We start from the raw sequence: 56,289 nt of genomic DNA on the forward strand, positions 1-56,289 counted from the left end.
CCGACCACGCGCAGCGAGGGAGAGCGGGGCAGCGTGGCCGCGGTCGGCACATCGGCGGCGGTGGCGATGTCGACCTGGTGGGCCGCGAGCGCCTGCAACGCTTCCACACCGGTCGCGAAATTGACGACCTTGACCTTCACGTCGTGCTTCGCGAACAGACCGGCCTGCTGGGCGACCGGAATCTGCGCCCACGACGGGTCGACCACGAACCCGACGGTGAGCGTTTTGGGGTCGGAGTCGCCGGAGTCGCCGCAGGCGGCGAGCGGAACCACCAGGGCGAGCAGAGCGATGGCGGTGGTCAATGGACGAAGGAGCTTCTTCACGGCTGATCTTCTTTTCATCTCGCGTGTTCGATTCCGAGTTCGTGGTGCAGACGGCGGCGCAGTTCGCTGTAACCGGGCTGATCGGCCAGGGTGTCGGCGGGCCGGGGCCGGCTGAGCGGATTGCTGATCTGATCGGTGATCCGCCCGTCGGCGAGGACGCCGATGGTGTCGGACAACCGAATTGCCTCGTCCACGTCATGGGTGACGAAGACGACGGTGCGTTGCAATCGGGTCCACAGATCGATGAGCAGGTCTTGCATGTTCAGGCGGGTGAGCGCGTCGAGTGCGGCGAACGGCTCGTCCATCAGCATGATGTCGGGCTCACCGGCGAGCATGCGCGCGATGCCGACCCGCTGGCGCATACCGCCCGACAGCTGAGCCGGTCGTTTGCGCCGGACCTCTCCGGGCAGCCCGACCAGGTCCAGCAATTCCTCGATCCGGCTGCGCCGCAGTCGAAAAGGGACACCGTGCGCCCGCAGTGCGAACTCGATATTGCCCGCCACACTCAGCCACGGGAACAACACATCGCGCTGGAAGGCGACCCCGCGCCGGGGTTCGGGCGCGAGCACCGGCGCCCCACCGTCGGTCACCGTGCCGGAGGTCGGCGCGATGAGTCCCGCCAGGCAGTGCAGCAGCGTCGACTTCCCGCTGCCCGACGCCCCGACCAGCACGGTGAACGAGCCGTCCGGGATCGCCAGGTCGATGCCGTGCAGTGTGGGCTCCGGCGTGTTCGGAAAACGCACCAGCAGATCGTGAGTGGCGATCGCCATGTCAGTTCACCTCCCGCGCCCAGCGCTGGACCGGCGCGGTGATCGCGGCGATCGCGAGATCCGACAGCGCACCCAGTACTCCGAGCACCAGCAGGCAGAAGATCAGCCGGTCCGCTTGGGAGAACAGCTGCGCCTGATAGATGCGATAGCCGAGACCGGCGGTGGTGCCGGTCATTTCCGCCACCACGATCAGCACGAACGCCATGGCGGCGCCGACCCGGACACCGGCCACCACGTCGGGCACCGCCTCGGGGATGATGATCCGCGTCAGCGTCTGCCAGCGCCCCGCACCCAGGCACCGCGCGGCCTGCAGGTAGTCGACGGGGGTGCCGGCGAATCCGGAATGGCTGTTGATCCAGACCGGAACGAACACCCCCAGCGCGATGACGAGAACCTTGCTGTTCTCACCGATTCCGAACCACAGGATCGCGAGCGGCACCAACCCGATCGTCGGGACCGGCGACAACAGCCGCAGTACCGGTTGCAGCAGCCCCCGCCCGACCCGGGTGTTCGCGGTGACGACCGCGGCGATGACGCCGGCCGCCACACCGACGACCAAGCCGAGCAGCGCGCGTCGCAGACTGGCCGTGATATCGGGTATCAGCAGGCCGTCCGCCCACAGTGCGTGCCCGGCGCGCAGGATCTGGGGCACGGGCGGAAACAACTGCCGCGGAAAGGGTTCGGCCGCGGCCACCAGGGACCACACGAGGACGGCCAGGCCGATTCCCGCCGCCGTTCCGCCGACCGTCCGCCAGCGCGGGCCCACGCGCGCCAGTGGCCGCGGCAGCCGCCGGGGCGTGGACGTGACCGCGCGCGAGGCCGGCGCGGCGGTGGCTTCCGGTGAGGTTTGCAGGCTCGATGTCATGGGATGCACCTGAATTCGGTGGAGCTACGTGGCGGGACGGGCAGGTGACCGCAGATCGACGGCGGTCGGGGCGGAACGCGGCGACTCGAGCGGCACCCAGTCGAACGGCACCGCCTGCGCCCGATACACCAGCGGCGTCGTGCTGAGTCGATCCACGCCCGGCACCCGCGGCTCGTGGACCTCGGGTTCCCCGGCGACTCCCAGACCTTCGTACGGCGACACGTACTCCCACACCACGTCCCCCTGCGGAGTCACCTGGAAGAGCCGGCCGTTCATGCCTTCGGTGATGAGCGTGTTGCCGTTGGGCAGCCGTTGGGCATTGCTCACGAAGGAGCTGTGGAACGTCCACGGCGGCAGACCCGAATCCTCGGCCGTGTACTGCCACACGATCTGCTCGGTCGCCGGATCGATCTCGAGTACCCGCGAACCGGCGTAGATGCCCAGCGGTGCCGGCGGATACCCGGCGCCGCCCTGATTGTCGAACACGAGGATATTGCCCGCGCCCGGCAGACCGTCGGCGATGAGGTGCGGATTGTGTTGCCCGGAAATCTGATCGAGCGGCCGCGGCACCTTGTGCGCGCTGATCCGCTGATGCTGGGCTCCGGCCTCGGCGGCGAAGTAGGGACCCAGCTTCCACACGATCGATTTCGTGGTCTTGTCGATCACCGCGACCACGTTCGCCTTGCGGCTGCTGATCAGGATGTTGTCGGGATGGAACACGCTGTCGGGGTCGGCCCGGTGCCAGCGGTTCGGGCCGAGTGTCGTGGCGCTGTTCATCTCGAGGTAGCCCCACGCGTCGTCGGGGTCGCGAGCCACCGTCTCACGCAAGGCCTTCCACCCGGCCTCGGAGAAGCCGAGTTCGTCGAGATGGTCGCCCGCGCGCCATTCCCAGACGATCGACCCGTCCGGCGCGACCTCGTACAAGCCCTGGTCGCCGACGACCGCCGGACCCAGCGATGGGACCACTCTCGGAATGGTGACCAGCAGCAAGCGGTTCCCATTGGCGAGCAACTCCCAGTCGTGGTTCTGCCGGGCCGCACCGCCCGGGGCCTGCGCGCCCCACTCCCACACGGTCTCGCCGTCCCAGGTCAGTTGACCCACAGTGCCGTTGGCGTAGATTCCGCCGCGCGGATCACCGCTGAGCGACAGTTGCACGCCCACGTCGCCGAGTCGGCCGCCGGTGCGTGCGGGGTCGAGGATGCGGGGCGGGACGCCGGCGAAGGGCCACTCGTGGCGGACCTCGCCGTCCAGATCGATGAGTCGGGTGACCGAGTCCGCGCCGGTGAACAGGATGTAGCTCGCATGGGCGGATTCGGGTTCGAAGTAGGTGACGCCGGTGTGTCGTACGAAAGCCATGCATTCACTCCATCAGTCGGCTGTTAAGCGATCGGGTCGCGGATGTAACGAATCTAATCGATTTGCGTAGGAGATCCTCGGTGCTCAGACTGTAAGAATCAGAACGATTTCAAGCCTGGGCCCACGGCCCGCGAGCGACGAGAGTGGGACCGACGTGACTGCCAAGCGCACGACCCTCGCCGATGTGGCCCGGCGAGCGGGAACGTCCACCGCCGTCGTCAGTTACGTCCTCAACGACGGCCCCCGTCCGGTCTCCGAGGCCACCCGCGCCCGCGTCACCGCCGCACTCGACGAACTCAACTATCGGCCCGACCGTGCCGCCCGCGCCTTGCGCCGTCCACGCCGCTGGCGCCACCTGGGCTTGCTCATCCCCGACGTCCGCCTGCCCCTGTTCGCCACCCTGGTCGGCCACATCGAGACCGAAGCCCGCCACCGCGACCACCTGACCCTGATCGGCAATACCGCCTACGACCCCGAACGTGAGCTCGAATTCGCCGCCGCCTTCGTCGATTCCGGCATCGAGGGCCTGATCGTGGTCGGCGGCGCGAACGGCCGCGCCACCGCCGAACTGTGCAGGCAGGCTCGGATTCCCATCGTGTGGGTGCACAACAACCGCGACCATGTGGACGCGGGTATGGTCGGCGCCGACCACGTCCAGGCGGGCCGACTGGCCGCGGGTCACCTGCGCGGGGAGCATCAGCGCGAGAACATCGTGTTCGTGGGCGGATTCACCGCCGAGGAGGTCGAGCACGGAGACCGCGAGACCGTCGCACAACGCTACGAGGGCTATCTGTCCATCGTCGGAACCGCCGCGGCGGTAAGGATTCCGACCGACCTCACCGCGTCCGGCGCCTATCGTGCCGTCAGTCGACACCTCGCGGACGGCCCGGCCCCGGACGGCATGGTGGTCGGCACCTACGCCCAGGCCGCCGCCACCCTCCGTGCGATATCCGATGCCGGACTACGCATCCCCGCGGACATCGCGGTCGTCGGCTATGACGCCGACACCGCGAACGCCTACGCCCCGCTCAGGCTCACCACCGTGCAGCAGCCCATCGATGACATCGCCCGCACCGCCCTGTCCCAGGTCCTCGACGCCGCGGGCACCTCGCAACCCGCCGACACCCTCCCGGAGCCGTTCGATGTCCACCTCAGCGTCGGCGAGACCTGCGGCTGCACACCGGACCGGACGGCGTCGGAACCGCGCTGAGGTGGGAGCCGCCGCGGCGGAGCATTGCGGCTGGGACGAGGCCGCTCGGCGTCGCGCGGTAAACCTCACGTTCGAGGGGCTCACGTCTCGCTGAGCGGTGCCCCTGGCGTCGGCGGTAGTGTTTGAACCACTTGCGTGCCGAATCCGACCAGCAGGGCGGTGCCGCCGACGCCGGCATCGCCGAGCCACTCGGGGAACAGTGGCGGCAAGGTGCCCGGCATACATCGAGATATCGCATCGGTGGACAGGCAAATGCGATGCCTGCCAAGGTATTTCGCGATCGGACTATACGGGGTGTAGCTAAGGTACGGCGGAAACCGGCAATAGGCTGAGCGGCCCTCGGGTTTGCAGCGGTCCGGGCGTTGCGAGGAAGGTCGAGGAACGATGCGCTATGCGTCCGGGCCGGTACGGCCGCCGTAGGTGGCGATCTTGTACTCCGTCGCGGCGAGTGACAGGGTCAGCTCGCGGATGCGGCGGCGGATCGTGTCGCGGTGCTCGATCAGCAGGTCGAGCCGTTCCGGCACGGTGTCCTCGCCGGAGTCGACGAGCTCGATGTAGTGCTGGAGATCGCGCATCGGCATGCCGGACAACCGCATCCGGGTCAGGAACACCAACCTCCGCACTGCCTCGGCGTCGTACGCGCGGTAACCGCTGCTGTCGCGGCCGACCTCGACCAGCCCCACACGCTCGTAGTAGCGCAGGGTGTGGGGCGAGATGTCGAGCATGTCCGCGACAGCAGCGATGCTCATCGGCGCCTCGATGTCGGCGGCGTTGGACAGTCGCTGAATCACCTCGACCGAGGCCAGGTCGTCGTCCTCGTCGCCGAGCATCGCCAGCGCCCGTTCCATCAATTCGTCGGTCGCCATGCCATCGAGCCTAGACAGGGCGAACCGCGGAAACGGCGTCGTCGAAATCGGCGCTGCGGGCGATCTCGGCCCAGCGCTCGACCTCTGCCAAGCCACGACGGTAGACGCCGGACAGCCGTTCGACCGCCTCCGATCCGAGTGGCAGGCGCAGCGGGACGTGCTCGCTGTGCGCGAGTCGCACGATGATGCCGGCCGCGCGCACCGGGTCACCTTCCTGCACGCCGTCGGCGCCCGCCATGTCGGCGCGCAGCGGGGCAAGGGTGTCACGGTAGCTGTCCGACACCGCGCTGAACTCGAGTCCCGCGTTGAACGCGGTACGGAACCGGCTGGGCTCGACGAGCAGCACGCGCACCCCGAACGGCGCGACCTCGGCCGCGAGAGATTCCGACCAGCCTTCGAGTGCGAACTTCGATGCGCAGTAGGCCGATACACCGGGAAAGGCCACTCGTCCGCCCTGGCTGCTCATCTGCACGATCGTGCCGCTGCGCCGGCCGCGCATCGCGGGCAGCGCGGCCCGCACGAGCGCCGCCGGGCCGAACAGGTGCAGGTCCATCAGGTCTCGCAACTGTGCGTCGCTGACCTCTTCGACCGCGCCGATCACCGCCCGGCCGGCATTGTTCACGAGCACGTCGAGACGACCGAACCGGTCGAGGGTGGCGCTCACCAATCCGGCTGCCGCGTGCGTATCGCGTGCGTCGAAGCGAGCGACGAGACACGTGTCGGAATACTCGGCCGCCAGGTCGGCCATGCCGTCCGGATTGCGGACCGCCACGACGACATTGTCACCCGCTGCGAGCGCGGCCTCCGCCAGCGCGCGCCCGAAGCCCTTCGAAGCGCCGGTGATGATCCAGGTCTGGGTTGCATCGGTAGTCATGGCGGCGACGATATGGTTTCGAGCGCGCTCGAACGCAAGCCGACGTCGAGATCAAGCCCGTTCGGTCTCGGCGCTGCCGCTGGTCACGGTGGGGTGGCCGGGGTTCAGGGCAGCCAATCCAGTTCGTGCGCCAGGCTTTTGGCGGCGGCACGCACGCGATGGTGCAGCGGTGACTGCTCGCGAGGGAGGACGAGATGGAGGGTCAGGGCGGGCGCGCCGTACAGGGGACGCCAGGTGAGCCCGGCGGGCTGGGCCGTGACGGCGGCCTCACCGGCCGGAGCGAGGGTGAGGCCATCGTGTAGATCCCGCTGTGCGATGTCGAAAGAGATTGCGGGCGTGCGGAATCGGGGCTGCGGTTCGGTGTCGCGAAACAATGCGGCGAGTTGGTCGTGAACGACCGGGTTGGCCGCCCGGTCGGGCAGTCGCAGTGGATAGCCCGCGGCATCGGCGATCTCGATCTCCGCGCATTCGGCCAGCGGATGATTCCGCGCCAGCTGCACCCCGATCCGCTGGCTCCGCAGCAGGAACCGGCGCACCCCACGTCCGGGCTGTTCACCGCGGGTGATCCCGGCGTCGATGCGGCCCGCGGCGACAGCGGGCGTGATCTCCGGTGTCGCCATCGGCACCGCGCGGACCTCGAGCCCCGGATTTGCCTGAATCAGCCTGTCCACCAGCGCGGGAGCGGTCCCGGCCCCGGCGCTGAGGCTGTATCCGATCCGCAGCGCGCCCAGCTCCCCGGCCCCCGCCCGCCGTGCGGTCTCCCATGCCCGGTCCAGCGCCGCCAATGCCGCCGGCGCGGCTTCGGCCAAAGCGGCACCGGCCGTGGTCAATTCGACGCTGCGCGTGCTCCGCACCAGCAGCGCCGCGCCCAGTTCCGCCTCCAGCCGCCGGATCCGGGCACTGAGACCCGGCTGCGCGATACCGATCCGCTCCGCCGCCCGGGTGAAGTTCAACTCCTCCGCGAGCACCAGGAAGTACCGCAGGCTGAGGGTGTCCGGAGTCAAGGCTCTTCCCGTCGATTGATAACGATCCGTTCTGAGCCTATCCCGTCCCGGTCTTTCCCTCGACCGCTGTCACGGCTCTAACGTGCGTATATGGCGATTCAACTGACCGCGATACTGGATATCATCCCCAGTCGCACAGCCGATTTCGAGTCATCCCTCACCGCCCTCGCGAGGGACGCGGCCACCGAACCCGGCGTCCTGGACTACGGCTTCTGGCGCGACCCGTCCCGCCCCGGCCGCTACCTCCTCCGTGAGCTGTACGCGGACCAGACCGCGGTCGACACCCACATGGCCCTCCCCGCGGTTGCGGCCTTCGTCGCCGATCTTCCCGGCTGGCTGGCCGACGACACCCACGCGGATCTCGAATCCACCGCCGCCCTCACCCGAATCCCGCTGTCGCGCAGTGTCATGGTCTCGTCTCTGGACGGAGGTCGTCATGCATAGGTTGCTGGTCCTGTATCCCAAGCCTGCCGACCCTGACCACTTCCGCGACTACTACGTGACCAACCACATTCCATTGGTCATGAATTGGCCCGGCCTGCTCGCGTGCCGCTACAGCTTCGATGTCGCGGCGACCAACGGAGAAGCGCCGTATTTCGCGGTCTTCGAAGCCGACTTCGCCGACGACGCCGCCCTGGCCGTGGCGCGGTCGTCGCCGCAAGGTCAGCGGGTGTCCGCCGATGTCGTCAACTACGCCACCGGCGGTGTGGTCGTCATCGACTATCCGGTGCAGGACGGCATCGGCTGAGGCGGGACCACTGCGAGGCTCACAAACCTATGTATATTAGGAAGTAACCTAATACTCATAGGAAGGATGGAGTCATGTCGCCCCGGGTGGGTCTGAACGCCGAGCGGATCACGCAGGCGGCCGCGGAGATGGCCGATGACATCGGGATCGACAACGTGACGCTGGCCGCGGTGGCCAAGCGGTTCGGAGTCAAGGATCCGAGTCTCTACACGCATGTGCGGAATCTGGAGGATCTGCGCACGCGCGTCGCGCTGCAGGGGGCGCTCGAGATGACCGATCGGATCGGTGTCGCGGTCGCCGGCCGGGCCGGTAAGGACGCGCTGGTCGCGTTCGCGAACGCGTATCGCGACTATGCCCGCGAGCATCCGGGCAGGTATGCGGCCACACAGCGCAAGCTCGACATCGAAGCCATCGCGGACGCGCCCGGCGCGGTCCGCAGTGTGCAGTTGACCGAGGCGCTGTTGCGCGGCTACGACCTCGACGGCACCGAGCTGATCGATGCCGGTCGCCTGTTGCGCAGCACCTTTCACGGGTACGCGACGCTCGAGACCGGCGGTGGCTTCAACCATTCCCGCGAGACCGACGGGTCCTGGGCGCGCATCCTCGACGCCCTGCATCTGCTGCTGACGCAGTGGCCGACATCGAAACAGGAGACACCGCAATGAGATCCGAGATGCTCCGGGTGCCCGGCGCGACGTTGTACTACGAGGTGCGCGGCAGCGGGCCGCTGGTGTTGTTCCTGCCGGGCGGCGGGGGCGACGCGGCATCGGTCGATCCGATCGCCGAGGTGCTGCAGGACCGGTTCACGGTGGCCTCGCTGGACCCGCGCGGGTATTCGCGCAGTGTGCTCGACGGTCCGCAGCAGACGCAGCGGGTCGAGGTGCAGAGCGATGACGCGTTCCGCCTGCTGAGTCATCTCACCGACGAGCCCGCGTTCGTCGTCGGCGGCAGCGCCGGGGCGGTTGTCGGATTGGATCTGCTGGCGCGGCATCCGGAGCGGGTGGCGCTGCTGGTGGCGCATGAACCGCCGTGCTTCGGTGTGCTTCCCGATGCCGTCGAGCAGCGCGCCATGATCGAGGAGGTGTACACGCTGTTCCGCGCCGACGGTCCCGCCGCCGCGGGCGCACGCTTCCTCGCCGGAATCGGCAATGCGATGAAGCCGTCTCCGATGCCGGACGAGTTGCCGCCGCGGGCCGCGGAGATGTGGGCGCGGCTCGCCGCCAACGGCCCGCTGATGCTCGAACACGAGCTGCGGGAGTTCACCTCCTATGTTCCCGATTTCGCGGCGCTGGCCCCGCTGAAGGATCGGCTGGTCATGGCGGCCGGGCAGGAGACCCGGGGCTGCCTGCCGTACCGGCCGGCCGCTGAGATCGCCCGCAAGCTCGGTATCGAGCTCACCGAGTTCCCCGGCGCCCACAACGGCATGCGCACCGAAGCGCCCGAATTCGCCGGCCGACTGGCCGACATCCTGACCACTCACCTGCGCGTCGAAGGCGCGGGTCGCTGTTAGCGTCAGCACATGATCACCGGTGCGCACACCATCCTGTACGCCGAGGACGCCGAGGCGGCACGGGCCTTCTTCCGTGACGTCCTCGGCCTGGCCTACGTCGACGCGAACGACGGCTGGCTGATCTTCAAGTCGCCGCCCGCCGAACTCGCCGTCCACCCGGCGGACGTCCCCGACAGTGGCAAGGCCGAGCTGTACCTCATGTGCGACGACCTGGAAGCGACCGTCGACGAATTGCGGTCCAAGGGAGTCGAGTTCACCTCGGAGGTGATCAATGCGGGGTGGGGGTTGCTCACCATGCTGAAGGTGCCCGGCGCGGGCCAGATCGGCATGTACCAGCCCCGCCACGCCACGGCCTACGACCTGCCCTGAACCCGCTGCCGCAGCGGCGTATTCAGGCCCTCCGCCAGGCGGGAACCGACAGGTATGTCGCGGCGCGCAGCAGCCACTCCACCGGACCATACGGATGCTGCCGCAGCCACCACGCGCTCACCCGCAACTGCGCGAGATAGGTCGCGACCGCGAGCAGCACGACCCCGGCGGGCGGCACACGATCCGCCAGTGCCAGGCCATATCCGGTGTAGATGAGCATCATCACCACCGACTGCCCGATGTAGTTGGTGGCCGCCATGCGCCCGGCGGGCGCCAGCCACCCCACCGCGCCCGCCCAGCGATACCGCGCCAGCCACACGATTCCGGCCGCATAACCGAGCGTCAACAGCGGATTCGCGAATTCCTGCAACCCGGACCAGAACGACGGCAGCTTCCCGTGCACGGTCATCAACGCCACTGTGACGACCGAAACCGGCAGCCCCACACCGAAACCCACCGCCAGCGCCCGCGGCAACCACCGGCTGATCCACTCCGCGTCCTCGAGCACCCGCCGCTTACCGGCTGCCAGTCCGACCAGGAACATCCCCAGCGCCGGAATGCCCTGCTCGAGCCAGGTGAACACCATGAACTTCGGACCGAAGGACAGCTGAGCCCGCAGAGTGTCACCGAACGTGCCGGTGAAGCCGTCATGCATCCGCTGCACGTCGAAGACGTCCCCCAACCCGGCCAGTCCACCGTCGCCCGGTACGAACGCCAGTGAGGCGAACCCGAAGTACAACGCCAGTCCGGCGATGAGCGCCGGCCGCGGCCGAATCCAACGGAGCGCCACCAGCATCAGGCCCAGCGCCGCGTAGAGCGTGAGAATGTCGCTGATCCACAGCAGCAGCACATGCGCCAGCCCGATCAGAAACAGCGCCAAGCACCGCCGCAACAATCTCGGTACCGGCGCAACCCCGGCGCGTTCGGCCGCGGCGATCTGCAAGGTGAACGAGTACCCGAACAGAAACGCGAACAGCAGATAGAACTTCCCGAGGAAGAACCCTTCGACCACGCCGTACACGAACAGATCAGCGGTGCTCTCGAACATCGGCCGCGGATCACCGTCCGCCCCCTGCGACGACCAGAACATGGTCGCCACCACGGTATTGGTCACGAGAATCCCGAACAGCGCGAACCCGCGCAAACTGTCGACCACTCCGATGCGACGATCTCGCCGCACGTCGGTCACCTGGGTTTCGAGCTGCTCGGACATGCCTTCACGCTATGTTCGCCCGCCCGGTGCCACATCCATCGTGACCCCGGATTCCACATCCGACCTCAGCGGTATTGACAGCTGCTCGAAGTCATCCCACGGCGCGACTTCTGAGCAGGTCGATGAGCTTCGTTTCGGAGAGATCGCCATGTCCGGCCGCCACCAGGCGCTCGAAGATCTGCTCGGCAGTGTGACCGAGGGCCGCAGGGGTTCCAAGCGCATCAGCCAGCTCGACACCGATCCGGGTGTCCTTGAGCCGCAGGGCCGCAGTGAAGGCGATGTCGCGGTCGTGGCCGCCGGCGAGCATCTCGGTGCACATGCGAATCACCGTGGGGCTGGCCGCACCACCGCGGGAAAGGGTGTCGGCGACGACAGCGAGATCCAATCCCGCGAGTTCCGCGGTCCGCAGCGCCTCCGCGGTGGCGGCGATCTGAACAGAGCCCAGGAGGTTCTGTATGAGTTTGTAGCTCGCGCCCGCTCCCACATCGCCGAAGTGGACAATGTTGGAGCACAGGGGTTCCAGGAGTGGCCGGGCGGCCTCGAGATCGGCGATGTCCGCGCCGACGAACAGGGTCAGCTGCCCTGCCGCCGCCGCATCGGGGAGTCCGGTCACTGGCGAGTCGAGGTAGCGAAGACCATGCGCCGCAGCGTGCTTCGACAGCTCGTCCACCCAAGGCCGTGAGATGGTGGAGAACTCCACCGCGAACGCGCCGGGTGCGTACTCCCCTGCCAACGCACCGTCGGCGCCCAGCCAAGCGGCCCGCGAGGCCTCGTCATCGGCCACCATCGCGAAGATCGCCTCGGCGTCCTTCGCGGCCGCGCGCGGTGTCTCCGCGAACGCGGCCCCGGCAGAGACGACTTCAGCCGCCTTCTCCGGCGTCCTGTTGTACACGGTCACCTCGTGCCCAGCGGCCACCATCCGCGCCGCCATGCCCGCACCCATCCGGCCCAACCCCAGAAACGCGATCCTCGCCACCCGCCGAACCCTACCGACCCCGGATCCGCCCCGCGAAGCGGTTTTCCGCGCGCTCGAGCGAGAGCACCTCTCCGAGTGCATCGATCATGGCGGCGCGCGGGTCGGTGGGCCGTTCGATCATTCGCCAGGCGACCACGTGATCGGGGCGCACCAGGACCGCACCGTCCGCATGTATGCCGACACTGCCGGTCCAGCCGATGTCCACCAGCGCAATTCGATGGACGGTCAGCGGAATCGAGAGGGCGTGCGCCGCGTCACGCGCCGCCTGGGCCCACTCAGCGTCGCCGGTCAGGACAGCGAGTTCGCGACCGACGAGATCCAAGGTCGACATCCGACCTTCGTGGTGATGCACCCACCGATGCGGCAGACGAGAGCCGGGCGTGCCGTCCAGGACCAGTGAGATGTCCTCGGTCGAGGGCAGTTCCGGATTCGAGCCGATGACGGCAGACGATTCGTAGCGGTAGCCCGCATGTACGACAGGAGCGTTGAGCACACCGGCCTCCTGACGGGCAGCGACGATCTCAGGAGACGTCTCCCAGTGCAGGCGTGGATCAGGCAGCCGAAGCACGGCTTGTTCCAGTGTCGTCGCGGCGACCGGCCGCCGCTCGTCCTCGTAGCTGGCCAGCAGCCCCGCGCCGGCCCAGCCGTGGTGTACGGCTGCGATCTTCCACGCGAGGTTGTGCGCGTCCGCGACACCGGTATTGAGCCCGAAAGCGCCCAGCGGAGGCACGGTGTGGGCCGCGTCGCCGACGAGGAAGACACGGCCGTCCCGGAACTGTTCGGCCAGCTGGCCACGTGGACGCCACGGCAGCACACTGACCACCTCGACCTCGACGGTCGAGTCGCCGACGGCCGCACGGATCAACGCCGTGCAGCGGGCGGCGGTGAATCCCTCGCCCGAATCATCGGATGGCACATGCAGAATCCATTCGCGCACGCCGTCCACCGTGACCAGCAGTCCGGAGACCTCCGGATTGTCGATGGTGCACGTCGCGAAGGTCCGGCCGCCGGTATAGGGCGTCAGGTCGGCGCGGAACAGCATGCCGATCATCGGCGTCCCCAGCGGCCCGGGTCCGCTGATGGCGATATCCAACGCGCCACGAACCTCACTGCGCGCCCCGTCGGCCGCGATCAGGTAGTCGGCGTGCACGACCGAGCCATCGGACAGCACCGCGCGCACGCCGGAGCCGTCCTGGATGAACGACTCCAGCCGTGTCGAATGCCGCACCACCGCACCGCGTTCCCGGGCCGCGGGCAGCAGCACCGAGTCGAGCCGATGTTGCGGGCAGGTGCCGCGCACCAGCGCCGGACTGGTTTCGTCCAGGCGCGCGGCGGCGGCCGCCGCGGGATTCGGTGCGGTGAAGTCGGTCTCGGCCAGGGTGCGGGCGTAGACCTTGCCGAGCCCGGCCACCATGTCGATGCTCACCGCATTGACGGCAGCCTCGAGGCCTTCGGCGCGCAGCATCTCCATGGTTCGCCGCGAGATGCCGGTGGCTCGCGGATGCGGTGAGGGTCCGGGTTGCGTCTCCAGCACCAGGGTCTGGACGCCGTATCCGGACAGGAACAAAGCGGTGGCCAAACCGACCGTGCCTCCTCCGGCAATCAGGACGGGAACTCGCTGGTCAGTCATCGCCGAACTCCTTATGGAAACACCGTAGCCGTTGTGGTTACACCGTAACCACAGTGTTAGGCTCAGTGCAATGGCGCCGTGAGGCGCGAAGATCCGGACGGGAGCCCGATGACGAACGACAACCCGATGCTCGTGTGGAGCAGGGATCGCCGGGAGCCCGCACGCCGGGCGCCGGGCGTCGACCGCATCGTCGGGACCGCCCTCGCCCTGGCCGATGCCGAGGGCTTGGATGCGGTGTCCATGCGTCGCATCGCCACCGAACTCGCTTCCGGCACCGCCTCGCTCTACCGCTACGTCGCCGACCGCGGCGAACTGCTGGACCTGATGATCGACGCCGCCCAGGCCGAGATCGCACCGCCTGCCCTCACCGGCGACGCCCGCACCGACCTGGCGGCGGTCGCCCATCACTTCCGTGACCTACTGCTCCGTCACCGGTGGCTCGGCCCGGAACTGTCCGGTCGCCCCGCCCTCGGCCCGAATGCCCTGCGCCGCTTCGATATCGCCATGGCCGCGGCCCTGCAATCGACCGATGACATCACCCTCGCCGCCAATATCGTCGACACCGTGCTCGCCTATGTCGCCGGCGCCGTCGTCCAGGAACTGGCGGAGCTTCGCGCCCAGCGCCGCACCGGCCTCACCGAAGAACAGTGGCGCGCCGCGGTCGGCCCCTACCTCCGCTCCGCCATCGCCACCGGCGACTATCCGCACTTCGCCCGCCGCATCCGCGACGCCGAAGATCTCACCCCCGCCCAGACTTTCACCTTCGGCCTGTCCTGCGTCCTCGAAGGAGTCCTCGCGACAGCACAGCGGCGGGCCTGATCCCCCCCGAATCAGGCCCGGCGCCGTTTCCGTTAGTGCCCGACCGGTTCCCAGCCGCGCCGGGGCTTGGACTTGCCGGGGTTCAGGTTGTCCCGGCTGCGGTAGACCACGTACGGGCGGCTCAGGTAGCCGACGGGGGCGGAGAAGACGTGGACCAGGCGGCTGAAGGGCCAGAAGGCGAATAGGACCCAGGCGGACAAGGCGTGGAGTTGGAAGCCGGTGGGGGCGTTGACCATCAGCTCCGGCTTGGGCTGGAAGTAGAAGATGGACCGGAACCACGGGGCGATGTCCTCGCGGTAGTTGTGCGGGTGGCCGGTCAGGTTGCCGTACAGGGTCGCGCCGAGGCCGAGGGCCAGGGTGAGGCCCAGCAGGATGTACATGATCTTGTCGTTGCGGGTGGTGGCCGAGAAGACCGGGCCCACCGTGCGACGGCGGTAGATCAGGATCAGCAGGCCGACGACCGTCGCGATGCCCGCGATCGCGCCCAGACTGAACGAGGCCGCGTGGTACATGCTTTCGCTGATGCCGACCGCCTCGGTCCACGATTCCGGGATCACCAGGCCGATCACGTGGCCCAGGAACACGAACACGATGCCGTAGTGGAACAGCGGCGAACCCAGTCGCAGCAGCCGGGGACCGGATCTCCGGTGCGCGCCTTGGCTTCCCGGTACAGCTCGAGCAGCACGCCGCGCACGTAGGGGTAGCGCACGCGGGTCGGCGAGTAGGTGTACCAGCTGAACGCGGCGCCGCGCGGGCAGCCACGGGGCTCGTACTCGGGCCGGTCCGGGCCGGTGCTGGGGTAGTCGGTGGCCTGGGTCTCCCAGGTGATGATGCCGTCCTTGACGTACACCTTCCACGAGCAGGAGCCGGTGCAGTTGACCCCGTAGGTGGAGCGCACCACCTTGTCGTGGGACCAGCGGTCGCGGTAGAAGTCGTCGGACTGTCGTCCGCCGCGCAGGTATTCGCTGCGCAGGTCCGGCGACATCTCGGCGCGGGTGAAGAACCTCCGGGAGCGGATCAACGCCTCGGTGAGTTCGCTGTCGACCACCCCGCCGCCGTTGTTTCGCGCCATCTACCCCTGCCTCTCACCATGACGCGGCGGCATGCGTCGCGCGAAGGAGTTCCCGAGCACACGAACACACCGAACCTACTGGCAAATTTGGGGCAACCAGCGAATATCAAGCTGGTTAGTTACCCGGGAGCAATCCGGCCGTCGAGCTGGCCTATCTGTCAGATGGATTCGACGGCACGCGGCTCGAGGCGCAACCCGAGCGCGATCTCGGAGACACCGAGGGCGACGGTCAGCAATCCGACCGCGATCGCCAGCGCGGGCAACGTCTCGAACGACGCGACCGCGATTCCCACCCCGGCGGCGACCGTGGCCAGTCCGACGAACTCCAGCCGGCCCGCGCCCGCGTACTGCTCCGACCACACCCCCACGATCGCCTGCACGATCCCGCGCAGCACCCAGCCGATCGCGATCCACAAGGACAGCAAGGAGACCCACGCGCCGCCGTCGAGCGTCCAGAACGCGAGCAGCAGCGCGACGGCCGCGCTCACGACCTCCAGCCACTTGAGCGGGGTGGACATCCGGGCCCCGAACGCCATCACCAACTGGAAGGCCGCCGACGCCAGCAGCACCAGTCCGAACAGAATGTCGGCCACAGTCCACGATTTGTCCGGCCGGACGGCCAGCACCACCCCCAGCACCACCGAACAGCCGCCGGTCACCACCAGCGACTGCCAAGCCCAGTCGGCGAAAACCTCGCTTCGCCCCTCTATCCGATTGGCGGGCACGAGGTAATGATATGACCCATTAATCGAGCTAACTGGACGTCTGCACATTCCCCGGCGAGTCGGCGGGGCTCGGTGCGCGAGATCAGGGCGCGCTCAGGAAGATCCCGCGCGGCGCGGTGCCGTCCGGGGCGGACCACGGCGCGTCGAGATGACTGCGGTCGCGTTCGAAGGACTGACCGGCGGCCAGGCGGCGGTGAACCCGGATCAATTCCGCGCCCGCGTTGGTGGAACGGTCGGAATCGAAGGCGATGTCGGTGTGCGCGTCGGTGTCGATGACCGTGGGATGGAAACCCGGTGCGGGCGTGAGAATGTCACCGGGCACCACGTGGACGCTCAGATCCGGGGTATCGCTGGTGTTCTGATCCTGAGCGGTCGCCTTGCCGGTCAGCAGCAGCGCGGCCTGCTCGATGAAGACCGGATCGTGCGCGGCGTCGTAGAGCCAGCGCAAGCCCAGGACCCCATGTTCGGACGTGCCGATCAGGGCGTGGTCGAGACCCTCGACGCGTGCGCCCCGATAGGTCATCGGAACCAGGTAGGCCACCGGCACCGGGCCCGCGAGGTCGGTGACGACCAGCAGTTCGATCCCGACCTCACCCGCGGGATCGTCGAGGCGGAAGCCACCCGACTTCACCAGCGCGGGTGCCCCGGAACCGGCATGCCAGTGCCGGGTCGGCAGCCACGCCGTCAGCAATTCCAGCTTGGCGGGTCGCATGGTCGTCTCGTGGATCTCGGCCATACCGCCATCCTGCCAGAGTTCGGCCGGATCGCAGCCGAACCCGTTGCGGCGGACCGTTATTCGCGCGTGTCAGCGCAACTTTCGGAAAAAGTCACGCAGATCGGCGGTCAGCAGATCGGGGGTCTCCATCGACGCGAAGTGGCCACCACGATCGAATTCCGACCAGTGCACCACCGTGTGCTGCCGCTCGGCGAGACCGCGAATGGTGCCGCTACCGGGGAACACCGCCACACCCGTCGGCACGCCCGAGTTCGTCAACTCCGCGCCCCAGTGCTGCGATTCCTTGTACAGGCGCATGGACGAGCCCGCGGTATCGGTGAACCACAGCACCGAGAGGTTCGTCAGCAGCAGGTCCCGATCGATGGCGGCGTCGGGGGTCGCGCGAGAGGGATCGGTGAAGGTGTTCACCACGTCGAGCACCCACGCCAGCAGGCCCGCGGGAGAATCGGCCATCGCCGGGGCCAGGGTCTGCGGACGGGTGGAATGGATGCCCGCGTAGCCGGATGTCTCACTGCTGCTCCAGTCCTTGAGGCGAGCCAGCTTCTGTTGATCGCTATCGCTGTAGCCGGCGCCGTCGTCATCCCAGGAGGGAATGGTGATGGGGTCGTTCAGGTGCACACCCGCCACCCGATCGGGGGCGAGGCGGCCCAGGTCGGGGGCGATGAACGATCCGGCGTCGCCGCCGTGCGCGCCGTAGCGGGCGTAGCCCAGTTCGGTCATGAGCTTCGCGATCAATTCCGCGGCGCGCTCGGTCGCGGCGTCCCCGGCGCGGAGGGTCGGGCCCGAAAAGCCGAATCCGGGCAGGGTCGGGATGACGACGTGGAAGGCGTCGGCCGGATCACCGCCGTGCGCGCGCGGATCGGTGAGCGGGCCGATCAGATCCGTGAAGTCCTCGAACGGCCAGCCGTGCACCAGCACCAGGGGCAGCGCGTCGGGTTCGGGTGAGCGGACGTGCGTGAAATGCAGCCGCTGACCGTCGATTTCGGTGACGAACTGCGGATGGCGGTTGCGTTCGGCCTCGTGGACGCGCCAGTCGTAGCCGCTCCCCCAGTACTCGCACAGTTCGCGCACGTACGCGGTCGGGATGCCGTAGGTCCAGCCCACCCCGGGCAGGTCCGCGGGCCAGCGGGTGCGGGCCAGGCGGGTCTTCAGGTCGTCGATGTCGGAGGCTGGAACGTCGATTCGGAAGGGCTCGAAAACCGTCATGTCTCCACGGTAGGAACGAACTAGGTCAGATGCGGTCCTAGTGCCTCCACCGATACCGCATCCGCCGGTCGCGTTCTAGGCTGGTACGCAAGCGTTTCAGCCGCGGCGAGGCGGCCGACCGGAGGGACTCGCACCGTGACCACCACCTTTCCACCCGGACCGGCCATACCCCGGATCGTGCAGACCGCCATCTACCTCAAGTCACGCGCCGCGCTGCTGAAGCTGGCTGCCCGCCGTCACGGTGACACCTTCACCCTGCACCTGGCCGCGCCCTACGCCGAGAACCTGGTCGTGTTCACCCGGCCCGAGCACATTCGCGAGATCTTCGCCGGCGACCCCGCTGATCTACATGCCGGTGAGGGCAATCGGGTACTGGCGCAGATCCTGGGCGAGCACTCGCTGCTGATCACCGACGAGGACGAGCACGCCCGCGCCCGCCGACTGCTCATGCCGGCGTTCGTCGGATCCTCGCTGCGCGGCTATCGCGCCCTCGTCGACGACATCGCGAAAACCCATGTCGACCGGTGGGTTCCGGGCACGACCGTGCACACCCTGGACCGCATGAACGAGCTGACACTCGATGTGATCATGCAGGTGGTGTTCGGCATGGCCGATGCGGACCGCCGGGCCGCGCTGGTGCCGCGGCTGCGCGAAGTCGTGAACGTCAGCCCGATCATCATGTTCGGCTGGAAGTATCCGTTCCTCGCGAACCGCGGCATGTGGAAACGGTTCCGCGCCACCCAGTCCGCCATCGACGAACTGCTGTACCGCGAGATCGCCGAGCGCCGGGCACAACCCGGCCTCGACGCCCGCGACGACGTGCTGTCCCGGCTGCTGGCCGCCGGATCCGGCGAGAACCCCGCGGACGCGCCGCTGTCCGATGTCGAACTGCGCGACCAGCTGATCACCCTGCTGCTGGCCGGGCACGAGACCACCGCCTCCGCCCTGTCCTGGACCTGCCACGAGCTGGCCGCCAACCCCGAGATCCAGGCGGAGGCCCGCCGCGCGGCGCACGACGGGGACGAGAAGTACCTCGAAGCGATATTGAAGGAGGCCATGCGCCTGCACACGGTCATCGCGGGCACGGGCCGGAAACTCACCCGCGACCTGACCATCGGCGGCTACGACCTGCCCGCGGGCACCGTGATCGCCACCTCGATCATCCTGGCCCACCAGCGCCCCGAGGCCTTCCCCGACGCCTACACCTTCCGGCCCGACCGCTTCCTCGACGGCTCGGTCGAACCCAACACCTGGTTGCCGTTCGGTGGTGGCGTGCGCCGGTGCATCGGGGCCGGATTCTCCCTCATGGAGGGCACGGCGGTACTGCGGGAAATCCTGACCCGCTACCGGCTTGCGCTGCCGGAGGGCAAGACCGGCGAGGCCACCCGGATCCGCAACATCACCCACGTGCCCGCCCACGGTGCGCCGGTAGTGGTCACCGCCGACGCCACGGTGCGGGTGTAGGCGCCGGATCGCCTAGTCGCGGTCCGGGAAATCCGGTGATCGGCGCGCCTGCGCCACATAGGTCGAGCACTCGGGGCATTCGCTGATGACCGAATGGCTGCAGGTGAGCAGGTGCTCGAGGAATCGGTCGGTGGCCTCGAGCAGCGCGATGCGCGCCCGCACCTCGGCGCGGCGGTCGCCGATGATGGCCCGCCGATCGGTGTGGTCGCTGAGCCCGAGCTGCCGGATCTGGCTCAGCGACAAGCCCGTTCGTTGCAAGGTCAGGATCGCGCGGGCGTAGTCGAGGATGTGCTCGTTGTAGCTGCGGTGACCGGACGGGCTGCGCGGCGGGGCGAGCAGGCCGACCGACTCCCAGTGCCGCAGCACGTGTGTCTCCACGCCGAGTGCGGCCGCGGCGTCACCGATTCTCATGTCCTGCGCTGTGGTCACGATTCACCCCTTTACTTCATGTCGACCTTAAGTATTAGCGTTCCAGCATGTCCGATCCAGTGCGCAAGACCACGATCATGCAATGCTGCGGCGCCGCAGTCAGTTCCGTCCACGGCGCGGTCCGGCCGCGGCCGGTCGACGAACGATTCCTGCGCTCCATCACCGATGCGGGCCTGCCGCGCGCCGAGCGCACGGTCACGGTGACGGCGCTGCCCCAGTTTCCGCGTTCCGTGCCCACCTCGGCGATCGTGGAGGGCGCCTTCACGCCCCGCCGCATCAACAGTTCGCTGACCTCCTTCGTCGTCCAGCACCCGCAGGCCACCTTCATCGTCGACCCCAGTTACTGCATCGACGCCGAGCATCGCGCCATCGCGCAACTGCCCGCGATCCTCCGTCCGGTCGTGCGGCCGCCCGCCGAGACGATCCCGACCATCACCGGATTGCAATCCGAACCGGGACTGCCCGCGCTGGATTTCGCGCTGCCCACCCACGCCCACTGGGACCACGTCTGCGGCTTGCTCGACTTCCCGGACCTGCCGGTTCACCTGCACAGCACCGAGCGGGAGTGGGTCATGACCGGACCCGTGGCCCCCGTCGGTGGTGTGCGTGACGCACTGGTCGATCGCCCCGTACACGAATACGAACTCGATGGCCCCCCGGTGCTCACCTTCACCCGCAGCCACGACCTGTTCGGTGACGGCAGCGTCGTCCTGGTCGATCTCGCCGGCCATACACCGGGCAGTGTCGGCCTGCTCACCCACACCGCCCACGGATGGAAGCTCCTCGCAGGCGATGCCGCCTGGCACTCGCTGCAGATCGAGCGAGTTCGTCAGAAGTCCGGCTTCCCAGGCCTTTTCGTCGACGAGAACCGTGACTTGACCTTCAAGACGTTGCACCGCCTCCACCTGGCCCAACGCCTCGTCCCGATCATCCCCACCCACGACCACGACGCCGCCCTGCTGCTGGCAGCACCCGAAACGGAGGTGACCGAACCGCTACGGTGAACCCATGGGGATCACCGTACGCCCGGCCCAGCTATCCGATATTCCCGAGTTGGCGCGAGTGCTCGGCATCGCTTTCTCCGACGATCCAGTCACCTCCTGGCTCATCCGCGACGACGCCACCCGCGCACGCCGCGCCGCCACGCTGTTCGCCACGATGGCCCGCCACCACTTCATCCCCCTGGGCGGAGTGGAGGTGGCCTGCAATGGCGCCAATTCCATCGTGGGCGCGGCACTCTGGGCGCCGCCGGGACACTGGCACGTCCCCGAGGCCGCGTCCCGGCGCCAGCTGCCGGGCCTGGCCGTCGCCTTCCGGCACCGGCTGCTGACGGCGGGCCGGCTGGCCGAGACCATGGCGCGCGAGCATTCTCGCGAACCGCACTGGTATCTCGCCGTCATCGGAACCCTGCCCGGAGTTCGCGGACAGGGATTCGGGCAGGCCTTGCTCAATTCGCGTCTGGATCGCTGTGACGCGGAGGGCCTGCCCGCCTACCTGGAATCCAGCAAGCCGGACAATGTGCCGTACTACGAGAGGTTCGGCTTCGACGTCACCGGCACGCTGGATGCCACCCGTGGCGGCCCGCCACTGTGGCCTATGTTGCGCGCACCCCGCTGACAACGCCGGTCGTAGTTCACCGAATCTCGGTGCCCCACACGGACATCAGCCACACCTGCCGGACGGCGGCCATTCTGCGGTCGGCGGCCGCGGCGTCGCCGCCCACGGTCTCCTCGCGCACGACCGCGACCGTCATCGCGACGAGCACGCTGATCAAGGCGGGCAGGTCGGTGGTGGCCGGGTTCATGTGGCGGGCGTCGACCTGGGTCTGGGCGAAGGTCGCGAGCTTGGTCTCCAGATTGCCGATGAACGCGTCCCACATCGTGCGCAATTGGGCGTCGGTGTCGCGCGATTGGGCGCAGGCGTTCAGCAGGTGGGCGTGGCGTCGCCAGACCGCGACCGCGCTGTCGATCATGCGGATGGAGAAGTCCGCCGGCGGCTCCTGGTTGTCGTAGGAGGTCAATTCGCTGGTCTCCTGGTCTATTTCGGTCCAGACCTCCTCGAGGGCGGCGGCGACCACCGAGTACTTGGACTCGAAATAGAAGTAGAACGCGGGGCGGGAGACGCCGGCGTGCTTGGCGATCCGCAGCACCGACATGTCCGTGATGGAGACCGTGCGCAGCAGGTCGGTGACCGCGTCGATGATCAGGGCGCGTTGCTGGTCGCCCCGGCTGGGCGGGCGGCGGTCCCCGGCCACCGTGCGTGCGGCTGCCTGTGTCATCGACTGCACCTCCGAATCCTGGGTTTCCCCGCCCAGTCTACCCACTATTGACACAGTGTCAGTCAACCTGACAGTGTGTCAGGTATGGGTTGCTGTATTGCCGTGGCTTATCTGATCGCACTCGCCGGATTCGGATGGCGGTTGCTGACCCGCCGCGGCGGAGCACCGTCGACCTCGGCGCCGCCGCCCGCCCGGCGGAACGCGCCGACCCGCACGCCGGGCAGTCCCGCATGACGACCGGCGCGCTGTACCCACCGAGCAGCCGGACCCGGCAGGTCCGGGCTCCGCTGCCCGACGGGCTCGGCCGGATCGGCGCGACGACACGGCGAAAGCTATTACGCGCCATGGCCTGCTGGGGAGTGGTGTGGCTGGCCGCCGCCACGGCCGTGGTCGCCGATCTCTCGCATGCGGTCACGGCCTTCGCTCTCGGGATGGTCGTGCCGGGCGGCGGACTGCTCTACAGCGGCCATCCGCTGCTCATGGCGTTCACCTGGCTGGGCTGTCTGGCAGCGCTGTTCGCGTGGTGGGCCTTCGGGCCGGTGGTGCTCCCGCCGCTGCTCTGGGTCGCGACCGCGCTACTCGGCGCCCTGGTGAGTGGGCACGCGGTGTGGGCGTGGGCGGCAGCGCTGGTCCTCACGACGCCCTTGGCGGTGGTACCGGCCGCGTTCGGGATATTCCTGGTCCGGCGTTCGTCCCAGCGCGGACGTGGCCGAGAGGTGAACGCGCGCTTGGCATCCCACGCGTTCACCATCACGGGCGCACCGGCCGCGCCGCCGGTGGCCGAGCATTCGGAGGAAGACCTCGCCGCGCTGCGCTACGCCCTCGATCTCGCGCTGCAACCGCTCGACCGGTTCGACGGCTTCACCAGGATCGATCAGTTCCGTGAAGCAGCCCTGCGCTACCAGCTCAACGAACTGAGCTACGCACTGGCGACGGCCCAATACACGCGCACCCCCGCGTTCACCGGCTATCTCGCCGAGGCACAGCGCAATGCCATCGAGAAGATGCTGGACCGGCGGGTCTGGGGTTACTGGGCGCTGGAGAACCTCTGGGGCAACCTGCGCTGGAATCCGGACCCGGCCGACCGGGAGAACATCATGCTCACCGGCTACCTGGGCCAGATGGTGGGCATGTACGAGACCCTCAACGACGACCGGTTCTCCGCCCCCGATGCGCTCTCCTTCCGTTGGAACGATCGCCGTGTCTACCCGAACAGCTTCGGCACCATCGCGGAATCGGTGCACCGCAACATGATCGCCGGGGACTACACCCTGTATCCGTGTGAACCGAACTGGATCTACACGGTGTGCAACACCTTCGGGCTCAACACCCTGCTCACCCACGACCGCCTGCACGGCACCGCGATGACCGCCGATGTCATCGACCGCCTGCACCGCGGCTATGAATCGGAGTTCCTGCGCCCCGACGGCCGGATCATCGGAGTCCGCAGTGCCCGGCTGGGCGCATCCTGGAACTTCTGGGCGGGCCCGGCTATTCAGCTCACCACCGCGCTGTGGCTACACGCCGGGCTGCCGGAATACGCGCAACGGGCCTGGTGGTTGGTGCGGGACCAAGAGATTCGGGCCGACGGCGACCGGGTCGGGTTTCCGCTGCGGGCGAGCTCGCGTGTCGATCCCGGCAACTATCGGCTCGGCGGCGCCTACGGGCAGGTCATGATCGCTTCGGCCGCCCGGGAGATGGGCGACGAGGAGGTCGCGCGTACGGCGCTGGCGGGGATCGAGGAGTTCGGTGATCCGTTGAGCGCCAACGGCGTTCGCTACTACGCGGGACTGTCCGGACTGGGCAACATGTACGCGCTCCAGTTCCGGTTCAACCGAGCCTCCGGACTCCGCGACCAGATCGCGTTCGGCGCTCCGCCGCACTGGCGGACCGGGCCGGTGCTGGCCGACGCGGCCTATCCGGAGGTGCAGGTGGCGCGCGCGGTCACCGACGGCCGTGCCCTCGAACTGGTATTGCGGCCGGGCAACGGCCTGTGTCGCACCACCGTACGGATCGCCCGGTTGGAACCCGGCCGCGCCTACCGCGTGGCCGGAGGGCGGGAGGCGGAGTTCACCGCGTCGCTCACCGGCGACGCCCTCATCGACATCGATCTCGGAGGTCGTCATGAAGTACACATCGCCCCGCGGTAAGGGAGAACTGATCTCCGGCCGCGCGCTCACCCGCCGGCTGGCGGCCCTCGACCCGGCGCGCGACAACGAGGAAGCCACCCGGCTCAGCATCGAGGTCCGGTACGGCGACGCCATTTTCGTGCACGCCGCCTACACGGTCGCCTTCGCGCGGCAGGTCGCGATTCCGTCCATCTCCCGGGTCGTGTACCGCCGGGGCACCGGCGACATGATGCACGACGTGCGCCGCCGCAACGACGACACACTGGTGTTCTTCGGCGAAATGCTGAGGCACGGACACAGCAGTGCGAGCGGACGTGCGGCCATCGATCGGATGGAGGCCATCCACAGCCGATTCGGGATCAGCGATCAGGACAAGCTCTACACCCTCGCCTCGCTCGCCTTCGAAGCGGACCGGATCCTCGATCACCTCGGTCTGTCGTTGTTCAGCGACGCGGATCGGCTGGCACGGTTTCACTTCTGGCGCGGTGTCGGCGAGCGCATGGGGCTCGAGGTCCCCGCCACTCGCACCGAACTGCTGGCCTGGACGCTCGATTACGAGAACGCTCACTACGCGTATACCGAGGGAGGCCGCGCCCTCGTCGATCAGCTCTTCGACGACTGGCGGCAACGCTGGTTCCCGGGGCCGCTACGCCCGCTGGCCGACAACGCGCTGCTGCTGGTCCTGGACGACCGGCTGCGCGCGACCCACCGGCTCCCGGACCCGCCCGCCGCCGCGCAGCGCATCGCGCCGCCGATCATCAACTCGTACATGATGTTCCAGGCCGCGCGGCCGCACCGGCTCGCTCGTTCCTGGGTCGACCACTTCCGCCGGGACCACGCCGGACCCGTCGACCTCGAACAGATCGGCTACCGGCCGGGCCGCTACGGAGTCGGGCGCCTCGACTGATCGGTCAGGGTTTGCGGGCCATACCGCCGACTACCAACTGTTCCCACACCGTCAGTTCGGGCTCGTGACCGTCGGCGTCCTCCGCGCGCCACTGGACGCAGGGACGCAGGCCGTCCTCGTCGGGAGCCAGCGTGCCGAAGCAGGCGAGGATCTCGTCGTCGGTGCGGAAGCGACCCCGGCCGAAGGCCTCGAGGATCCTGCTCGCGTCGCCATCGCCTCGCGCGAGGTTCCGGTTCGGAAGTACGTCACCCGGGTTGGTCCGCCGCTGTGGCCGATGTGGCGCTCGCCCCGCTGACCCCGCTGACCCCGCCGGCGCGCGGCGTCCGAAATGCGTCACACCTTTCCGTAGCCACGAAGCAGCGGTCGCAGGTGGTCGAACAGTTCGTCGGGTCGATCGAGGAAGAAATGATCACCGGGCAGGATGCGCACCTCACTGCCGGAGGTGGTGCATTCCTGCCATGCGGTCAGGTCGAGTTCGTCGACCAGCGCATCCGCATCACCGCCGAAGATGTGGATCGGGCACGGCAGCGGAGGCTGCACGTCCTCGCGATCGTCCGCGAACACGCGCAAGTCGTCCCGGATCACCGGCAGCATGCCTGACACCAGCGCCGGGAACTCCAGAATCGGCGCGGGCAACCCGCCCAGTCCGGTGAGTAACCGGATCAACGCCGAGTCGTCGAGAGTGTCGACCGAGGGCAGCGGCGGCGGCAGGTGCGGGGCCGTGCAGCTCGAAACGATCAGCGCCACGGGCAGTGTCGCGCCGCGTGCGTGCCTGCGGCATGCCAGGCGGTAGGCGAGCAGTGCTCCCATGCTGTGGCCGAAGAAGGCGTACGGCTCGGTGGCGTGCTCGTCCAACTGAGCATCCATATCGGCGATCAACGGGCCGAGTTCTTGGAAGCGCGCTTCCCCACGTCGGCGCTCGCGGCCTGGCAGTAGCACCGGCCACACCGATGTGTGCGGACCCAGTGCGCGCTGCCAGGTGCGGTAGCCCGACGCGCCGCCGCCCGCGTGGTGGAAACAGAACAGCCGCAACGACGCCGAGTCCGCGCCTGCCGCCGCGGGTTCGAGGTAGCCGGTCACCCGGCCGTCCGTAGCAGGGCCAGTTCCTCGGCGAGGATCTTCACCGTCGATCGGATCTGTTCCTCGGTGTGGCAGGTGGTGATGAAGAACCGCAGCCGGGTCTTGTCCTCCGGGACGGCCGGATACAGGATCGGGTTGGCGTTGATTCTCCTGCGCAGCAAGGTATTCGACAGTGCCAGCGTTGTCATCGAGTCGCCGACGATGCACGGAATAACGGGGGTGTCGTGGCTGTCGCCGGTGTCGATGCCCGCCTCCTTGGCCAGGGTCAGGAACAATCGGGACGATTCCCGCAATTGCGAGAGCAACGCGGGTTCGGCGCGCAGCTCACGTAGTGCGGCCAGGGAGGCGGCGGCGTTGGCCGGGGTGATGCCGACGCTGTAGACGAATCCGGGGGTGGTGTATTTCAGGAAACGGACCAGTTCGGTGCTGCCTGCGACGTATCCGCCGCATCCGGCCAGTGCCTTGGACATTGTCCCGGACCACAGTTCGACCTCGGCGCGGTCGACACCGAAGTATTCGCCGATGCCGCCGCCGGTCGCACCGAGCACGCCGATGCTGTGTGCTTCGTCGATCATCAGCAGTGCCTGGTGTCGCTTCTTCACCTCGATCAGTGTGGGCAGGTCGGGGATGTCGCCGTCCTGGCTGTAGACGCCCTCGATCACGACCAGCACCCGCCGATAGAGGTGGCGGATATCGGCAAGCATGCGGTCGAGTGCGGTGAAGTCGTTGTGCGGGAAGGGGCGTCGGGTGGCGCCGGAGAGTTTGCAGCCTTGCAGGATGCTGTCGTGGGCGAGGCTGTCGTGGACGATCAGGTCGCCGGGGCCGACGATGTGGCCGATCACGGTGACGTTGGTGGCGTGGCCGCTGGTGAAGGTGATCGCGTCCTCGGTGCCGAGCAGGGCGGCCAGTTCACGCTCCAACTCGGCGTGAATCGTCTTCTCACCCGAGAGCAGGCGGCTAGCCGAGACCGAACTGCCGTACCGTGCCACGGCGTCCTGCACGGCGGCGGTGACGGCCGGGTGCCCGGACATCCCGAGGTAGTTGTAACTCGAGAAGTTGAGCACGTCCGCTCCGCCGATCACCGAGGTGTCGCGGGTGACTCCGTCGTTGACCAGGAAGTAGGGGTTGCTCACCCCGAACTTCTCGGCCATCTCGATCCGGTCGAAAATCGCCCGCACCTCCGGAAGATCCGCGATGCGAAACTCCGGTCGTACGTTCGCGCGCGGCGGTGATTCAGGAGCCGCCGCCACCGTGGAAGGCGAGGCGACGAGCCCGATGACATCGCCGAGGGTGGTCGTGTGCGTGAACCAATCCGGCGCGATGACGAAGCCCGGTAGCCGACGGGACAGACCACCGAACAGATCGGTGATCATGATCGAGTCGAATCCCAGTTCACCGCTGATGGATTGGTCGTCGCTGAGCTTGCTGAGCGGAAACCCGCTGACCCGTGCGGCCTCCGCGCGGACGACGGCCGCGATGTCGGGGCTCGTGCCTCCCCCGTCGAGTTCAGCGATGGCGTGGTGTCGGATCGGCTGCCCTGCCGGTTCGGGGACCTTCCCGGCAGCCGCCAGCAAGGCCGTCTGCTCTCGGAACAGTGCGATCAGTTGGTCCACGGTGGTGTCCTCGATGGTTTGCTCGGGGATGGTTCGATCAGGGGAAAGTTGTTCTGGGGGTGTGGGTTGCTCGAGTGAGGCCGGCGCGAGCCGAAGCCAGAAGCGATTGCTCGTGTCGAACTCGTAGCCGCCGACGCGCTGCCGAATCCGGTCGCCCGGTTCGTACATCGCATCCCAATGGGGGTCAAGTCCATCGCGGTAGAGGCCCGCGACGGTCTCTGTCAGCTCATCACCGGTCGCATGCGGTCCGGGACACGGCACGTACGTCGGGGTCTCCAGGCCTGGATGGACCCTGGCGAGTATGGAGGCGAGCACGCGTTTGGGACCGATCTCGATCAGGTGTGTCGGCTCGGTGGCCAGTGCGGCGGCCGCTGCGTCGGCGAATCGCACGGTGGCCCCGATGTGTTCGACCCAATAGGCAGTGTCCATCGGCTCGCCGGGCTCCAGCAGGCGGCCACGCAATGTCGAGTAGAGCGGAATGTTCGGCGCGTGATAGACGCACTCCTGCGCAATCCTGGCGAACTCGTCCTGCGCGGCCGTCATCAGCGGCGAGTGGAAGGCGTGTGAGACGGTGAGCCGCCGCACCGTCACGCCGCGCTCGGTCAGAATCGCGCCGAGACGGTCGATGGTGTCCACCGCCCCGGAAACCACCACGTCGCGTGGGCCGTTGATCGCGGCGAGCGCGACGTCGGGCTCGCCGGCGATCAGCTCGGCGACCGCGTCGGGCGTGTCACGCACCGCCATCATCGCCCCGTCGCCCGGCAGCCCCTGCATGAGTCGGCCGCGCGCGGCGATCAGCCGGCAGGCGTCGTCGAGGGAAAACACGCCGGCCATAGCAGCCGCTGCGAATTCACCGACACTGTGGCCGAGCAGCCAGGCCGGTTCCACACCGAGTTCGACGAGTGTCCTGGCCAGCGCGTATTCGATCGCGAACAGCGCGGGCTGCGCGAACTCGGTGCGGTGCACGGCCTCGTCGTCGCCGAGCAGCAGTTCGGCCACGGAGCAGTGCAGATGTGTGCGCATAAGCTCGTCGACCTCGGTGAGTGATCGCCGGTACAGCGCGGAGGTCGAGTACAGCGCACGCGACATTCCGGGGTACTGCGCACCTTGCCCGCCGAACATCCAGCCGATCGACAGGCGCTGCGCGACACCGGAATTCGCTTCCAGGACGGCGCCGTCGCCGCGAGAACACTCACGTAGCTCGGTGACCGCGGCGTCCCGATCGCGCACCGCGAGAGACAGCCGGTGTCGGCCGGAGGACTTCACCTGATTGGTCACCCAGCACACCCCGCTCAGCGCACCGGTCGTTGTGGCGAGATATTCGGCCAGCCGAGCGGCATTGCGCCGCAAGCCTTCCCCGCTATTGGACGACAGCGTGAGCACCCCGCCAGAGCCTGCCGCAGGGGCCTGCGGCGACGGTGGAGCGCTCGCCAGCAGCATGTGCGCATTAGTGCCGCCCATGCCGAAGCTCGACACCGCCCCGTGAATCCGGCCCGGCGGCAACGCCATCGGTTCGGCGAGCAGCCGCAGCCCATGCTCGGCCATACGCAGCCGTGCGTTCTCGTCGGCCGTATAGCGTGTGGGCGGAACCACCCGGTGGTGCAGACTCAACGCCACCTTGATCACACCCGCGATCCCGGCCGCCCCCTCGGTGTGGCCGAGGTTGCCCTTGATCGAACCGATCGCGCACCGTTGCTCACGCCGCGCCGCATGCACCGCGCCCAGCGCCTTGACCTCGATCATGTCGCCGAGCACCGTCCCAGTGCCATGCGCCTCGAGGAACGCGACCTGATCGGCAGTCACGCCGGCTCGCTGGCACGCCGTTGCGACAACCTGCTGCTGGGCCCACCGATTCGGCGCGGTGATCCCGTTGCTGCGGCCGTCATTGTTCACCGCACTGCCGGTAATCACCGCGTAGATCGGCAGTCCTTCGGCCCGAGCGTCGGCGAGCCTGCGCAGGACCACCACCGCGACGCCCTCGCCGCGGCCGATGCCGTCGGCCTTGCCGCTGAAGGGCTTACAACGCCCGTCCGGCGCCGAGAGCCCGGCCTGTGTGTAGAAGACATTGAGCGCAGGAGTCACCGCGATATTGACACCCGCGGCGAGCGCCTGATCGCACTCACCTGCGCGCAACGCGGCACACGCCTGATGGACCGCGACCAGCGACGACGAGCACGCGGTGTCGACCGCCATGCTCGGACCCCTCAGATCCAGCTGATAGCTGAGCCGATTAGCGGTCATGAAATACCCATTGCCCGAACCGATTTGCGGAGTGATCCGCGCGTAATCACGCATCTGCACGGCGGCCCATTCGTTGGCCATCACACCGACCCACACACCGGTGTTCGAGCCCGCCTGTCCTCGCGGATCGAGCGTGGCGTCCTCGAACGCCCGCCACGCGGACTGCAACAACAGTCGCTGTTGCGGATCCATCGCCTCCGCCTCACGCGGGGCGATACCGAAGAACTCGTTGTCGAAAGCGTCGACGTCGGTGAGGAATCCGCCGGTGCGGTTGTTGACCTTGCCCGGCCCGCCTGACGGATCGTGGAAGTCATCGGCACTCCAGCGGCGTGCGGGCACCTCGGTGATCGCGTCCTCGCCCGCCATCAGTAACGCCCAAAGCGCCTCGGTGTTCGGGGCCTTCGGAAAGCGGCAGTCGATGCCGACAATGGCGATCTCGCTGTCCGAACTCGGTGTATGGCAGGCGCGAGAGGCCCCGACCGGGCCGTCAAGACGGCTCATGGCGCCATCCCGATCCGGTCGGTGATGTACTGGCCCAGTTCCAGAATGGTCGGGTAGTCGAACACGATCGTCGGATCCACGTCGATGTCCCACTCGAATTCGATTTCGCCACACAGGTTCACCGCCGCCACCGAATCGATGCCCAGTTCGGCGAGCGGGAGGCAGGGGTCGACGTCGAGCGGGGCGCAGCCGAGGTAACCGGCGATCTGCGCGGTGAGCCAGTCCCCGACAACGGAGACATGCCGGGTTGATGCGTACGGTCTCATCTGTGAAATCTCCTGATCGTCTCGATCGCTGAGCCGGTCAATCGGCGATCAGAGCATGGGCGCGTAGCCGCTGGACCGATGTTTCGATCTCCTCGTGCAATACGCCGTCGACGGTGTTGGTCAGAAACGCGGACCGCATCGAATTCCGTTGCACCTTCCCGCTGGTGGTGCGATGGACCGCGCGATGCTCGACGAGCACCACGTTCGGAGCGGGAAGGTCGAAACCGCGCGAAACGGTGGCCTTGATGCGGGCGGATAGATCGGCTATCGGCAGCTCGCCCAGCTGGGCGGTGCGCACACCCTGCACCACCAGCAGGCGCTCCTGACTGTCGGTGTCGATCGACAGCACGATCCCCGGCGCGTCGGCCACCGCATCGTGGGTCGCCCGCACCGCCTCCTCGATGTCGTGTGGATAGAGGTTGCGGCCGTTCACGATGATCAGGTCCTTGAGCCGCCCGGTGATGAACAGTTCGCCGTCGCGGAGCGCTCCGAGATCGCCGGTCCGGAGATACGGTCCCGTGCCCTCGGTCCGCGCGGCGAACGTATCGCGAGTATCGTCCGGCCGATTCCAATAGCCTTGCGTGACACTGGGTCCGCCGATCCAGATCTCGCCGACGTGACCATCGGGCAGCGTCCGCAGCGAGGTCGGATCGACGATCCGGACATCGAGGCCGGTGACCGCCGCGCCGCAGCCCACCAAGCGGATGCCGTTCTCCGCGGCGACGAGCCGGTTGCGCTCCAGCGCTTCACCATCGACGTCGAGGTAGACCATCGGCCCGCCGGGGCGCGCCGCCGTCGCCATCAGAGTGACTTCCGCCATTCCATAGGCCGGGAAGAACGCGTCGGTGGCGAACCCCGCCGGGGCCAACCGCTCGATCACCGCGTCCAGGGTGCTGGCGCGGATCGGTTCGGCACCGGTCAGCGCCAGCCGCAGCGAGGACAGATCGAGTCCCGCCAGCTGTGCATCGCTCACCCGACGGGCGAGCAGGTCATAGGCGAAATTCGGCGCCATCGTGATGGTCGCGCGGTAGCGATCCAGTGCTTCCAGCAGCCGAACGGGGCGCTTCAGGAACGTGATCGGTGACATGTAGACCAGGCTCGCGCCCGCATACAGCGGCTGGAGCAGCATCCCGATCAATCCCATGTCGTGAAAATGCGGCAGCCACCCGACGACGACGTCGGTGTCGCCGACGGCGGCCCGGTCCGCGATGGCCGCCTCGTTGTGCACGAGGTTGGCGTGGGACACCGTCACCCCCTTGGGCTCACTGGTGGAACCCGAGGTGTACTGCAGGAACGCGACAGTCTCACCGGTGATCTCGGGCATGCCCCAGGCATCCGGATCGCCGAGCGGTTCGGCATCGGTCGCCCGCACCTCGACGACATCCGAGCCGCCCAGCCACGCCGCCACGGGCTCGCGGAGTGCGGTTGTGGTGAGAACCAGCCGGGCATCAGCGTCGGCGAGCATTCCGCCGACGCGCTGCATACTGCGCGCGTCGGTCGGCACCGGCGCGGGGACAGCGATGACCCCGGCATACAAGCAGCCGAGAAAGGCGCGCAAGAACTCCGGCCCCGGCGGGTAGAGCAACAACACCGGCCGCCCGGCCGTGGCGTGGCGCGTCAGCCAGTCGGCAAGCGCCCTCGCGTCTCGGTCCAGCTCTCGGTAGCTCGCGACATCCTCGACCAGCTCCCGCCCCGCCTCACGTAGGTAGGTGTATGTCCTTGCGTCGCCGTAGGTTTCGACTTGAGCGCGAACGTATGCAACGAAGTTGGAATCCATCCGGTTGAGCTCCTGACTGGCACGTTTCATTGACCGAGGAAGGCAAGGTCGGGCGGCCCGGGTGCCGGCTCGCCGAGAAGTAGCCGACTCGGTGGGCAACATGGTCGGCGCCGACAGAACGACTCGCGGGATCTTCCGGTCGAGTCGGCGTAACTGGATCGGAGAATGCCCTCCGGGTCAGTGGTGCTGACGCCGACAAACCCTAGGGCAGAAGAAAATCGAGGAGAAACAAACATTTCTTGATAGTTGACAAACTGCGCTTGTTGAGCGCGATCCGGCGGCCCGCGGTGCATGGCAACAGACCTTGCAGCAGAACGAAAGCGCAGTTCAGCGGGGTGTGCGAGGAAACAACCCGCGTTCGCCTCGATCCTCGACAGTTCGAAATATCATCCTGAAGAACGAGACGGATCATCCTCGATGACTAGTCCATACGCGGGGGTGAAACCCGGGTAATCACCGATGCTATTTTCGGTTCTGCCGCCGCTACATTCGGCGCATGCGACACCCGGCATCCGGCTCGCCGGGCCTTGGCGGCGCAGTCCATCCTCGTCGACCCGGCAGCGTGCCGAAGCAGGCGAGGATCACCGCGTCGGCGCGGAATCGACCGCGCCCGAAGGCTTCCAGGATCTTGTTCGCGGTCGCGAGCGCCTCACGCGTGATTCCGGTGCGGAAATGCGAGAGGTAAACCCTGCTGCCGGAAGCGATGCGATCGGCCCAGTACCGCTACGGTGAGCGCGGTCTACGGTCAGTCGAGCAGATCGATGTACTGCCGTGCGAACAGGTACGCATCGCCAGGCCAGCGCGCGGACAAGTAGTTGCCGTCGATCACAGTGAACGCGTGGGTGTCGTCGGTGGCGGTTCCTCGATGGAGCATTTCCGCAGGGCCACGCTCGAATTGGCTGTTGGGCCGAGTCAGCGCGCCGCGTACCTCGTCCTCGACGTAGGCGGGGTAGGTGCGGTAGTAACGACCCCGTCGCCAGGCGGTCAGGTAGTAGGCGCTGCGTTCCATGTACTTGGGAAGGCAGGTGGTGCGGCGGTCGGCCAGCACGCTACGCCCTGTCGCCGCATCCACTGTCCGGGCCAGAACCAACACCCCATGACAGATCGCTCCGACCGGTCGGCCCGTTGACCAGAATCGGCCGACCTGCCGCTGCAGCACCTCGGATCCGAGGTACTGCCGCATGCCGGGTGCGTGGCCGCCCGCCAGCAGCAACCCGTCGAAGTCCGCGGCCTCGAGCTCGGACCACGACACGGTCTCGCGAAACTCGCCGGATTCGGTGAGCTGGCGGTAGAACTCCTTCGGTTCGTCTTCGGCCCCGAGTTGCCCGAACAGAACACCGCTCAGCAACAGCGGGTCTGCCCGCGGGACAACACCTCCGCGCTCGGTGGCGAAAGTGACCTGGTGTCCGGCATCGACGAGCATCCGCCATGGGACCGAGACCTCGGTCACGTCGAAATCGGTGTCGGGCAAGGGCATCAGAATGCGCACGTGAAGACTCTCCCAACGCGATGTCCTCCGCGCCCGTAGGCGCGCCGGGTGTCCGGGGTGCGGTCGGAGCGATCTCGGGTCGCCGTCAGGTTGCGGGGTCGGTCGCCGCGACGGGGTTGTTGCTCGGGCCGCGCAGGGCGGTATGGCCGAGTCGCGCGCCCCAGACACGGCGATGCCTCGGTAGCGGTCGCTACCGAGGCATCGCCGTTGTGGCAGTCAGGGTTTGATGGCCATGCCGCCGACCACCAGCTGTTCCCACACCGTCAGTTCGGGCTGGTTCTCGTCGCCGTTCGCGGTGTGCCATTGGGCGCAGGGACGCAGACCGTCCTCATCGAGCGGGAGTGTGCCGAAGCAGGCGCGGATCTCGTCGTCGGTGCGGAAGCGACCGCGCCCGAAGGCTTCCAGGATCTTGCTCGCGGTCGTCACTGCCTCGCGCGAGGTACCGGTCTGGAAGTGCGAGAGGTAGATTCGGCTGCCGGAGGCGATGCGATCGGCCCAATGCTGGACCACCGAGGTCGGATTCTCTTCGTCATTGACGAAACTCAGCGTCATGGCGAAGAGCAGGCCGACGGGCTCGTCGAAGTCGATCAGCCGCTGCACCTCGGCGTTGGCCTCGATGCCCGCTGGATCGCGAATGTCGGCTTCCAGCACCGCGATTCCGTCGTCCACGGCGAGCAGGGCACGCCCGTGGGCCACAACGAACGGGTCGTCGTCCACGTAGACGACGCGGGCGTCGGGGTGCACCCGGCGCACCACATCGTGCACGTTCTCATCCGTGGGCAGGCCGCAGCCCATATCGATGATCTGCTGGATTCCTGCCTCTGCCATGGCCTTCGCCGCCCTCAGGACGGCGTCGCGGTTGGTGAAGGCCAGCCGCTCGGACCCGGGTAGGTCCTCGATGAAGTAGTCACCGAGATCCTTGTCGACACCGTAACTGTCGCGCCCGCCGAGGACGTAGCTGTATACGCGTGCCACGCTCGGCCGGGACTGCCGTGCTCGCATGGCGTTGATGTTCAAGTGTCACACCCCTCTTTCCTCACCGACGATACCGCTATCCACCAGGAAATCTTGCGCCATATTCGCAAACGGCACCAGGTGTCACACGGGGGCAGTCTCGTGCTATTTCTGGACGGTCGCCGCGGCCGGAGTGGTGGCCGGGTCGGCTGCGGGAGTCGCTGCGACAGTGGTGGTTTGCGGAGCCGTGGTCGCCGCTGCCGTGGTGGTCGGAGCCACCGTGGTAGAGGTGGCGGTGGTCGCCGGATCGGTGGTCGCGGTCGCGGGCGGGGTTGTCGTGGCGGTTGCGGTGGCGGTAATCGGAACCGGGCAGTCGCCACCATGTTGCTCGCCGAGCAGATTGATTTCGGCGTTGCTGCGCGGATCGCCCACATAGTTGATCTTGTCGGTGCATTTGACGTAATGGTCGACGCCACCCTGCACCGGATCGGCCGCGGGCGGCGGCGCGTCACCGGGCGCGGCGTCCTGCGGCTGCTGCGGCGAGTTCGCCCCGGGATTACCGCCGCCGGGGCTGCCGCCACCTTGGTTGCCGCCCGCGGGCTGCCCACCACCCGGACTCCCCACCGGCGCACCGGAACTCGTCGGCATCGGCTTGGTGACACTCACACTGGTCGACGGCTTGGCTGTGGTCGCCGCCGAGGTCTTCGAGTCGCCAGAGGAACATCCCGTCGTCAGCGCGACCGCGGCCGCCACCATCAACACCGCCGCACTCGTACGCTTCCCTAGGCGCACCCGGCCACACCGATCCGCGATCGCGGACATTATTCCTCCCGAATTCACCGCAGCCCCTGCCCCGACACATCCGCTGCGCGACAACACCTCTCGGGGGCGAAGACCCCCGTGCCGACACTAGGAGGCGAATCGACAGATGGCTATCGGCGCAGTGCCCTCAATTTCTCTGCCCCCCGAAACAGGGCTCCGTGGTGTAAGGGCGAGGCGACGTGGAAGCGAGAACTGAATCCGCCGCTCCCTTGGTGGCGGGATGGACGGCTGCCGTCAATCTCGCCACCAAGGGGGGCACGGGGCGCCTATTTGGCAGGCTCGGGCTGCTCGCTTCGGGCGGCGAGGAGAGCATCGAGCTGTTGTTCGGCGCGGGCCGCGCGGGCCAGAGTTTGCGCGCGGGCATCGTCGAGCGCCGCGATGCGGGCCGCCGATTCCTGCTGCGCCTGATCCAGTGCGGCTTTGCCCTCCGCGCGGACCGTGCCGATATCGGCGGCGGCCTGGCGGCGCACTTCGGAGAGTTCGGTCCGGGTGCGGTCGAGGTCGGCACGCGTCTGCTCGAGCACCGCCCAGGTTTCGGTGACCACCTGACTGCGTTCCGCTACTGCGGCTTCCGCGCGTTCGATGGTGCGTTCGGCGTCAGCGGCGCGCTGCACGGCAAGATCACGTTCGGCACTCGCCGCGGTGATCCGCTGCGCCGAATCCCGCCGCACCTGCTCGATCTCGGCCGCCGCCTTCGTCCGCGCCAACTCGATATCCTCGCCGGCCTGCTGTCGAGCCCGTTCGATGTCCTCGCCGGCTTCCCTTCGGACGGTCCGGATCTCGGCCTCCGCCTCGGCGCGCGCCGCGAACACATCGTCGGCCGCCTGCTTGGTCACCCGTGCGACCTCCCCCAACGCGTCATCGCGCGCGGCCATCGCCTCCGCGATCCGCCCCTCGGCTTCCTCCGCCGCGAGCGCCGCGTCCTCGGCCGCGGATTCCGCTGCCGCCCGGGCTTCTTCACTCTCCCGCCGCGCCTGCTCCGCCGCCACCGTGGCCATCTCCGCTTCGGCGATCCGCCGAGCGGCATCCGCCTGCACCGCCTGGACCTGCGCCTCCGCCACCGCCGGATCGGCCAGCGTCGACAACTCCGCCACCGCCGTATTCAACGTCGTCCCCAGCTGTTCGGCGATCGCCCGAAACTGTCCGAGCAGCTCATCTGCCCGCAACCGAGCCACAGTCACCGGCCCCTGTTGCGTCACAGTGACATTGGCGACCGACCCTTCCCCCTCAGCCACCTGCTGCCGCTGCCGCTCCCGCCAAGCCCTCCACCGCGTGTGCTCGGGATGCTCACAGTATTCCGACGGCCGCCCCGGCCCTCCGCCCTTGGTGATCGGTTTCGTACACCCCGGATAGTTGCAAATGCTCGCCACACCGCAAATCGTAGCGTTGGTTTCGTCATTCCCAACGCAACAACACGAAACGAAACCCAAACCGCCCCAAACCAAACCAACTCGCGCTGACCTCCGATAAGTGAACCTTATCGGAGGTCAGGCATCCGCAAACACCTGAAAATCCTTGGATCTATTCCGTTTCCGTTTGGTTGACGCAAACGCTACGAAACGATGACGAATCCCCACAAAAACTGGGCACGCATGTACGCCCGTACCAATCTGGATGTCGGGTCTCACCTAAAGTGGCGGATTCTCAACCAATCTGGCGAAAGCGTGGCGAGTTCTCATCCAACGTCGGGCAGTTCAATGCGACGTACGTGACGGCTGCTGGTGTCGAGCGCCGGGTTCCCTTGGTGTGGCTTCCGGAGGTTCTCGCTTGTCGCGCTCACCACTGTTCGATGCGACAGCACCACCGACAGATCCGCCGTCAGCACCCGCCTCCACATCAGGTGATAGCGCACCGGCAACGTCCCGGCGGACCGTAGGTCAGACGCTCGCTACCCGCCGACCCCGTCAGCACTCAGGCATGATCCCGGACCGGAAGATGCGCGTCGGGATGCCGGCTCGTTGGGCCAAGTCGGCGGTATGGCTGGCACCGGCTGAACCGTCGTGAATGAAGGCCAGACATATGTCGGCACCCAACTTCACCATCTCTGCATTCCGCTGGAAGCCCGCGCGGCGACCGAACCGCTTCCAATCCGCCGGAATCCGTTCAACCTGCCCACCCCAATGAGTCCAGCAGGCCTCACACAGCGCGTCAGCACCGGTCGGACAAGCCCCCGACACGAGAACGGCATCCAGATCCCACACCTCTGCCAACGCATCCCGAATGATGCGCCGATCCCCCCACGACCGCGAGCCGGTCACCAGAACCCGTCTTCCCACGCTGCACAGATCTCCCTCGAACTAGCCGGTTACATTTCGCCGCACACTCTGTCAGCAGGTCCCGACATCCCCCCGCCGGCAACGCCCCGCACCCGAATCCCGGTCCTCGGCTCGTCCGCCGGATCGAAATACTCGCCCACCAGGAAGGCCTCAGTCTCTCCTGCCACCGCTTCGATACACCGAGTTCCGACGCGGGATACAGGAACCACGAACCCAAGCCCTCGATGCCGCTGCCGATCGACATCAGCTCCCGATATTGGGTATCGAAGCGGTCCCCGAGACGAGCTCGAGCCGCGGCCAACTCGGCTTCCGACCGGATCACTCCGCTGCTCTCGTCGTTGAGCAGCAGCACTACAGGGGGTTCCGGTAGTGATCGCCGAAAATCCAACGAGGTTCTCGCAGCTCCTGTAAGGGCGTCGTGATCGATTCGGTGAATGAATTCCTCAGCCCGCTGCGCGCCATTCGTCGGTGACACAGCCTTCCTCGTAGTGCCACCGACCATCCTCCGCGCCTTCAATCACCAACTGCTTCACCGCCTGAATGTCAGCACTGGCCGGCACATGCAGGGCGACCAGGTTGAACCGGGCGAGACCCTCTCCTTCAACCCCCAACGGCGCGAACGCATCCAACACCACTTGTCTCGCCGCAGACTCGCCGCCGCCATCGATCGGAGCGATGCGGATCACGCAGTTGTCGGAGCACTCCACGGCCTCCTTGACCCACAACACACCCTCCTCGTCGGCGGCGACCCGGACAATATCCCCGGATGCGAACCCGCGAACGAAGAACGGAATGTTGTTCAGCTCAACGCAGTCACCGTTGCGTCGGTTCGCCCACATGCTCTCGGTCCTGGCGGGAGGCCACCCGTCCCCGTCTTGCGGCAGCTCGAAAACCACCTTCACCAAATCAACCTCACCGGACACTGACGCCTCCTGACCTGCCATCACCCCGACAGCATGCCAGGGGGTACTCCACAAACTTCACCGACGGATCGCCTGATTGACGAGTGCAGCGAAGCGATCGATACGCACCAGGCCCAACCGTTCTACGCCCGTTGGGCCGACCGGGCTCGCCGAGCGAGCTGCGGTGATCCGTCACCGGCCGACCCGGTTCCGCTGGACCCGGTATTGCCAGACCCGATCGGGAACGCCGCACCCGGAACCGCTGTCGGAATGAATGGGATGGGGGCGTCAGCGCACGACCGAGTAACGCACGCAGGCGAATTCGCCGTTATGAGCGACTTCGGTGGTCTTCAGTTCGAGACGGCGGGGAAGCAGGGGTGCGCCCGCGCCCAGCGTGACGGGGGCGATGGAGACGATGATTTCGTCCAGCAGGCCCTGATCGGCGAATTGGCCGACCAGCTCGCCGCCGCCCATCAGCCAGAGGTCTTTGCCGTCGGCGGCCGCGGCCATCTCCTTGTGTACGACCTCCACCGGCTTCGAGGTCAATCGGACATCGCGGCCGTCGTCGAAGGCCGGGAACTCGCGATGGGTGAACACCCAGGTCGGCATGTTGTAAGGCCAGGGCTCGGTGGAATTCTCATTGATCCATTGATAGGTGCTAGCGCCCATGGCGATCGCGCCCGCACCGGCCGCGAACCGGTTCAGTCCCAGCGGGCCGTCCCAGTCGACCTGCCGAGACAGCAGCCAATCCAGGTTGTGGTCGGGGGTCGCCAGGAAGCCGTCCAGGCTGGTAGCGGTGTGGTAGACGGTCTTGAAGGTCACGTCAATCCTCTCTGGTGTAGCCATTCGATGGGATCGCCGTCTCCGATTTCGGTTCCGGCGATGGATAACTCGGTTCGCAGCCAATGCCGTACGAGATACCTGCGGTGGGTGGAGTAGCTGAGGATGTGGGCGATCACGCTGCCGATGACGAAGCTCTGCGGCGGCTCGCACAGCGCATCGATCAGGGTGTCGTCCCATCCGCCACGCCGGGTGAGATCGCGGATGGTATCCAGCCAACGAACCGCTACGCGCTCATGGCGTTTCACCAATTCCGGGAGAGCGTCGTCGGCGGCCGTCGGGATGTCCTCGCCGTCGATCGCGGCCAGCCACACCTCTTTCGACTCGATGAGATGGGCGAGCACGGTGGCGATGGATTCCTCGGGCCCTCGGAACGACTCCACCAGCAGGCCCGGAAATCGCACCCGCCGGTACTGCGATTCGTCGAGTTGCGTCGCTGTACTGAGGAGTTCGCGGGTGTCGTCGATATCGTGATGGATCAGCAGGGTCGTGGGATCCAGCACGGCCTGTTCTTTCGGCGCACTCGTCACCCACAGCGACATCGGCGGGTGAAAGTGGATGCCATTGCTCGCGGGCAACCACCGTCGGCGTTCGTCCGCGGGAGTCAGGCTCGGCGGATGCCCGAAGGCTGCGCTGAACGCGCGGCTGAAACCCTCCACCGAGTCGTACCCGGCCGCGAACGCGACGTCGGTCACCGACTTACCCGTCGACAGCTCCCATGCCGCCCGCTCCAGCAGCACCCGCCGCTTCAGCGCCACCGGCGGCTCGCCGATACCGCGCGAGAACTGCCGGGTGAAATGGAACGGCGAAACGAAGGCATCAGCCGCCATCGCACCGAGCGTGGTGTTGTTCTCGTCCAACACCGCGTCGAGCAGTTCGCGTAGTCGATCTCGTCCGGTCTTAGCCACGTGACAAGTCTGCCAACGCGGCCCCGAAACCCGCTTGACCGATCTTGCTCAGCCTCCGACTCCACCTCGGCGTGCGGGTCCAGGCCGTACTCACACTGCAAAATGATGCGGTTCCGCCGGGTGCGCCTACAGCTGTTTCGGTCGCGAGGGGAGGGCTCATGGTCGAGGTGGTGGGTCAGCAGCCCGGTTACGGCCTCGTCGACGGCGTTCCAGGGTCCGGCGCGCATAACGGTGCTGTGTGGGTCGAGGGCTTGCCAGCGTCCGCGGCGGCCGGCCGCCGTGAACTGGTGGCGATGCGGCCGAGGCAGTCGCCGCCATCGGCTCTTAAGTCCGGGCCGTCGGGCTACCGACGTAGGTCAACTCGCTTCCAATGGTCGGATCAGGATCGTTTCGACCTCTCGGGGGGCGCCGCCAGCGACATCTACCGAGCACACGGCCTCGAAAGGGTCACCGGAGCGCACTACCGGGTGATCGAGGAACTCCCGCTGCTGACACAACATCGCCGCGCCCGCGGTGCCCAGCGCCGTGCCGCCGGCAAGGATCAGGACGGTTCTCCGCCGGTTGAACGGACTGACGGCGCGGATCACGACTCCGTGATCGGTGCGGATCCGCGCCCCGTCAGCAGTGCGCACCACCGCCCATACCGTGCCAGTCTGTTTGTCGCGAAGGGTCGAACTCCGAGTCGGAGGTTGATCCATACTGCCGTAGCCCACGGTGATCGGGAGGCGTGTCAGCGCGTCCTCGGTCACCGAGTTCGTGCTGGGACCGCCAATCAGGATCAGATCACTACGCCAATCATCGTCGTTCAGCCTGTGTGGTGGCCGCACAACAACTTTCGCAGTGCCCAGCGCACCCGCGGCCTCTTGAAGCGTGATCAGAGCCACCACATCCCCGAGGCCCACCCACTCGCTTCGGTCGATCACCTGAGGATCCCCGGGCCGATGTACTGCCGTGATCACCCGAATCTCACTATTTGCGTATGGTTTCCAGAATCTCCGGGTGCTCCGTGTCCGCCATCGATCGCGGATCTGGCTGGTCGAGAGTCCCACCCCGAACGCGATGATCGCGGCAAGGAGATTGATCCCTAGATCTTGAAGCTGCTGCACGTGTTTCATGGTGGTGCAGCCAGCCACCGAAGTGGCCCGAAATGACCACCGCTCGGATGCCGGCAAGTGGCGGTAATTTCACCGCTTCCAGATGGCGTTGACCGGGGTCAACGGCCAGCGCCACGTACAGCCAGCGGCTACTTGTTCCGCCGCACCCGACCCAGAAGCACAAGGGCCAGGCTCAGAACTACGGCCGCCTGCGCCAAATAGATAGAGGTGTGGTCGACCGAGCTCAGCAAGGCGCTACTGGTCGTCGCCAACCGACCGAGCAATTGTCAAGACCTGTGGATCAAGATCACCTTTTGGGCGTTTCCTCGGTTGTCTGGTCGGGGCGTTCGAGCTTGCTGTTGTCGAACCGTGCGCGGCGCCGCCGCGCACGGTTCGACGACCGAATGTCGAAGACCGTCCGCTGGCTCCGTGGTACCGGCGAAGGAACCATCAACCGAAAGGAACTCTCGTCATGAGTACCTCGATCTCCGACCTAGACTGTCTCGTCGGCACCTGGCGGGTGTCCGGCGGCGCCGACGGCACCACGACGTACGCGTGGCTCGACGGCCGCGCCTTCTTGTCCCAGCGCGTGGACATGGACCACGATGGGCACCACGTCTCCGGACTCGAAGTCATCGGCCACGAACGGCCGTTCGGCGGTGAGGCGAGTGAGGCGGTCACGTCACGCTTCTACTCGAGCGACGGCGAAACGCTCGACTACGAGTACGAACTCGACGGCGACGTGCTGACGATCTGGGGTGGCCGTAAGGGCTCGCCGGCGTACTGCCGGACCACGTTCAGCGCCGACGGCAACATGCTGTCCGGCGCGTGGGTGTGGCCCGGTGGCGGTTACGAGGCGACGATGACGCGCGTCGGTGGATAGCGGGAGGATGGAGCCGTGAAGTACATCCTGCTGGCCTACACCAACACGGCGGACTGGGCGTCGGTCGACTACTCGAGTCCCGAGTTCGCCGCGATGTGCAAGTTCTACGAGGAGCTCGGTGCCGAGCTGACCGAGTCCGGCGAGTTGGTCACGACGATGGGGCTCGCCGATCCGTCGTTGACCTGGACCGTGCGGAAGTCGGCTTCGGGTCCGGTCGCCAGCGACGGGCCGTACGCCGAGGTGAAGGAGGTTCTTGCGAGCTTCTCGGTCGTCGACGTCGACTCCCACGACCGCGCGATGGCAATCGCCGCACGTGTCGCCGACAACACCGGCGACACGGTCGAGGTCCGGCCGCTACCCGACGGACCGCCGGCCGATCTGTGATCGCTCGCGAGATCGAGGACCTGCTGCGCGACCTGGCGCCGCAGGTCCTCGGTGCGCTCGTCCGGCGGTACGGGCACTTCGACCTTGCCGAGGACGCGGTACAGGAGGCATTGCTTGCGGCGACGACACAGTGGCCCCCGTTGCCGGACGAACCACGCACCTGGCTGATCCGGGTGGCCTCGCGGAAATTGATCGACCTGCTGCGCAGCGAGCAGGCCCGCCGTGAGCGGGAGGAAGTGCCGGTTGCACCGTCCGGACCCGTTTCGGCACAGGATGATTCGTTGATACTGCTGTTCATGTGCTGCCATCCCGCGTTGCCGCGCACCGGTCAGATCGCGCTCACCCTGCGCGCGGTCGGCGGCCTCACGACGGGAGAGATCGCCCGCGCGCTGTTCGCGCCCGAAGCGACGATGGGGCAGCGGATCAGCCGCGCCAAGAAGACGATCAAGCAGTCCGGCGTGTCGTTCGCGATGCCGGCCGAGCACGCTGAACGCCTCGACGCCGTGCTGCAGGTGCTGTACCTGATCTTCAACGAGGGCTACACGAGCACCTCGGGGCCGGTGCTTGCGCGGGTCGAATTGTCGACCGAGGCCGTCAGACTCGCCCGGATGCTGCACCGCAGCCTGCCCGGCGACGGCGAAGTTGCCGGCCTGCTCGCGCTGATGCTGCTGACCGACGCCCGCCGTGCCGCGCGGACCGGGCCAGGTGACATGCTGATTCCGATGGCCGAGCAGGACCGGACGTTGTGGGACCGCGCGCAGATCGCCGAAGGAGCTGCGCTGGTAACTGCCGCGATGTCACGAAACAAGCCCGGTCCCTACCAGATTCAGGCAGCGATCGCGGCAGTCCACGACGAGGCGCCGACACCGGACGCGACCGACTGGGAGCAGATTCTCGCGCTCTACACCTTGCTCGACCAGATGTCGGACAATCCGATGGTGACGCTGAATCGTGTTGTCGCCCTGGCGATGGCACGTGGCGTGCCCACCGGGCTCACGTTGCTCGAGCAACTGCGGACCGACCGGATCCTTGCCGAGCATCATCGTTTCGCCGCAGTCGAAGCGCATCTCGCGGAACTCGCAGGCGATCTGGAACTGGCCGCCGAGCAATACCGTTCGGCAGCACACAGGACACTTAGCGAACCCGAGCGGCGCTATCTCGTCACGAAGGCAGCGCGGCTCGAATCATGACCGAATGGATCTGTACCTCGACCCGAGCAGTTCTCAGCCGCGGTCGAGAAAGCGGCGCAGACACGAATTGCGTGATATGCCTGCTGGAGACTTGTCAAATCCTGTGAATGGGTGAGTTTCAGGCGGCCTCCTGCTCGGACGAGTCGGCCGGTCGTTCTTTGAGTTTGCCTCTCTCGAAGGTGGCTCCGGCGCGGACAAGGGCGACCAGGTGTGGGGCGTTGGCTGCGCGCCAGCGGGCCTGAGCGGACTCGATCAGCTTGAACACCATCGTGATGCCGGCGGCCCGCGAGCCCGGCCCCTTGGTGACCTTGCTCCTCAATCGCACTGTCGCGAACGTGGATTCGATCGGATTCGTCGTGCGCAGGTGTACCCAATGGTCGGCCGGGTAGTTGTAGAACTCCAGCAGCACATCGGCGTCGTCGACGACCTTCGCCACGGCTTTGGGGAACTTCGCGCCGTAGTCCTGCTCGAACGCCTTGATCGCCGTGCGGGCCATGTCGGCGTCCTCGGCGTTGAAGATCTCCTTCATCGCCGCGAGCGCGCCCGGATGCGCCGACTTCGGCAGCGCCGCAAGAACATTGCCCTGTTTGTGCCACCAGCAACGCTGCTCCTTCGTGGCGGGGATCACCTCGCGCAGCGCCTTCCAGAACCCCAGCGCGCCGTCGCCGACGGCCAGGACCGGGGCACGCATGCCACGGCGGCGGGCATCGCGCAGCAGATCCGCCCACGACTCACTCGACCCTCGGAACCCGTCGGTCAACGCGACGAGCTCCTTGCGGCCGTCGGCGCGCACCCCGATCATCACCAGTAGGCAGAGTTTCTCCTGCTCCAGGCGTATCTTCAGGTGGATGCCGTCGACCCACAGGTACACGTAGTCCACACTCGACAGATCCCGCTGCCCGAAAGCGCGGGCCTCGTCCTGCCACTGCGCGGTCAACCGGGTGATCGAGGAGGCCGACAGGCCCGCGCCGGTGCTCAGGAACTGCTCGAGCGCGGGCGCGAAGTCACCCGAGGACAATCCGTGCAGGTACAGCAGCGGCAACACCTCGCTCATCTGCGGCGACTTCCGTGCCCACGCCGGCAGGATCGCCGAGGAGAACCGCTTGCGCTCACCGGTTTCGATGTCCGTCCGCTTGTCGTTCACCCGCGGCGCCCTCACCTCGACCGCGCCCGCCCTGGTCACCACGGTCCGCGGCTCGTGGTAACCGTTACGCACCACCAACCGGTGGCCGTTCTCGTCGACCTGGCCGGCGAACTGCTCGACATACGCCGCAACCTCGGCCTGCAACGCCGCCGCCAGCATCTGCCGCGCACCATCACGCACGATCTCATCGAGCAGCGACCGAAACCCGGCCGCACCGCCGTTGGGCTCCTCGCCACCTTGGACTACCTTGAGCATCGGGACGTACCTTCCCACCCGGCGTTGGCGCGCCAGGCTGATCAAAACCGTTGATTTCTAGATCATCCGGGAAGGTACTCCCTCCCCGGTCATCCACAGGTTTTGATCATGGCTCACCGACCAAAGACCAACTGGTGGTGACCAAACTGGACCGGCTCGGCCGCTCTCTCGAGCATCTGATCGAACTGTCCAAGACGCTGCAGGAACGCGGCGTGGACTTGGTGGTCTTCGATCAGGGGATCGATACCTCCACCGCTGTGGGCCGCATGTTCTTCCAAATCCTCGGCGCGATAGCCGAATTCGAGCACGCTCTGATGTCCGAACGCACCCGCGACGGGCTGGCCGCAGCCCGCGCCCGCGGACGCACCGGTGGCCAGAAGCCCAAGTTCGGACCGCGGCAGATGTACGCCGAACTCGACGAACACGGCAAGCGCCGCTACACCGTCGGCCAGATCGCCGCCGAGTTCGGCGTCACGCGACCCACTACCTACCGGCACCTCGACAAGCCAACCTCATAACTTCGCCGCACCGCAGCTGACCAGGCACTACGAGAACTTCGTTGGATTTTCGGCGAATACTACTGGAAGCCTTACAGCGAACCCTTCTGGCCGCCGTCAGTCGGTCTGGACCGGAGTGAGATCGACACCAGCCGGGGGCCGGATGCGACGGAACGTGCCATCGAAGGCGGTGACATACAGGGCCCAGCCGTCACCGTCCGGGCCTATGCGGACCGAGGACGGGCCGGTCCAGCCCCAGGAGATGCCGGTCGCGATCGAACAGGTGGCGCCGGTCGCCGGATCCAGCCGGTCGATCGAACCGCCGATATGCGCTGCTACGTACAGGATTCCGGTCTGGGTCATGGTGAGGTCGTCGTCGCCGGGGGCGATTCCGCCGAGCCGGCCCACGATGGTCCAGTGTCCGGGATCGTCGAGCGGGATGCGGTAGATCTGACCGGTGAACAGGTCGTCGGTGTAGACCGTGGTGCCGTCGGGGCTCAGCGCCAGTCCCTCGGAGCGGGGAAGCGGGCCCCAATTCGGTTGGACCACACCGGTGTCGTGGTGGTAGGCGCTGACGCCGGTCGGCGGACTGTTCTCGGTGCCTATCCAGGTGGTCAGTATGTCCCCGTTCGGCAACCGGAGCAGGCCGTTGCCGCTGAGATCGGTCACGTGGGTCACCGCGCCGGTCGCGGTGTCCAGCGCGTGCACGCCGACGGTGCCATCGGTCATGCCGCCCATGACATACAACGTGCTTCCATCGCGCTGCAACCCGCCCGGTCCGCTGGTGAAATCGTCTCGTACGACAGTGACATTGCCGGCCGAGTCGATGTCGTACAGCTTGTGCTCCAGCGCGGAGACGAAGAACCCGCCGTTCCCGTCGGTTTCGAGATTTTCCGCGTTGCTCAGCCCCTGCGCCAGGGTATCCATCCGCCAGCCGTCGCATTCGGAAGCCGGGGCGGCCTGCGCGACCGTGCTCGACACCATTCCCGCCAGCACCGCAGCCGCCATCCCGGCAGCGCCGAATCCCATGCTCATCGATCGCATACGGCACACGCTAAATGACATTCGTCCTATTCACTTGCGCACGCGGTAACCCAATTCGTGCAGGTGAGAACATCGGACCGTACCCCGGTCCGAAATCCACGCCGCGATGTTGTTACCGCCGTCCTGCCAGCGACGCCACCGCTGGGGCCACCCCGCCCGGCCCGACCGTCGCAGATCTACAGGGTCCTGTTCGGGTTCCTGTTGCTGACGAGGCGAGGGGCGAGCATCGAGCGCGCTCGTCGCCTGCAGCAGGGCCTTCAGGGTGCCGCGCGGAAAGCGCGATTACGAAGGGCGTTCCATGCCTTCACCACCTGAGCCCGGCGTCAGGCGCGGGCCGCACGCTCCGACACGGTGATCGCGGCCGCGACCACGATCGCGCCGGCGGCGATGAGAGTCGTTGCCGCCCAGCCGAACCAGCTCACGGCGGCCGCTCCGAACGCGGTGCCGGCACTGCCGCCGACGAAGTACACCAGCATGTACGCGCTGTTGAAGCGAGCTGTCGCGGCCGGATCGATGGCGAGCACGGCGCTCTGATTGGCGACCTGCGCGGCGAACAGCCCGGCATCGAACAGGCCCAGGCACACCAGTGTGACAACGGTATTCGACAGGCTCGTCGCAAGGATCACGGTCGCGGCGGCCGCGAGCCCGAGCCCGGCCAGGATCACCCGGCGCGCCCCGGCCCGATCGGTCCAGGCCCCAGCGACCCGCGTCGCCACGATGCCGAGCAGTCCGGCGCAGGCGGAAAGCCCGATGCGCTCGGCGGAATACGAGAACGGCGGTTCCGACAGGGCCACCGCCAGTCCGGCCCACACCGCACAGAAGGCGAAGAACCACAACGCACCTCGCCCGGCAGCCAGCCGCAATACCGGGAACCGCGCGTACAGCCCCGGCAGTCCGCGCAGCAGCCCCAGGTAGCTGGTGCCGGCGTCCCCGGTTTCGGCGGGCAGCACCGCGCGCGCCGCGACCGCCACCACCGCGCAGGCCGCCGCCAGCAGAAGCAGCATGCCGCGCCACCCGATGGCATCGGCCAGCCATCCGCCCACGATGCGCCCCAATAGAATTCCCGCCGAGATCCCCGCCGTAACCATGCCCAGCACGGTCGCGCGGCGCGCTGGTTCCGCGAATCGCCCTGCCACCGAACTCAATTGGGCCCCGACCGAGGAGCCGGCCCCGATCACGCCGATGGCGAGGCCCAGCAGCCACGGTGACCCCACCGCCGCCGCCCCGGCCAGCGCGACCCCCAACGCCCAGAACTGCGCCGCCATCACCGTCCGTGGCGGCACCCGATCCACCAGCGGCACCAGCAGCGCGAGCCCGACCATGTACCCCACCGGCCCGCACGCCAACGCTCCCCCGACCTCGGCGAGCGATGCCCCGAACGACCCGGCCACCGCCGCGATGGCCGGCTGCAGCGGATAGATACTGGCAGTCCCCAACGCGGCCGCGACGGCCATGAACCACACCACCGGCGTCCGCAGACCCGTAACCCGTTCAACGACAATCAGTTCCGCTTCCATGCACCCGACGCTACGAACTCCCCACGCGTGCGGCTGGCGAGAATCAGACATCACCGTCGGGGCGAAGCCCATACCGACGGACACCTAATCGCCGGTGGCGGACCGCAGGTCCGGCGCTCACGCTCCGCCAACTTGCTCGAGAACTCACACTCCGGCACCCAGCCGGGAATCCGGTGCTGGGTCAGCGCATGGTCGCGGGCTCGGCCGCCGAAGCGACAGCCGCGATGAGCGCGTCACCGGTATAGGCCACGCCACCGATACCCCACCCGCCGTCGAGCGCGTTGAGGACGTTGACCCAGGTGTTCGCGCGATCGTGGCCCGCGACTGTGAGGGCGTCGACGATATCGGTGGCGGCAGTGACGAACGCGGCCCGGCTGGCGGGGTCGGGCAGGCCGATGTTCGGCAGCTTCAACTCGACCATCACCACCGGCCGGTTGCCGCCACCCGCGTAGATGCGCTCGGGTGCCAGAACATGCACGGTGCCGCCGACGATGGAGGTGAAGAACGCGTTTCCGGTGGCCCCGCTGATATCGATGAGCGCCGTGGTCAGCCGCGGGAGGATTTCGCGCTCGCCGGCGTCAGTGAGCACGCCGCGAGGAGCGGTAACGGTGATGGGCATGATTCTCTCCTACTTTCGGTCTCGCTAGTACGTACGTACTAGCGAGACCGAGTGTGCAGTAGGATGGCCGTACTAGTCAACCTAGGGAGAACACGATGCCGAGCGACACCAAGGCCCGGATGATCGACGCCGCCATCGATGCACTCCAGCGTCGGGGCGTCGCGGGGATGTCCTTCACCGAGATCCTCGATGCCAGCGGGGCTGCGCGCGGGGCGATCTACCACCACTTTCCCGGCGGCAAAGGCGAATTGGTCGCGGAGGCCGCCACCCGCAACGGCCAAGATGTGCGAGCCCACATGGCCGCACTACCGGGAACCACGCCGACAGCGATCGTCGACAACTTCCTCGACGCGGTACGCCCAGTGGTCGCCGCGTCCGCCGGAGGCGGTGGCTGCGCCGTCGCGGCCATCACTGTCGAACCGGACGGCGACGCGTTGCGCGCCATCGCCGATACCGCATTCACCTCCTGGACAACGGCACTGGCCGAGCGGCTCGGCGCCACCGGTGTCGAACCCGCCGAAGCCGCGGACCTCGCCACCGCACTCATCGGCCTGCTCGAAGGCGCCCACATTCTCTGCCGCGCCGCAGGCACCCTGGAACCCTTCGAGCGAACCGCGCGAGCAGCAACCGAACTGATCCGATCCCGCTACCCGCACGAAGAGCAGAGCCGATGACTCCCACTCCGGCGGTTGGAGGTAGGCCTCACCGTTGAAGAATTCGCAGAGGGTTTGGGCTGCGATAGCAGTACTGATTGATCTTCACTGCGGAGATCCCACCGGAGACCTGACAGACCCACGACTCAATTTCCCTCCCCGGAGGCGCCAATCCACTCGACGAGGGTGTCGAAGTCATTGCGCTGCAGTCCTATCCGAGGATCAACGTGATGCAGAAGGGCTCGACCAATCCGCCGGCGCCTGCCTCTCATGAATCACGATGATGCCCCGGCGCTCCTGCGTGAACGCTTCGTCGTTGAAATCGGCATTCGGCAAGCGTGGCCGTACGTGACATTCGCCGATAATCGTGACGGAGCATCTCCGCAGGAAGTCCGCCTCTACATCGACAGCAGCTTTACGGTGGTACCGGGCCCTGCTGTCCTGGACTCCGTGGAGGAGGACGACGAAAAGCTCAGGCTGCTACGCCTGGCCGAAGTGCTCAACCTGACCGTTCACGATGTCACCGTCGATGACGACGGGGGCTTGGTGGTGAGTTTTCACGACAACGTCAACTTGCGTGTGTCTGGGCACAGGCAACTCTGGACTACACACGACGTCTGGTGGTTCGGCTCGTAGCCTGCGGATATCAGCGAAAGACGGCCACCGACCAACTCGATCAGCGCAGTACGCCGGCCTGGCGTGCGGCCTGGATCCAGGAGGGGAACTCGCTGAGCAGCAGGCGGTACAGCTCGGCGTCGGAGAGCTGATCGATGTCGCGCACGGCGAAGAAGCCTGCGTTGTCGACCACCCGGCCATCGAGATCGTCGAGTTTGGACAGTATCCCGAAGTTGTTGGGCCCCAGCCCGATGAACTGCCAGAAGGCGGGCGCCCTCGACGCGGCGCGCATGAGTTGTGTGATCTCGCGGCGCTTGCTGAACCCGCCGTCGGTGAAGAACAGCACCAGCGTCGGCTCACCGGTGGTCTGCAGCGACCCGAGAATCGCCTGCATGATCGGGATCTCGTCATTGACCGCACCGATGTGCCGGTAGTCGATGCCCGCATGCACGCCGTTCAGGTGCAGGAACGTCGCGCACCACCGCTCGGCGTCCTCAACGGTGATGTCGGGCAGCTTCGCGAACTTCTGGCCGTAGAGGAACGGCTCGAGCGCGCCGTTGTCGTCGAGCTGAATGGCGACCGGGATCATCCGCTCCACAACCTGGTGCACGACCTTGCGCTTGTAGAGCCCGGCCATACTCCCGGTCTTGTCGATCACCAGGATCACCCTGGCCCGCACGCCTTGTGCGCCCTTGGTCAGCAACACCTTGGCCACTTCGCGTTTGCGCAGATCCAGAACCTGGCGCTTCTCGAACGACAACTTCGCCTCGCCCGGCATCGACCGGACCGACTCGAACGGCTCGGGCGCAGGCACCGCTGCGGCGGAGTCGATCGTTGGTTGATCAACGACGACACCGTGATCGGTGATCAGATCCGCGAACCCGCCCGCATAACCCTGTCCGACCGCTCGCACCTTCCAGCCCGAACCGCGACGGTACAGTTCGATCGCTACGATCACGGATTCCCTGCCGAGGCCGTCGATCCGATAGTTGTACAACGGCTTTCCGCCCGCATCGGCAAGAGTTGCCGTCGGCGGCGAATAGGCCCCGAAGCACGCGTGCGGGTCGTCGAGGGTGACCACCGCCCGGATCTGCGCGATCGCGGCCGGTACTCGGCTCAGATCCACCCGCAGTGTTCCCGCCGACAGGTGGACACCGGGCGCGGCAGGCTGGTTGTAGAACACGAAGTCGGCGTCCGAGCGCACCTTCCCCGCCGCAGTGACCAGCAGTGCCGAAATGTCCACCGGGGCCGAGGCACTCACGGCGATCACCACCGCGGCAGTACCCAATTCGGCGTTCTGGCCCTTGGTCAGCATCAGTGGAGACTCGGTCATCAGGTCGGCTCTCGATCCAGGTGGACGGTTCCTGTTCACCGTAGCCATTCGCTCATCCGGCTTCTCGGCGAAGGCAACCGTCTGCGGAGGCCGCCGACTTACGGCTGTGACAGCTGGAGCGCGAGCGTATTCGTGAGCCATTGCTCGTACGCCGCGGGCGTCCAGCCGGCGTCGGTGACCAGGCTGTGGTAGACGTCGTCCGTCATCAGCGCGATCGCGACGTCCGTGGCGGTGGCGTCGAGGTCTCTACCGGCTTCGCGAATCTGCACGATGACCGCGTCGATTTCGATGCGGTTGCGGCGCATGGCTTCTGCCCTGGCGTTGGCGATGTCGGCGTCGATGCTGGCGCCGGAGTGCAGCAGAGTGAGGATGTCGCCGCACCGCTCGCGGACCTGCCGACTTCCCTTGGCCAATACCTGGATCAACTCCAGGGGATCGTCGAGGTGCTGGGACTCGGCACGCAGGTCGATCAATCCCGCTTCTTCTTCGAGCAGGTCGATCAGTCCTCGCAGCACTCCGGCCTTGGAGCCGAAGTGCGAGTAGATCGTTTGCGGTGCGACCCCGGCCTCGCGGGCGATGTACCGGATCGACGTGCCCGTGTATCCGCTCTCGGCGAAGAGCCGGCGTGCGGTGGTCAGGATGACCCGCAGCGTCAGTTGCTCACGTCGATCGCGCAAGCGGACCACGCCGGATTGCTCCGCCGACATCTACTCCTCCTGTCAACAACCACATCTGTGGTCAGTCAGCGTATCGAGCCCATCGCGGTCGACGCGCTCGTACTACCCCGAGTCTAGACGACCGTCGGTCCGCTTACTAGAACACTGTTCCATTTAACAATCATCTGTTCTAGAGTGGTCGTCGTCATGATGGCCGACCGGCCGCAAGGATCGGGCAGGGCGCCCCACGGGAAGGCCGGTACCCCGCACTCCGACAAGGAATTCGATGAAACAGCTCTACTACGCGGCGACCCTCTACACCGTGCTCGGACTGTTGTCCGGGCTGTTCTATCGCGATTTCACCAAGTCCCACCATTTCACCGGGAAGACCGAACTCGCGATCACGCACACACACCTGCTGTCGCTCGGCACGCTGTTCCTGCTCATCGTCTTGGCCTTGGACAAGCAGTTCGCACTGTCCTCGCAGCGGCTGTACGGCTGGTTCTTCTGGACGTACAACACCGGTGTCCTCTGGTCGGTGACCTGCATGACCCTGATCGGAATTCGCACCGTGAAGGGCCAATCCGAGAGCGGGTTCCTGGCCCATCTGTCCGGCGGCGGACACATCCTCCTGACGATTGGATTCGTCCTGTTCTTTGTCTGCATGTATCGGCCGGTGACAGCCCGTCAGGAAGTGCTCGCCAGCGTATGACGCACGGGCACAGTAGATTTGAGAATGAAGTCAGAACGAGAGGATGAAGCAATGATCCAATTCCAGGCAGTGGACCCTACGGTCCCGCTCCCCGTTCAGCTGCAGGAGAACACCGGTCCGATCACCGTCATCAACACCTTCGTCGTCCCGGCCGAGCTGGCCGATGACTTCTTGAAGATCTGGGCCGAGGACGCTTCCTTCATGAAGTCACAACCAGGCTTCGTCTCCACCCAGATGCACCGCGGATTCGGCGGCAGCCGGCTGTTCGCCAATATCGCGGTGTGGGAATCCTCCGCAGCCCTACTGGCGGCGCTGTCCAACCCAGAGTTCCATCAGGGCGCGGCCAAGTACCCGGACGGGATCGTCACCTACCCAACGGCATTCCAGAAGGTCGCCGTCGAGGGAATCTGCGGCGCCTGACCACCGCACCCCGATCGCTGGGGCGGCTCGCAACCCTGGCCCGCCCCAACAGCGTCCGCGGCCGAGCGCAACCCGAACCCCGCAACGCGTCATCGGTCCGCAGCCGTCTCGATCCACCTTTCAGGCGCGGTAGGACTGAGCGACTGCGGAGAAGGCCTCCTTCGGTTCCCATGTCATGTCCGGATAGGTGTCGCCATAGTTGCCCTCCAGGACCTTGACGATGCCGAGGCTGGCGAGGTCCAAGTCGTCACGGGGATCGCCGTCGGGACGGTGCGGGTGGCTGTGCAGCGCGAAGAGGAATACGAAGGCGCTGTCGACACCTTCGCTGTCGAAGATCTCCAGCAGTTCGGACAGGTAGGCGGCTTGTCCGGCCTCGTCCCGAACAAAACTGCCGTTCAACCGAACCGGGGCACCGGTGGCGTCGTACTCGACTATCTCGTTGCTGCGCGGCGCGATATCGGCCGCGCCCTTCCAGCCGGCGGTGCCGAAACCGGTGATCGCCAGCGGCTTTCCCTGGGCGACCAGGTCGCTCACCCCGGCCCGGAATTGGTCGGCCACCTCGGCGGAGCGAATGAGTTCGATCGACATGATGTCGAAGGGCGTCCAGTCGATCCGTTCGAATGGGATGGCGCAGTAGGTGAGTTTGCCTCCGAAGTGCTCACGCACCACCGCCACGGCCTCGCCCAGGAATTTGTCGAGACGACCGATGAGCTCGGCCAGTCGCTCACCGCGAGCCTCGGCGTTGCCGAGCACGAATTCGAGCCGCTCCCAGACGGTGTCGCCGGGCAGGAACTCCCGATTCATCAGGCTCAGTTCGACTCCCGTCACGAACACGACCTCGGCCCCGGTCGCCCGCAGCCGCTCTGCCCGTCGCGCACAATCCGCGAACAACGCCAGAATCTCGGCAGCTGTCCGTTCCAGCGGGTACGGCGAGAACCACACCTCGAGGCCCAGTTCCGCGGCGTGCCGCGCCGCCAGTTCCAGCCGGTCGGCATCGCCTCCGACAATCTGAACGGCCGTGCAGTGCAGGTCATCTCGGATGATCGCCAGCTCCCGACGGACGACGTCGGGGTCGAAGTCCTGTCGTGACGTGTGGCCCTTCGCGATGAACCCCGTGTCATAGGTCATTCCCTTGGCGCGCATGTCTGATTCCTTCTGTTGATCCGGAGGTTCGGTCGACGCCAGGCTAGCCACAAAACATGCGCGCACGCAATATTTCGTGCACGCACCTTTGTGTGACAGGATCGGGTCGTGACAACGCGACCGGCAGGATTGCGCGAGCGCAAGAAGCAGGCCACCCGCGAAGCCCTCCGGGAAGCCGCACTACGACTGGCCCTCGAGCAGGGGCCGGACAATGTGCGCGTCGAGGACATCGCCGAGGCGGCCGGCGTCTCACCCCGCACGTACAACAACTACTTCTCGAGCCGCGATCAGGCGATCGTCGCGGCCGTCACCGCCGAGCGGGAGGCGCGGGTCGCCGCAGCCGTCACCGCCCGGGCCCCCGAAGTCCGCCTCGCGGATGCGATCATCGACGCGGTCCTGGCGGAGTACATCGACCCGGGCGAAGCCCGCCGCGACGCACTGCTGTTGATCACCACGCATCAGGCACTCCGTGAGGTCTTTCTCGGAACCACGGACGCGCTCGCGAAACCCCTCGCCGCCGCGATCACCGAACGCCTGAGCGCCATCGACGAATTCACCGCCCCGGTACTCGCGGCCGGAGTCGCGGCCGCCATCCGAGTCGCGCTCGAACAATGGCTACAGCCCGCCTCCGATGCCGCCATCGCAGGCTTCGTCGTGGTATCCCGTCCGCTGTCCGATCTGCTGCGCGCCGCTCTAGCCCCGCTCGTGCCCGCGCTCGATGACGCGGACGTCAGGGCCGGTTCCGCAGCGAATACGCCGCCCGATCGCGCTCCGGGTCACGCTCGCTCCTAGGGGCTTCGGCCGAGATACCTGCCGACCGCGCGAATCTGGTCGGGATCGGCACGGCCGATCGCCGCGGAAATCGCCGGAGTGCGATGGGGCGGAACGCCGAACTCGATGGCTTTGCGGCTGAGGTCGATTCAGATGACCGGGCCGCAGCGGACGTGGAAGCGGTCGCGGAGGGTGTCGAGAGTCTGGCGGT

General features: G+C 67.1%; 58 protein-coding genes and 2 pseudogenes (2 of these 60 only partly in view). 21 read left to right on the forward strand and 39 right to left on the reverse strand.

The genetic code is table 11. The annotated features are described in order from the left end of the window. The 4 genes in view from ACYVKL_RS29180 to ACYVKL_RS29195 are tightly spaced (at most 24 nt apart) and all read right to left on the reverse strand, a layout consistent with a single transcriptional unit that may run on beyond the window. Positions 1-323: the start of an ABC transporter substrate-binding protein gene (locus tag ACYVKL_RS29180; RefSeq protein ID WP_379166335.1), read on the reverse strand. The gene continues 640 nt to the left of window position 1, outside the view; only the first 323 of its 963 coding nucleotides appear in the window; it begins with the start codon at positions 321-323; its stop codon lies beyond the left edge, outside the window. A gap of 14 nt (positions 324-337) precedes the next feature. Next, positions 338-1,093 carry an ABC transporter ATP-binding protein gene (locus tag ACYVKL_RS29185; protein WP_379166336.1) on the reverse strand — a complete coding sequence of 252 codons (756 nt, stop codon included), beginning with the start codon at positions 1,091-1,093 and terminating at the stop codon, positions 338-340. Position 1,094: 1 nt separating this feature from the next. Beyond that, positions 1,095-1,958 carry an ABC transporter permease gene (locus ACYVKL_RS29190; RefSeq protein WP_379166337.1) on the reverse strand — a complete coding sequence of 288 codons (864 nt, stop codon included), beginning with the start codon at positions 1,956-1,958 and terminating at the stop codon, positions 1,095-1,097. Between the two features lie 24 nt (positions 1,959-1,982). Further along, complete coding sequence (locus tag ACYVKL_RS29195) at positions 1,983-3,314, reverse strand: aryl-sulfate sulfotransferase (protein WP_379166338.1); 1,332 nt, start codon at positions 3,312-3,314, stop codon at positions 1,983-1,985. 154 nt (positions 3,315-3,468) lie between these two features. On the opposite strand from ACYVKL_RS29195, the gene ACYVKL_RS29200 reads away from it, so the two are divergent. Continuing rightward, on the forward strand, positions 3,469-4,524 hold the full coding sequence (locus ACYVKL_RS29200; RefSeq protein ID WP_379166339.1) for a LacI family DNA-binding transcriptional regulator: 1,056 nt from the start codon (positions 3,469-3,471) through the stop codon (positions 4,522-4,524). Positions 4,525-4,913: 389 nt separating this feature from the next. Here the strand turns inward: ACYVKL_RS29200 and ACYVKL_RS29205 are convergent, their stop codons facing one another. The 3 genes from ACYVKL_RS29205 to ACYVKL_RS29215 all read right to left on the reverse strand — a co-directional run bounded on the left by ACYVKL_RS29205 (position 4,914) and on the right by ACYVKL_RS29215 (position 7,268). Further along, positions 4,914-5,390, reverse strand: a complete 477-nt coding sequence (locus ACYVKL_RS29205) for a MerR family transcriptional regulator (RefSeq protein ID WP_379166341.1) — start codon at positions 5,388-5,390, stop codon at positions 4,914-4,916. Positions 5,391-5,400: 10 nt separating this feature from the next. Continuing rightward, the gene (locus tag ACYVKL_RS29210) at positions 5,401-6,264 is read right to left on the reverse strand and encodes an SDR family NAD(P)-dependent oxidoreductase (RefSeq protein ID WP_379166342.1); all 864 of its coding nucleotides are present in this window, start codon (positions 6,262-6,264) and stop codon (positions 5,401-5,403) included. Positions 6,265-6,368: 104 nt separating this feature from the next. Continuing rightward, on the reverse strand, positions 6,369-7,268 hold the full coding sequence (locus tag ACYVKL_RS29215; RefSeq protein ID WP_379166344.1) for a LysR family transcriptional regulator: 900 nt from the start codon (positions 7,266-7,268) through the stop codon (positions 6,369-6,371). Between the two features lie 90 nt (positions 7,269-7,358). Between ACYVKL_RS29215 and ACYVKL_RS29220 the strand changes: the two genes are divergently transcribed. The 5 genes from ACYVKL_RS29220 (at position 7,359) to ACYVKL_RS29240 (ending at position 9,895) form a co-directional block, all read left to right on the forward strand. After that, a complete protein-coding gene (locus ACYVKL_RS29220) occupies positions 7,359-7,712 on the forward strand; it encodes a putative quinol monooxygenase (protein WP_379166345.1) in 354 nt (117 codons plus the stop codon). After that, positions 7,705-8,016 (forward strand): EthD family reductase, encoded by a 312-nt coding sequence (locus ACYVKL_RS29225; protein ID WP_379166346.1) that lies wholly within the window; start codon positions 7,705-7,707, stop codon positions 8,014-8,016. The genes ACYVKL_RS29220 and ACYVKL_RS29225 overlap by 8 nt, the downstream gene beginning before the upstream one ends. Positions 8,017-8,090: 74 nt before the next feature. Continuing rightward, positions 8,091-8,681 (forward strand): TetR/AcrR family transcriptional regulator, encoded by a 591-nt coding sequence (locus tag ACYVKL_RS29230; RefSeq protein WP_213555740.1) that lies wholly within the window; start codon positions 8,091-8,093, stop codon positions 8,679-8,681. After that, positions 8,678-9,526 (forward strand): alpha/beta fold hydrolase, encoded by an 849-nt coding sequence (locus tag ACYVKL_RS29235; protein ID WP_379166347.1) that lies wholly within the window; start codon positions 8,678-8,680, stop codon positions 9,524-9,526. Before ACYVKL_RS29230 ends, ACYVKL_RS29235 begins: the two co-directional genes overlap by 4 nt. A gap of 9 nt (positions 9,527-9,535) precedes the next feature. Beyond that, complete coding sequence (locus ACYVKL_RS29240) at positions 9,536-9,895, forward strand: VOC family protein (RefSeq protein WP_379166348.1); 360 nt, start codon at positions 9,536-9,538, stop codon at positions 9,893-9,895. Positions 9,896-9,917: 22 nt separating this feature from the next. Here ACYVKL_RS29240 and ACYVKL_RS29245 read toward each other — a convergent pair whose 3' ends face one another. The 3 genes from ACYVKL_RS29245 to ACYVKL_RS29255 form a co-directional block, all read right to left on the reverse strand. Continuing rightward, entirely contained in the window at positions 9,918-11,108 is a 1,191-nt protein-coding gene (locus ACYVKL_RS29245; RefSeq protein WP_379166349.1) for a DUF418 domain-containing protein, read from the reverse strand. A 91-nt stretch (positions 11,109-11,199) separates the two neighbouring features. Continuing rightward, complete coding sequence (locus tag ACYVKL_RS29250) at positions 11,200-12,084, reverse strand: NAD(P)-dependent oxidoreductase (RefSeq protein ID WP_379166351.1); 885 nt, start codon at positions 12,082-12,084, stop codon at positions 11,200-11,202. Between the two features lie 10 nt (positions 12,085-12,094). After that, complete coding sequence (locus ACYVKL_RS29255; protein WP_379166352.1) at positions 12,095-13,714, reverse strand: FAD-dependent monooxygenase; 1,620 nt, start codon at positions 13,712-13,714, stop codon at positions 12,095-12,097. A 108-nt stretch (positions 13,715-13,822) separates the two neighbouring features. Between ACYVKL_RS29255 and ACYVKL_RS29260 the strand changes: the two genes are divergently transcribed. Next, the gene (locus tag ACYVKL_RS29260) at positions 13,823-14,533 is read left to right on the forward strand and encodes a TetR/AcrR family transcriptional regulator C-terminal domain-containing protein (RefSeq protein ID WP_379166354.1); all 711 of its coding nucleotides are present in this window, start codon (positions 13,823-13,825) and stop codon (positions 14,531-14,533) included. Positions 14,534-14,565: 32 nt separating this feature from the next. Here the strand turns inward: ACYVKL_RS29260 and narI are convergent. From narI to ACYVKL_RS29285, 5 genes and pseudogenes are all read right to left on the reverse strand, one after another. Continuing rightward, a pseudogene (narI, locus tag ACYVKL_RS29265) lies at positions 14,566-15,165 on the reverse strand (respiratory nitrate reductase subunit gamma); the annotation flags it as partial. Then, a pseudogene (locus tag ACYVKL_RS29270) lies at positions 15,153-15,605 on the reverse strand (nitrate reductase subunit alpha); the annotation flags it as partial. The pseudogenes narI and ACYVKL_RS29270, both read right to left, overlap by 13 nt. 158 nt (positions 15,606-15,763) lie before the next feature. After that, positions 15,764-16,330 carry a DUF308 domain-containing protein gene (locus tag ACYVKL_RS29275; RefSeq protein WP_379166355.1) on the reverse strand — a complete coding sequence of 189 codons (567 nt, stop codon included), beginning with the start codon at positions 16,328-16,330 and terminating at the stop codon, positions 15,764-15,766. Positions 16,331-16,412: 82 nt separating this feature from the next. Further along, a complete protein-coding gene (locus ACYVKL_RS29280) occupies positions 16,413-17,066 on the reverse strand; it encodes a maltokinase N-terminal cap-like domain-containing protein (RefSeq protein ID WP_379166357.1) in 654 nt (217 codons plus the stop codon). A 69-nt stretch (positions 17,067-17,135) separates the two neighbouring features. Next, positions 17,136-18,272 (reverse strand): epoxide hydrolase family protein, encoded by a 1,137-nt coding sequence (locus ACYVKL_RS29285; RefSeq protein ID WP_379166358.1) that lies wholly within the window; start codon positions 18,270-18,272, stop codon positions 17,136-17,138. A gap of 135 nt (positions 18,273-18,407) precedes the next feature. Here ACYVKL_RS29285 and ACYVKL_RS29290 point away from each other — a divergent pair, with 135 nt between their 5' ends. Beyond that, positions 18,408-19,736: a cytochrome P450 gene (locus tag ACYVKL_RS29290; protein ID WP_379166359.1), complete on the forward strand. Its 1,329-nt coding sequence runs from the start codon at positions 18,408-18,410 to the stop codon at positions 19,734-19,736. A gap of 12 nt (positions 19,737-19,748) precedes the next feature. On the opposite strand, the gene ACYVKL_RS29295 is transcribed toward ACYVKL_RS29290, so the two are convergent. Beyond that, on the reverse strand, positions 19,749-20,165 hold the full coding sequence (locus ACYVKL_RS29295) for a MerR family transcriptional regulator (RefSeq protein ID WP_379166360.1): 417 nt from the start codon (positions 20,163-20,165) through the stop codon (positions 19,749-19,751). 47 nt (positions 20,166-20,212) lie between these two features. On the opposite strand from ACYVKL_RS29295, the gene ACYVKL_RS29300 reads away from it, so the two are divergent. Then, entirely contained in the window at positions 20,213-21,169 is a 957-nt protein-coding gene (locus ACYVKL_RS29300; RefSeq protein ID WP_379166362.1) for an MBL fold metallo-hydrolase, read from the forward strand. Positions 21,170-21,173: 4 nt separating this feature from the next. Beyond that, on the forward strand, positions 21,174-21,782 hold the full coding sequence (locus ACYVKL_RS29305; protein ID WP_379166363.1) for a GNAT family N-acetyltransferase: 609 nt from the start codon (positions 21,174-21,176) through the stop codon (positions 21,780-21,782). Positions 21,783-21,798: 16 nt separating this feature from the next. On the opposite strand, the gene ACYVKL_RS29310 is transcribed toward ACYVKL_RS29305, so the two are convergent. Further along, positions 21,799-22,443, reverse strand: coding sequence for a TetR/AcrR family transcriptional regulator (locus ACYVKL_RS29310; protein ID WP_379166364.1), 645 nt, complete (start codon positions 22,441-22,443; stop codon positions 21,799-21,801). A gap of 134 nt (positions 22,444-22,577) precedes the next feature. Between ACYVKL_RS29310 and ACYVKL_RS29315 the strand changes: the two genes are divergently transcribed. Continuing rightward, complete coding sequence (locus ACYVKL_RS29315; protein WP_379166365.1) at positions 22,578-24,593, forward strand: linalool dehydratase/isomerase domain-containing protein; 2,016 nt, start codon at positions 22,578-22,580, stop codon at positions 24,591-24,593. Continuing rightward, positions 24,568-25,479, forward strand: coding sequence for an oxygenase MpaB family protein (locus ACYVKL_RS29320; RefSeq protein ID WP_379166367.1), 912 nt, complete (start codon positions 24,568-24,570; stop codon positions 25,477-25,479). Before ACYVKL_RS29315 ends, ACYVKL_RS29320 begins: the two co-directional genes overlap by 26 nt. A 4-nt stretch (positions 25,480-25,483) precedes the next feature. Here ACYVKL_RS29320 and ACYVKL_RS29325 read toward each other — a convergent pair whose 3' ends face one another. From ACYVKL_RS29325 to ACYVKL_RS29390, 14 genes are all read right to left on the reverse strand, one after another. Continuing rightward, positions 25,484-25,816, reverse strand: coding sequence for a class I SAM-dependent methyltransferase (locus tag ACYVKL_RS29325; protein WP_379166368.1), 333 nt, complete (start codon positions 25,814-25,816; stop codon positions 25,484-25,486). After that, positions 25,813-26,559 (reverse strand): thioesterase II family protein, encoded by a 747-nt coding sequence (locus ACYVKL_RS29330; protein ID WP_379166369.1) that lies wholly within the window; start codon positions 26,557-26,559, stop codon positions 25,813-25,815. Before ACYVKL_RS29330 ends, ACYVKL_RS29325 begins: the two co-directional genes overlap by 4 nt. Further along, a complete protein-coding gene (locus ACYVKL_RS29335) occupies positions 26,556-30,914 on the reverse strand; it encodes a type I polyketide synthase (RefSeq protein ID WP_379166370.1) in 4,359 nt (1,452 codons plus the stop codon). Before ACYVKL_RS29335 ends, ACYVKL_RS29330 begins: the two co-directional genes overlap by 4 nt. Then, entirely contained in the window at positions 30,911-31,180 is a 270-nt protein-coding gene (locus ACYVKL_RS29340) for an acyl carrier protein (RefSeq protein WP_379166371.1), read from the reverse strand. The genes ACYVKL_RS29335 and ACYVKL_RS29340 overlap by 4 nt, the downstream gene beginning before the upstream one ends. Positions 31,181-31,217: 37 nt before the next feature. Beyond that, a complete protein-coding gene (locus tag ACYVKL_RS29345) occupies positions 31,218-32,957 on the reverse strand; it encodes a fatty acyl-AMP ligase (protein WP_379166372.1) in 1,740 nt (579 codons plus the stop codon). 745 nt (positions 32,958-33,702) lie between these two features. Next, positions 33,703-34,446 carry a type 1 glutamine amidotransferase domain-containing protein gene (locus ACYVKL_RS29350; protein ID WP_379166373.1) on the reverse strand — a complete coding sequence of 248 codons (744 nt, stop codon included), beginning with the start codon at positions 34,444-34,446 and terminating at the stop codon, positions 33,703-33,705. A 216-nt stretch (positions 34,447-34,662) separates the two neighbouring features. After that, on the reverse strand, positions 34,663-35,448 hold the full coding sequence (locus ACYVKL_RS29355; protein ID WP_379166374.1) for an SAM-dependent methyltransferase: 786 nt from the start codon (positions 35,446-35,448) through the stop codon (positions 34,663-34,665). Between the two features lie 117 nt (positions 35,449-35,565). Beyond that, positions 35,566-36,222 (reverse strand): hypothetical protein, encoded by a 657-nt coding sequence (locus tag ACYVKL_RS29360; RefSeq protein ID WP_379166375.1) that lies wholly within the window; start codon positions 36,220-36,222, stop codon positions 35,566-35,568. Positions 36,223-36,488: 266 nt separating this feature from the next. Further along, entirely contained in the window at positions 36,489-37,397 is a 909-nt protein-coding gene (locus tag ACYVKL_RS29365; RefSeq protein ID WP_379166714.1) for a coiled-coil domain-containing protein, read from the reverse strand. 729 nt (positions 37,398-38,126) lie between these two features. Continuing rightward, complete coding sequence (locus tag ACYVKL_RS29370) at positions 38,127-38,498, reverse strand: SLOG family protein (RefSeq protein WP_379166377.1); 372 nt, start codon at positions 38,496-38,498, stop codon at positions 38,127-38,129. 443 nt (positions 38,499-38,941) lie between these two features. Continuing rightward, positions 38,942-39,421 (reverse strand): DUF4265 domain-containing protein, encoded by a 480-nt coding sequence (locus ACYVKL_RS29375; protein ID WP_379166378.1) that lies wholly within the window; start codon positions 39,419-39,421, stop codon positions 38,942-38,944. A gap of 267 nt (positions 39,422-39,688) precedes the next feature. Continuing rightward, the gene (locus tag ACYVKL_RS29380) at positions 39,689-40,222 is read right to left on the reverse strand and encodes a dihydrofolate reductase family protein (RefSeq protein WP_379166379.1); all 534 of its coding nucleotides are present in this window, start codon (positions 40,220-40,222) and stop codon (positions 39,689-39,691) included. Further along, positions 40,219-41,148, reverse strand: a complete 930-nt coding sequence (locus tag ACYVKL_RS29385) for a helix-turn-helix domain-containing protein (RefSeq protein ID WP_379166380.1) — start codon at positions 41,146-41,148, stop codon at positions 40,219-40,221. Before ACYVKL_RS29385 ends, ACYVKL_RS29380 begins: the two co-directional genes overlap by 4 nt. Positions 41,149-41,504: 356 nt before the next feature. Continuing rightward, on the reverse strand, positions 41,505-42,071 hold the full coding sequence (locus tag ACYVKL_RS29390) for a hypothetical protein (RefSeq protein WP_379166381.1): 567 nt from the start codon (positions 42,069-42,071) through the stop codon (positions 41,505-41,507). A 643-nt stretch (positions 42,072-42,714) separates the two neighbouring features. On the opposite strand from ACYVKL_RS29390, the gene ACYVKL_RS29395 reads away from it, so the two are divergent. Genes ACYVKL_RS29395 through ACYVKL_RS29405 form a run of 3 tightly spaced genes read left to right on the forward strand, consistent with a single transcriptional unit; the run spans position 42,715 to position 44,699 of the window. Continuing rightward, positions 42,715-43,125, forward strand: coding sequence for a hypothetical protein (locus ACYVKL_RS29395; RefSeq protein WP_122192048.1), 411 nt, complete (start codon positions 42,715-42,717; stop codon positions 43,123-43,125). 15 nt (positions 43,126-43,140) lie between these two features. Continuing rightward, complete coding sequence (locus ACYVKL_RS29400) at positions 43,141-43,509, forward strand: YciI family protein (protein WP_354958083.1); 369 nt, start codon at positions 43,141-43,143, stop codon at positions 43,507-43,509. Further along, positions 43,506-44,699, forward strand: coding sequence for an RNA polymerase sigma factor (locus tag ACYVKL_RS29405; RefSeq protein WP_213555476.1), 1,194 nt, complete (start codon positions 43,506-43,508; stop codon positions 44,697-44,699). The genes ACYVKL_RS29400 and ACYVKL_RS29405 overlap by 4 nt, the downstream gene beginning before the upstream one ends. Positions 44,700-44,817: 118 nt before the next feature. Here ACYVKL_RS29405 and ACYVKL_RS29410 read toward each other — a convergent pair whose 3' ends face one another. Continuing rightward, positions 44,818-46,098: an IS256 family transposase gene (locus ACYVKL_RS29410; RefSeq protein ID WP_379166383.1), complete on the reverse strand. Its 1,281-nt coding sequence runs from the start codon at positions 46,096-46,098 to the stop codon at positions 44,818-44,820. 134 nt (positions 46,099-46,232) lie between these two features. On the opposite strand from ACYVKL_RS29410, the gene ACYVKL_RS29415 reads away from it, so the two are divergent. After that, positions 46,233-46,616: a recombinase family protein gene (locus tag ACYVKL_RS29415; RefSeq protein WP_379166384.1), complete on the forward strand. Its 384-nt coding sequence runs from the start codon at positions 46,233-46,235 to the stop codon at positions 46,614-46,616. 96 nt (positions 46,617-46,712) lie between these two features. On the opposite strand, the gene ACYVKL_RS29420 is transcribed toward ACYVKL_RS29415, so the two are convergent. From ACYVKL_RS29420 to ACYVKL_RS29430, 3 genes are all read right to left on the reverse strand, one after another. Then, positions 46,713-47,639: an SMP-30/gluconolactonase/LRE family protein gene (locus ACYVKL_RS29420; RefSeq protein WP_379166385.1), complete on the reverse strand. Its 927-nt coding sequence runs from the start codon at positions 47,637-47,639 to the stop codon at positions 46,713-46,715. Between the two features lie 323 nt (positions 47,640-47,962). Next, positions 47,963-49,156: an MFS transporter gene (locus tag ACYVKL_RS29425; protein ID WP_379166386.1), complete on the reverse strand. Its 1,194-nt coding sequence runs from the start codon at positions 49,154-49,156 to the stop codon at positions 47,963-47,965. A 181-nt stretch (positions 49,157-49,337) separates the two neighbouring features. Next, positions 49,338-49,775 (reverse strand): hypothetical protein, encoded by a 438-nt coding sequence (locus ACYVKL_RS29430; RefSeq protein ID WP_379166387.1) that lies wholly within the window; start codon positions 49,773-49,775, stop codon positions 49,338-49,340. A 95-nt stretch (positions 49,776-49,870) separates the two neighbouring features. Between ACYVKL_RS29430 and ACYVKL_RS29435 the strand changes: the two genes are divergently transcribed. Beyond that, positions 49,871-50,449, forward strand: coding sequence for a TetR/AcrR family transcriptional regulator (locus ACYVKL_RS29435; protein WP_379166388.1), 579 nt, complete (start codon positions 49,871-49,873; stop codon positions 50,447-50,449). A 249-nt stretch (positions 50,450-50,698) separates the two neighbouring features. Next, positions 50,699-51,064: a hypothetical protein gene (locus tag ACYVKL_RS29440; protein ID WP_379166389.1), complete on the forward strand. Its 366-nt coding sequence runs from the start codon at positions 50,699-50,701 to the stop codon at positions 51,062-51,064. Between the two features lie 40 nt (positions 51,065-51,104). On the opposite strand, the gene ACYVKL_RS29445 is transcribed toward ACYVKL_RS29440, so the two are convergent. Together ACYVKL_RS29445 and ACYVKL_RS29450 are read right to left on the reverse strand one after the other, a co-directional pair. After that, complete coding sequence (locus ACYVKL_RS29445) at positions 51,105-52,376, reverse strand: vWA domain-containing protein (RefSeq protein ID WP_379166391.1); 1,272 nt, start codon at positions 52,374-52,376, stop codon at positions 51,105-51,107. A 98-nt stretch (positions 52,377-52,474) separates the two neighbouring features. After that, positions 52,475-53,083, reverse strand: a complete 609-nt coding sequence (locus ACYVKL_RS29450; protein WP_379166392.1) for a TetR/AcrR family transcriptional regulator — start codon at positions 53,081-53,083, stop codon at positions 52,475-52,477. Positions 53,084-53,318: 235 nt separating this feature from the next. Between ACYVKL_RS29450 and ACYVKL_RS29455 the strand changes: the two genes are divergently transcribed. Next, on the forward strand, positions 53,319-53,744 hold the full coding sequence (locus ACYVKL_RS29455) for a DUF2871 domain-containing protein (protein ID WP_379166393.1): 426 nt from the start codon (positions 53,319-53,321) through the stop codon (positions 53,742-53,744). A 51-nt stretch (positions 53,745-53,795) separates the two neighbouring features. Next, the gene (locus ACYVKL_RS29460; RefSeq protein WP_379166395.1) at positions 53,796-54,164 is read left to right on the forward strand and encodes an antibiotic biosynthesis monooxygenase family protein; all 369 of its coding nucleotides are present in this window, start codon (positions 53,796-53,798) and stop codon (positions 54,162-54,164) included. A 120-nt stretch (positions 54,165-54,284) separates the two neighbouring features. Here ACYVKL_RS29460 and ACYVKL_RS29465 read toward each other — a convergent pair whose 3' ends face one another. Then, a complete protein-coding gene (locus ACYVKL_RS29465; RefSeq protein WP_379166396.1) occupies positions 54,285-55,307 on the reverse strand; it encodes a hypothetical protein in 1,023 nt (340 codons plus the stop codon). 108 nt (positions 55,308-55,415) lie between these two features. Between ACYVKL_RS29465 and ACYVKL_RS29470 the strand changes: the two genes are divergently transcribed. Then, positions 55,416-56,099 (forward strand): TetR/AcrR family transcriptional regulator, encoded by a 684-nt coding sequence (locus ACYVKL_RS29470; protein WP_379166397.1) that lies wholly within the window; start codon positions 55,416-55,418, stop codon positions 56,097-56,099. 128 nt (positions 56,100-56,227) lie between these two features. Here the strand turns inward: ACYVKL_RS29470 and ACYVKL_RS29475 are convergent, their stop codons facing one another. Continuing rightward, a protein-coding gene (locus ACYVKL_RS29475; protein ID WP_379166399.1) for an NAD(P)-binding protein crosses the window boundary here: on the reverse strand, positions 56,228-56,289 show its 3' portion. It continues 1,393 nt past the right edge of the window; the window shows 62 of its 1,455 coding nt (coding positions 1,394-1,455); the start codon falls outside the window, past its right edge; its stop codon occupies positions 56,228-56,230.

It is taken from the genome of Nocardia tengchongensis (assembly GCF_054781395.1).

Bases quoted from the DNA above. Each gene is read 5' to 3' on its own strand.
- ACYVKL_RS29185 (WP_379166336.1), bottom strand. From the start codon at position 1,093: ATGGCGATCGCCACTCACGATCTGCTGGTGCGTTTTCCGAACACGCCG.
- ACYVKL_RS29190 (WP_379166337.1), bottom strand. From the start codon at position 1,958: ATGACATCGAGCCTGCAAACCTCACCGGAAGCCACCGCCGCGCCGGCC.
- ACYVKL_RS29195 (WP_379166338.1), bottom strand. From the start codon at position 3,314: ATGGCTTTCGTACGACACACCGGCGTCACCTACTTCGAACCCGAATCC.
- ACYVKL_RS29205 (WP_379166341.1), bottom strand. From the start codon at position 5,390: ATGGCGACCGACGAATTGATGGAACGGGCGCTGGCGATGCTCGGCGAC.
- ACYVKL_RS29210 (WP_379166342.1), bottom strand. From the start codon at position 6,264: ATGACTACCGATGCAACCCAGACCTGGATCATCACCGGCGCTTCGAAG.
- ACYVKL_RS29220 (WP_379166345.1), top strand. From the start codon at position 7,359: ATGGCGATTCAACTGACCGCGATACTGGATATCATCCCCAGTCGCACA.
- ACYVKL_RS29225 (WP_379166346.1), top strand. From the start codon at position 7,705: ATGCATAGGTTGCTGGTCCTGTATCCCAAGCCTGCCGACCCTGACCAC.
- ACYVKL_RS29230 (WP_213555740.1), top strand. From the start codon at position 8,091: ATGTCGCCCCGGGTGGGTCTGAACGCCGAGCGGATCACGCAGGCGGCC.
- ACYVKL_RS29235 (WP_379166347.1), top strand. From the start codon at position 8,678: ATGAGATCCGAGATGCTCCGGGTGCCCGGCGCGACGTTGTACTACGAG.
- ACYVKL_RS29240 (WP_379166348.1), top strand. From the start codon at position 9,536: ATGATCACCGGTGCGCACACCATCCTGTACGCCGAGGACGCCGAGGCG.
- ACYVKL_RS29245 (WP_379166349.1), bottom strand. From the start codon at position 11,108: ATGTCCGAGCAGCTCGAAACCCAGGTGACCGACGTGCGGCGAGATCGT.
- ACYVKL_RS29255 (WP_379166352.1), bottom strand. From the start codon at position 13,714: ATGACTGACCAGCGAGTTCCCGTCCTGATTGCCGGAGGAGGCACGGTC.
- ACYVKL_RS29260 (WP_379166354.1), top strand. From the start codon at position 13,823: ATGACGAACGACAACCCGATGCTCGTGTGGAGCAGGGATCGCCGGGAG.
- ACYVKL_RS29280 (WP_379166357.1), bottom strand. From the start codon at position 17,066: ATGGCCGAGATCCACGAGACGACCATGCGACCCGCCAAGCTGGAATTG.
- ACYVKL_RS29285 (WP_379166358.1), bottom strand. From the start codon at position 18,272: ATGACGGTTTTCGAGCCCTTCCGAATCGACGTTCCAGCCTCCGACATC.
- ACYVKL_RS29300 (WP_379166362.1), top strand. From the start codon at position 20,213: ATGTCCGATCCAGTGCGCAAGACCACGATCATGCAATGCTGCGGCGCC.
- ACYVKL_RS29305 (WP_379166363.1), top strand. From the start codon at position 21,174: ATGGGGATCACCGTACGCCCGGCCCAGCTATCCGATATTCCCGAGTTG.
- ACYVKL_RS29310 (WP_379166364.1), bottom strand. From the start codon at position 22,443: ATGACACAGGCAGCCGCACGCACGGTGGCCGGGGACCGCCGCCCGCCC.
- ACYVKL_RS29315 (WP_379166365.1), top strand. From the start codon at position 22,578: ATGGCGGTTGCTGACCCGCCGCGGCGGAGCACCGTCGACCTCGGCGCC.
- ACYVKL_RS29320 (WP_379166367.1), top strand. From the start codon at position 24,568: ATGAAGTACACATCGCCCCGCGGTAAGGGAGAACTGATCTCCGGCCGC.
- ACYVKL_RS29335 (WP_379166370.1), bottom strand. From the start codon at position 30,914: ATGAGCCGTCTTGACGGCCCGGTCGGGGCCTCTCGCGCCTGCCATACA.
- ACYVKL_RS29340 (WP_379166371.1), bottom strand. From the start codon at position 31,180: ATGAGACCGTACGCATCAACCCGGCATGTCTCCGTTGTCGGGGACTGG.
- ACYVKL_RS29345 (WP_379166372.1), bottom strand. From the start codon at position 32,957: ATGGATTCCAACTTCGTTGCATACGTTCGCGCTCAAGTCGAAACCTAC.
- ACYVKL_RS29355 (WP_379166374.1), bottom strand. From the start codon at position 35,448: ATGCGAGCACGGCAGTCCCGGCCGAGCGTGGCACGCGTATACAGCTAC.
- ACYVKL_RS29360 (WP_379166375.1), bottom strand. From the start codon at position 36,222: ATGTCCGCGATCGCGGATCGGTGTGGCCGGGTGCGCCTAGGGAAGCGT.
- ACYVKL_RS29395 (WP_122192048.1), top strand. From the start codon at position 42,715: ATGAGTACCTCGATCTCCGACCTAGACTGTCTCGTCGGCACCTGGCGG.
- ACYVKL_RS29410 (WP_379166383.1), bottom strand. From the start codon at position 46,098: ATGCTCAAGGTAGTCCAAGGTGGCGAGGAGCCCAACGGCGGTGCGGCC.
- ACYVKL_RS29420 (WP_379166385.1), bottom strand. From the start codon at position 47,639: ATGCGATCGATGAGCATGGGATTCGGCGCTGCCGGGATGGCGGCTGCG.
- ACYVKL_RS29425 (WP_379166386.1), bottom strand. From the start codon at position 49,156: ATGGAAGCGGAACTGATTGTCGTTGAACGGGTTACGGGTCTGCGGACG.
- ACYVKL_RS29430 (WP_379166387.1), bottom strand. From the start codon at position 49,775: ATGCCCATCACCGTTACCGCTCCTCGCGGCGTGCTCACTGACGCCGGC.
- ACYVKL_RS29435 (WP_379166388.1), top strand. From the start codon at position 49,871: ATGCCGAGCGACACCAAGGCCCGGATGATCGACGCCGCCATCGATGCA.
- ACYVKL_RS29440 (WP_379166389.1), top strand. From the start codon at position 50,699: ATGAATCACGATGATGCCCCGGCGCTCCTGCGTGAACGCTTCGTCGTT.
- ACYVKL_RS29445 (WP_379166391.1), bottom strand. From the start codon at position 52,376: ATGACCGAGTCTCCACTGATGCTGACCAAGGGCCAGAACGCCGAATTG.
- ACYVKL_RS29450 (WP_379166392.1), bottom strand. From the start codon at position 53,083: ATGTCGGCGGAGCAATCCGGCGTGGTCCGCTTGCGCGATCGACGTGAG.
- ACYVKL_RS29455 (WP_379166393.1), top strand. From the start codon at position 53,319: ATGAAACAGCTCTACTACGCGGCGACCCTCTACACCGTGCTCGGACTG.
- ACYVKL_RS29460 (WP_379166395.1), top strand. From the start codon at position 53,796: ATGATCCAATTCCAGGCAGTGGACCCTACGGTCCCGCTCCCCGTTCAG.
- ACYVKL_RS29465 (WP_379166396.1), bottom strand. From the start codon at position 55,307: ATGCGCGCCAAGGGAATGACCTATGACACGGGGTTCATCGCGAAGGGC.